Genomic DNA, 44,417 nt, shown 5'->3' with positions numbered 1-44,417 from the left:
GCGGAACGAACGGCCACCGGGGCGATCGCATCGCTGCGCAGCCGGCTGCCCGCGCTGGCCGGGGCCGCCGCCGCCCACTCCCCGGACACCGAACTCCCCCCGTCCCAGGCCCGCGCCCGCCGCGTACTCCCCCTCTCCGCCGTCGTCCTGTTCGGGCACCCACATCCGGGCGAGCTGCGGCAGGACGCGCGGTCCCGCGAACCACCGGAGATCGTCGGGGTGGCAGACCAGCACCGGCGTACGCGTCGTCGGACGCAGCACCCCCGCCTCCGAGACCCGCCGCCCCACCAGCGAATTCACCAGCGTGGACTTGCCGGCCCCGGTCGATCCGCCGATCACCGCGAGCAGGGGGGCCTGCGGGGAGCGCAAGCGGGGAATCACATAGTCATCGAGCTGGGCGAGCAGCTCGGCCCGGTTGCGCCGGGCCCGGGCAGCCCCCCGAAGTGGCAGTGGAAAGCGTGCGGCGTCGACGCGGTCGCGCAGAACGGACAGTGCGTCAAGCAGCCGGGGTCGTACGTCCAAGGTCGCCACATGTGCAGAATGCCCAATTTCGTTGCGCTTTTGAAGCGTATAACCCCTCGTGTGCGCCGCAAGAATGCGTACAGAACGGGATGAGTGGCGCATGAGACGCTCGCGACGAGCGAGGCGGAGGCATAACGAGTGCACAACACCCGACGCGCGGGACGTCAAAAGCGGTGCAGGATTCGTACCTGCCTGCGATTATCGGGACCGCTTCACGGAACCTCCACAACGTGCCACGGAGGTGAAGCAACCGGGACGAGGCACCCGGACCTCTATCCTTGACCGCGGTCCGTGATCCACGTCCACGCCCGGCCCCCGTAGCTCAGTGGATAGAGCAGGTGCCTTCTAAGCACTTGGCCGCAGGTTCGAGTCCTGCCGGGGGCGCCGACGGAGACCCTCCCTTGGGGAGGGTCTTTTTGCTGGTCAGGGGCTGTTTGGTGGTCGCGGCGAGCCGTCGGACGCCGGAGGCGGAGGAGCTGGATCCGTCCGGCTGGAACCGGTCCGGGGCGGGTTTCGGCGGCTGTTCTTCCCGAAGACTTCCCGAAGTTTTGGCGTGCCCGGTGCTACGAGGCGCCGACCCTCCGGGGGGCGAGGCGGCCCTTCGCGCCACGAGACCTTGGAGGGGGAGCACCCCTCGGCTGCGCCCCTTGCCTCCTCGCTCACTCGACATACGGGCATAGGCATAGGGCCCGACCGAAGCCGGGCCCTACCGTATGCGCCTTGTCACCGTCGCGATCAGCGGGCGCGGCCCGGCGCCCTGGAAAGCGGCGGAGAGAGGAACTCTTCTACGATGGCGGACTGACCGTCCTCACCGACACCCGCGGCCGCCCCGCTCTGCCGCGTCCCGCCGTCATCTGGACAGACGTGCCCGGACGGGCCACCCGCCCCCGGTTGGGTGGCTCCTGGGTCAACGAAGACGAGATCCGAAAGGCGCACGACAGCGTCAACTACCTGCTGGAACAGCTGCCGCCCGAAGCCACCGTCGGCGTCGTCACTCCCTTCGCGCCGCAAGCCGAAGCGCTGCGGAGGCGGTTGCGACCGTACGACGAGGAGCGTCTGCGCATCGGAACGGTACACACCTTCCAGGGCGGCGAACGCGATGTCATGGTGTTCCCCCTCGTCGCAGGGGACGGCATGCACCCCGGTGCCGTCGAATGGGTCGGCGGACAGCTGAACCTTTGGAACGTCGCCGTCACCCGCGCGCGAAGTCACCTCATCGTGGTGGGCGACAAGGAGCGCTGGCGGAAGCGGGGAGGCGTGGCCGCCGCGCTGCTGGAGAGTGCGGAGCGCGACGGCGTGCCCTCGCGTGACAGCAGCGAAGCCGTGCTACTCAAACGCCTGTACCAGGTCCTCTCCCGCGAGGCGGGAGCCACTGTCACGCTGGGCGAGACCGTTCACGGGCATCCGGCGGACGCTCTGGTGGCAGGCGTCGGCGACACCGCCCTTAGAGCTGTACTGCTCGACAGAGGAGTCGAAGAGGGCACCGACGCGGCACGCCACATCCGGCTTATGCTGCACCGGCGGAACCTGCTGGGAGTGGGGACGGCGAAGTCGAAGCCGCTCGATGGCCGGCCTGGAGGCTGTGCGAGACAGACGAGCGGCGGGGGTGAGCCAGGCCCCGCGCCCTGATCCGGCGGGGCCTTTCACTCTCCGTACGCCTGCCTCCAGCGCGTCCGGTGCCGAGGGTCCCCCTGTCCGCCCCCCGCCAAGCAAAGCCTCGGGTACAGCGCGAGCTACTTCAGCGGTAAATCCACCCGCCGTGCCACTACCGTGCCAGACAGAGCGGTAAACGACGGTCAACAGAGGCCAGAAGGTTCGCCAGGAACCGCACCCGCAATGCGGCGTCTTCGCGGGTCAGGACGACACTAGGAGCCCGAAAGCCCCCTGATTCCCAAGCTCAGAGCGCGGGTTCGATTCCCGTCACCCGCTCCATAGTTGAGGCCCAGGTACCTGGGCCTTGTTTGTTGTCTGGACCAGTTCAGGCGTCCGGCACCAGATGGCTCATCGGAAGGCTTCTGGCGGGCCTTGCGCCATTTCCGCCCGAAGGAGGACCGCCGGAACGGCTTGCCCTCCTCCCCCACGAACAGCAGCCCATCCGGGCCTTGCTCCGCGTACCAGTCGAGATGGCGCCGGAGGCCGGTCCGGAGGAAGCCTAAACGTGCCAACTGCCCTCTGGACAGCTCGGGCTGAGGAGGGAAAAGGCTCAGTGCACACTGTTGTGACTCGCCGCATTCGTAGTTGCATCGCCCGCGCCACCACGTAGGAGCGGGTGTCCTGATCGGTGCCGGGGTTGCGTGTCCCGTGCCCCAGACACATATGACGCGATATGACGGGTATCCAGCCCGGTGGGCGGGAGTGTGGCTCCTCGACGCCCGTGACCGGCATTCGCCGCAGGCTCGCCCTTCCTCCGTTTCCACCAGTGCAGCTCAACTACTATTGATCACGTGGAAATGCTGCACCTGCGCTACTTCGTCGCGGTCGCCGAAGAGCTGAACTTCACGGCCGCTGCCCGGCGGCTGCACATGGCGACGTCGCCGCTGAGCCAGCGGATCAAAGATCTGGAGCGCGAACTCGAACAGCGGCTGTTCGATCGCGACACGCACCGTGTGGCACTCACCCCGGCAGGAAATGCCCTCCTTCCGATCGCGCGGGACATCCTCGAAACGGCCAACTCCATCCCCTGGCGCCTGCGCGAGGCCACCGGGCCCAAACGGAGCACCGCCCTGTTCGGCATCCCTGCGGGGCTGCACCCGGCGCTGCGGCTACGGGTCGGCGTGCTGACCGACCGTGTGCGGGAGCAGTGCGAGCTGCAACGCTGGCCCGGCAGCACCCCGGCCCTGGTCAACGGTGTCCGGGAGGGCAGAATCGCGCTCGCGCTGGCCAGGTCGCCGTTCAGCGACCCCGCCATGGAGCAGTTGCTCGTGATGTCGGAGCGCATGGGAGCGGCGGTGCCGACGGACCGGTTCGCCGGACGGGACAGTGTCGCGCTTGCCGAACTCGCGGATCTCGCCTATGCCCCGTTGCCCAAGGAAGTCCGGGTCCCCTATTTCGACGTACTTGACCAGGAACTGGCCGAGCGCGGAATCCGGAATCGGCTGAATCTGACCGACACCGGTTTCGGGGGAGTGACGGAGGTTATTTCATCCGGATTGGCATTCAGTATTTCCCTCCTCGATCCGGACAGCCCGATACACGGCTACCAGCTGGAGAACATAACCGTCCTGCCCTTCTCGGACTTTGAACCGCACCTGGACACGGTTCTGGTCTGGCGCCGCGACCGCGCCGACGGCGGCGATCTGGAGGATCTCATGCGCGCGGCCCGCGAGGTCTTCGCCGACCCGGACCACCGCTGAAGAAATCAAAAAAATCCTCTGCGAAATCGAGAAAAACGGTGTGACCGCTGCGGTCACACCGTTTTTCTCATTTCGATAATTCCATGATCCGCGTCTCGCCATTAGCGTTCCGTGTCAGCAGCAAACGACACATGGAGCGAGAGGAAGAGACAATGACGGAAACCTTTGCCCACGGCCCGCTCGACGGGATACGCGTGATCGACCTGTCGACGGTGGTGATGGGCCCGTACGCGGCCCAGATCCTCGGGGACCTCGGCGCCGACGTCATCAAGATCGAGTCCCCCTCCGACACCGTACGGATGGGCGAGTACCGCGTCACGCCGGGCATGACCCCGCTGAACCTCAACGTCAACCGCAACAAGCGCAGCGTCGCCCTCAACCTGAAGGATCCCGCCGAGCACGAGCAGGCGCTGCGGTTGATCGACACGGCGGACGTACTGATCACCAACATGCGGCCGGGCGCCCTTCAGCGGCTGAGCATGACGTACACGGACGTCGCGGCCCGCAACCCGGGTCTGGTCTACGCGCACGCCCAGGGCTTCCGCAGCGACTCCGACCGGGCCGGCAACGCCGCCTACGACGAGACCGTGCAGGCCGCCTCCGGGCTGGTCGACATCGCCCACCGGGCGCTGGGCACGCCGGTCTTCCTGCCGACGATCATCGCGGACAAGGTCTCCGCGCTGGCGATCGTCTACAGCGTGCTCGCCGCGCTGGTGCACCGTGGCCGTACCGGCCAGGGCCAGCACATCGAGATCCCGATGACTGACACCCTGCTCGCCTTCAACCTGGTCGAGCACCTGGCCGGGCACGGGTTCGTGCCCGCGGGAGGGCCCACGGGCTTCGCACTGTCGATGTCCAAGGGGCACAAAGCCCGGCGGACCAAGGACGGCGTCGCCTGTGTCATCCCCTACACCGAGCAGAACTACCGCGACCTCTTCGCCGCCGCCGGTCGCCCCGATCTCGCCACGGATCCCCGGTTCACCGGTCAGCCCCCCGGCACGGGCGACGTCGAGGTTCTGGCCGAGTTGGTCGACGAGTGCACGCCGGCGCTGACCACGGCCGAGTGGAGCGACGTGTGCGCCAAGTACAGCATCCCGATGGCGCCCGTACTCGAACTGGACCTCGCCCACGAGGACCCCTATGTCCGTGAGGGTCACCTGCTCGAAACCATCGTCCATCCGTCCGAAGGACCGATCCGCTCGATCGGGATCCCGATGCGGTTCTCCGCGACGCCCGGGTCGATCCGCCGCCTCGCCCCCCTGCCGGGGCAGGACACCGCCGAGGTCCTCGCCGAACTGGCCGACCGCTGAACCTCATCCCTTCCTCCCACCGAGAAAGACAAGTCATGGGCACCATCGACGTACAAACCCAACGGCTGGGCGCGACCCTGCTGATCACCATCAACCGTCCGCAGGCACGCAACGCCGTGAACGCCTCGGTCGCCGCACATCTGGCATCCGCTCTCGACGAGTTGGAGGCCGATCCCGAACTGCGCGTTGGCGTCCTGACCGGCGCCGGGGGCACCTTCAGCGCCGGGATGGACCTCAAGGCGTCCCTGGGCGGCGAGTCCTCCGACATCCCGGGCCGGGGCTTCGGCGGAGTGGCCGAGGCGGAGCGGTCGAAGCCGCTGATCGCCGCTGTCGAGGGCTGGGCCCTGGGCGGTGGCCTCGAACTGGCCCTGGCCTGTGACCTGATCGTCGCCGCCGAGGACGCCCACCTCGGCCTGCCGGAGGTCAAGCGGGGTCTGATCGCCGGCGGAGGCGGAGTGATCCGACTGCCCAAGCGCATCCCCTACCACCTGGCGATGGAACTCCTGCTCACCGGAGAGCCGCTCAGCGCCCCGCGGGCCGCCGAGCTGGGTCTGGTCAACCGGGTCGCCCCCGCCGGTGGGACCGTGACCGCCGCCCTCCAACTCGCCGAGCAGCTCGCGGCCAACGCGCCACTCGCACTGGCTGCGGTGCGGACGGTCACCCGTGCGGCCGACGGCGCCCCGGAGGCCGACGCCTTCGCCGCCCAGCGCTCCGTGTTGGAGCGGCTGCTGTCGTCGGCCGACGTCCGCGAGGGCATGACCGCCTTCGCCGAGCGCCGGGCCCCGCGCTGGACGGGAAAGTGACATGCGCATCGAAGACGTCCGACGGCACCTGACCACTCCGCTGACCGGCCCGGCGTACCCGCCCGTGGTCCCGCGGTTCACCGACCGCGAGTACCTCAACATCGTCTACCGCACCGATCCGGACGCGCTGCGCGCCGTCGTCCCCGAGCCCCTGCGCGTGGCGGAACCGTTGGTCCGCTTCGAGGTCATGCGCATGGGCGACGTCACCGGATTCGGCCCCTACACCGAGGCCGGCCAGGCGATCGAGGTGAGCTTCGAGGGCGAGCGGGGTGAGTACCTGCACGCGATGTACCTCGACAACTTCCCGGCGACCGCTTCGGGGCGGGAGCTCAGCGCCTACCCGAAGGTCACCGGCGCGCCGAGCCTGTACGTCGACAGCGGCACCCTGGTCGGCGCCCTGGACCACGGCTCGCTGCGCGTCGCCACCGCGACCATGGGCTACAAGCACCACGAGCTCGACGAGGAGGCGGCCCGGGCCCAGATCACCGTGCCGACCTTCATGCTCAAGTCCGACCCGGACTACCGCGGCGAGCCGCGCGTCCAGGAGCTGGTACGCACGGAGATCACCGATATCAGGGTCAAGTGGGCCTATACCGGTCCGGCCCGGCTCCAGCTCTTCGCGCACGCGCTCGCCCCGCTGGCGGACCTGCCCGTTCTGGAGGTCGTCTCCGCCAGCCACATCCTCACCGACCTGACCCTCGCCCCGGTCGAGCCGGTCTTCGACTACCTCTCCTCGATGAGCTGAAGAAGGACGTGCCATGACACACACCTTCCGCACCGCGGCCGTGATCGGCGCGGGCACCATCGGACTGTCCTGGACGGCGCTGTTCGCCGCACACGGCCTGACCGTTAGGGTCAGTGACCCCCGGCCCGACCTGGCGGACGCGGTCGACGAGGCACTCACCGCCTTTGGCCCGCACCTGGCCGCTCAGGGCCTGGACGTCGACGGCCTCGCCGACCGGGTGCACATCACGGCCGATGTCACCGAAGCCGTCCGGGAAGCGGACGTCGTTCAGGAGAGCGGTCCCGAACGCGTCGAGTTCAAGCGGCAGTTGTTCGCCCAACTGGTCCGCGAGGCCCCCCGGCACGCGCTGCTGCTGAGTTCCTCGTCGATGATCCCGGCGACCGCCTTCACCGCGGACCTCGACGACACCGGCCGCGTCCTGATCGGCCACCCGTTCAACCCTCCCCACCTCATGCCGCTCGTCGAGGTCGTGCCCGGCGCACACACGACCGAGGAAGCGGTCCAGGCAGCCCTCGACTTCTACACCTTCGTCGGCCGCACCCCGGTCGTCGAGCGCAGGGAGATCCCCGGCTTCGTCGGCAACCGGCTGCAGAACGCCCTCAGCCGCGAGGCCATGCACCTCGTCCAGCAGGGCGTGGTGACGCCCGAGGACCTCGACACGGTGGTGACCCACTCACTCGGCATCCGATGGGCGACGACCGGGCCGTTCCTCAGCTCGCACCTGGGCGGCGGCCCCGGCGGCTACCGGCACCTCATGGAACACATCGGCTCCGCCCTGGGGGACATGCAACTCGGAGAACCCTCGCAGCACCCCGACGACCTGGAGCGGGTCATCCAGACCGTGGAGAAGGCATACGCCTCCACCCCGTACGCCGATCTCGCCGAAGCCCGCGATCGCGGCCAGCTCGCGGTCATGACCGCTCTGGAAAACACCCGCCCCCAAAAGGGGAACTGAGGTGACCACCCCCCTCGCGCCCCCGAACGCACACCGAACCCGTCACGAGGAATCCAAGATCATGACCACAGCAGCCCCCGACACCACGCCCGCGAAGCTCATCGAGCAGGCCGGGGCGCTGCGGGAGACGATCCGCGAGCAGGCCGACGAGGCCGAGGCGCTCGGCCACTACACCCCCGCAGTGCACGAGGCGTTCCGGCAGGCGGGCTTCTATGACCTGCTCACCCCGCGGACCTATGGGGGACTGGAGGTCGACCTGCGCACCTTCGCCAAGGTGATGATCGAGGTCGCATGTGCGGACCCGGGGACCGCGTGGTGCCTGTGCCTGGGGCAGGGCCATGCACTGAGCACGGCCACGCACTGGCCGCAGCGGGCCCAGGACGAGGTGTTCGCCAACGACGCGGGCTACTTCCGCGCCTCGCACAGCTTCAATCCGTCAGGCACCGCCAAGAGGGTCGACGGCGGCTGGCTGGTCAACGCCACCTCGCCCTACCAGTCCGGCGTGCCGTACGCCACCCATGCCACGGTCTCCGTGGAGGTCGTCGACGACACCACTGGCGCCCCCGACGCGACGACCACGGACCGGCGCGTACTCCAGGTCCTCATCCCTCGTGATCAGTTCACGGTTCTGGACAACTGGGGCGGCGACAAGGTTCTGGGCATGCGCGCCAGCGGCTCCAATACCATCGTGGTCGACAACCAGGTGGTTCCGGAGGACTACGCCGTCGACATGGCACTCGGCCCGGTCTCCGGGGCGGCCGCACCGGGTCTGCGGATACACGGAAACCCGATCTACTCGGGCGCGGCGTCGCTCTCGTTCTTCCTGCTGGAGCTGGTGGTCACCGTCGTCGGTGCCGCGCGAGGCGCGCTGGACGAGTACGAGCACCTCACCCTGACCAAGTCCGCGATGCCGCCCGCCGGGACAGGGCCGCGGTTCAAGTACCCCACCTTCCAGCAGGACTTCGGGATCGCCCAGATGAAGGCCGACGGTGCCGAGGCGATCGTTCTGCACGTCGCCGACACCATCACCCGGTGGAGCCACGACGCGGTCTCCGGCATCCGGGAATTCACCCCCCAGATGGACAACAGGCTGGTCGGCATGCTGCTCGAAGCCGGTGAGCTGGCCGGCGACGCCGTCGACATCCTCTTCCGCTCGGCCGGCACGTCCGCGGCCCTCCGCGGCCAGCGCATGCAGCGCTACCTGCGCGACGTGTTGATGTACCGCACCCACCGGGCCACCCAGTACAACGCGTCGGCCCGGCGGCACGGGGCGATCGAGTTCGGCGAACTGCCCAACCTCTAGGCCCTGCCCCCATCGACCGGCAAACGGCGACGACCCGCCCCGTCCCCCTCCCCCGACCGGACCGGCGGATGCCCAGGCCACTCGGAACCGGCCCGTCGACCACCGTGCCCACCATCCACATGAAACCCGTATCCGAGCAGGAAAGAGGGGTGCCGCCCACATGACCGCGGCCCTGACGAAAGAGCTCGATTCCCGACAGCTGCGGCAGGCGTTCAGCTGTTTCCCCACCGGAGTGACCGCCCTGTGCGGCCTGGTGGACGGTGAGCCGACCGGCATGGCGGTCAGCTCCTTCACCTCCGTCTCCCTCACCCCACCCCTGGTATCGGTATGCATCCAGGACACCTCGACGACATGGTCGAAGCTGCGTGACCGCCGTCTGGGGCTGAGCGTCCTGGCGGAGGACCAGGACACGGCATGCCGCCGGCTGTCCAGCAAGGACGGAGACCGGTTCGGCGACCTGCAGTGGCAGGCCACCGACGAAGGCAGGCTGATCATCGACGGAGCAGTGGCCTGGTTCGACTGCTCCCTCTTCACGGAAATACCCGCCGGCGACCACACGATCGCCGTCCTGCAGATCCACGACCTGTGGACCTCCCCCAACACCGCGCCGCTCGTGTTCCACGGCAGCCGGTTCCGCCGCCTGGCACCCACCGACCAGGTGCAATAGCCGCAATGGGCGCCTCGTCCACCGTTCCGCGACGGGCGAGGCGCCCATTGCAGCCGTCGTGTCACCAACGTCAACCATCCGGCGACCTCACCCTCGACGACCTGCACCGCTTCTTCGACGCCGTTATCTGCGCCACCGGCACAGACCACGACCGTCACCTCGACTTCCCCAGCCGCGAGACCCCGACCACTCGCCGGCCATCGAGGTGCTCGCCAGCCCCGAGGACGTTGACTTTCGGGTCGTCCTCGCCGATGCCCTCGGCTGGGCCGGCCTGCGCTCGTACGGCGCCCCACAGGTCCCTGACCACGGCGTAATCTTGGCTATGACAAGCAGCTGCCGCACCGATGATGGGCGACGAGGGTCGTATCCCCCTCCGTGGCCTGCACTGGACGCGTTGGGTCTATGCCTTCCCACAGTCCCTCGTCGGCCTTGGGATCCATCCCCAGCCTGCGTCTCGATGGCTCTGCTCGGGATGGTGGTTGCACGCATCCGGAAGGTGAGCCACCCCGCGTGGAGAGATCAGGATCCTGTCCGGAGGCACAATGGGCTGTCGCCCAGCCTGAACGGAGGCAGTTGCAGCATCGGCCCGTGGGACCGATCCGTCTGGTGGGCAGTCACAGCCTTCCCCGATGAACAGATCACAGCGGTCACATCTCTTGGCAGCCATGCCGGTCATGGTGGCAGCTGCCTCTGAGAAGTCCGACAGCCAGGCTCGCCTGCGCAAGGGTTCGCGCGGCAGACGGCCGCCTGGCTTCGACGAGGAGCGGTTCAGGAAGCGCGACACCGTTGAGCGGTCATCAACAGACTGAAGCAGTCCCGGGCCGTGGCAACTCGCCATGACAAGCGCGGCTATGTCCACCTCGGCACCGCCACCGCGGCAGCCCTCGTGATCCGGCTTCCGGCATGGCCGCTCGGGCGGGCTTAGGCGATGTGGTGCTCCAGGCGTCGGCGCTCGAGGAAGTACGCAAGTGCGTTGAAGGCCAGCATGGTGGTGGCGAGGGCCGGCTGGATGGGCGGAACCCAGTCGCCGTCGACGAGGGCGGTGCCGGGGTAGAGGATCGCCGACAGCTGGGTGATCCAGTACAGCGACTCGGCCACAACGATCACCTGGACCAGGGAGCGCGTCCAGGCGCCCCGGTGCACCCACAGCAGGTACAGGCCGATCAGGCCGAGGGCGGCGCCCATGCTCATGGTCTGGGCGTTGTGGAACTTGGCGTGCGGTGGCCAGTTGGGGTTGTAGATGTGGGTCGTGTTCCAGTCCGCGATGTAGGCACCGGTCAGGGTGACCAGTGAGGTGAGGGTCAGCAGGGCCTTTCCATCGGTGATCTTGGGCATGGGTGTCTCCTCGAGGTGAGTGGTGTGTGAGCGGGTGTGGTGGCGGGCCCCGGAACGGGTCAGGCGGCGATCCGATCGCGGAACTTCTCGGCCTGCCGGCGGGCCTGCTGGTGTGCGTCGGTCAGGGACGCCTCGTGGAGCGGGATCAGGTGAGTCAGTGCCGGGACGACGGGTGCCATGGTCAACTCGGGTGTGAGCGAAGTGACGTCGAGGCCGAGCATGTCGTGCAGGATCGTCTCCAGCGCGGGCACGACGAAGTCCTTGCCGTGGTTGGGAGTGCCGAGGCCGTAACCGCCGCCGCGTGCCGAGATCACCAGGGCCGGACGGCCGGACGCCGCGGGACCGTCGGGGAGGCCGAAGGTGCGGTCCTTGACGATGACCTGGTCAAGCCATGCCTTGAACGTCGAAGGCATCGTGAGGTTGTACATCGGCACGGTGAACAGGTAGGCGCTCGCGCCGAGGAACTCCTCGATGAGTTCGTCCTGGACGGCAGCGGCCGCGGCTTGTTCGGGAGTGCGCCGGGCGGGGTCGGTGCCCCAGGCCGCTATGCCCGCCGCGTCCAGGTGGGGTACGGGCGTGGCGGCCAAGTCCCGGTGGACGACCGGCGCGTCCCAGGTGTTTCGGAAGGAGCGGGCAACCTGGGACGAGACCGAATCGGCGCCGAGCGAGGAGGAGTCGATGTGGAGCAGGTAGGACATGGAGGAGCCCTTGCTGGTCGGTGTGGAGAGCGGGAAATGGGCAGGGCGGAGCCGCAGGCTGGGCTAGTGCGGTGTGGGGGTGGTGAGGTGACGGCGTTGATGCCGTGCGGGGAGCCTGGCGGCTGCTTCGACGCAGCCCTCGGCAGGGGTACGTCGGCCGTGCCGGTCACCTGCGCCGATGTCCCGGCGCGGGGTGGGGAGAGCAGTCAGGCCGCGGCGGGCCCGGCGGTCGGTGCGTGACCGGTGACGTACCGGTAGGAAGCGACGATGACCTTCTTGGCCACCTCCACCTCGGCCTCGTCGCGCGGGGCGTAGAACATGACGACATTGGCGCCACGGTGGTAGAGCGGGTGCTTCTCGCCCCAGCCGGAGGCCAGGAACGCGGCGTGGTCGGCGGGGTCCAGGGCCAGGTGCAGGCTGCCGTCGGCGTGCAGATGCACGAACTCCGCGTCACCGCGCGGCAGGAACAGTCGGGCGCCGCCGGCCGGGGCGACATCGTTGAGGAAGACCGCCCACGTGCTGGGGACGGAGATCTCGCTGCGGCCCGAGACGGTGCCGGGAAGTGCGGTGGCCATCCACCGTCGCAGTGCCTCCTTGATCTGCGGCGGGCTGGGCTGGGTGAGCTGCAGGTGCGGGACCTCGGGACCGGTCTCGGGCCGGTCGCCCGCACGCTCGGGCAGCGCGGGGAACGTCATGGTGGTGCCTCTTTCGGTAGTGCGGACGGCCCGTCGGTACGACGGACAGTCGGCTGATCGACGAGCGGTCCGGCTCACTGCCGGCCCGCTCGCTAACACCACCCAACCTAGTGTCCTCCAGATAGTGGTTTCCCACAGGAAAGTACCGCGGCGAAAGTGCCCACCCAGCGCCTGCGCCAGCTGGAACAGGACGGCATGATCACCCGCCGCCGGAGGCGTAGAAGACCGACAGGCCGCGGGCGTCGCCGGGCGTGAGGGGTACCACGTCCTTGACGGCGACGGGATGGCCGACGGCATGTCCGACCGCGGCTTGCAGGTCGGCCACAGTGGAGGGTCCTTGGGCGCCGGCCGCCAGCAGCACCGTGCTGCGGCCGTGGGCGACCAGGGCGGCGGGTACCTGGTCGTGGGTGACGGCGTGACGGGCGGCGTCGGGGCCGGAGTAGCGGTGGTAGGTGTAGGTGGTAGGTGTAGGCGTCGGGTGCCCTGTCGTTGAGGGCGAGTTCGACGCGCGAGGCCGTCCGGTCCGAGGCGGCTATGCCCAGGGGCTGGTGGTGCGCGACGGGTGCGTGGAAGGCCGCCGGGTAGACGGCGACGAACACCGTCCCGATCGCCAGGGCGGTGACCACCGGGACGAACAGGCCTTGCGGATCCCGGTGGCGGCGGCGAGCACGGGGGCCGGGATGCCGTGTTCGGTGTCCACGAGCGCATGACGGCCACGTCGTCCGGGGGCCGGGCTCGACCTGTTGGATTCGTCAGACGGCCTGCCGTGTGAACGCTCGTGCGGAGCGGGCGCCTTCGGTCGACGACCGCATACGGCGACGCAGGGCCGCAGACGGTACGCAGTCCGCCGGGGGGGCGCCGGCTGCAGCACACGTCTGGGCGGCCGTTGCGCTCCCGGTGCGCTGGTGCCGGGCGACGGACCAGGGGCGGGAGGCAACGACCGCGGGGCACCTGCACGTTGCCCCGGGCGCCGGGCGGCGCCCCTGCTCGGTCGGCACCTCGTGGAGCGGACCGGTTCAGGTGGCGAAGTCGGTCCGGTGGTCCTCGGCCCATGCCGTGAAGGTGCGTGCCGGGTGCCCGGTGACGTTCTGCACCGTCGCGGTGATCTCGGGTTCGGAACCGACCATCGCGGCGAAGGACTCCAGCACGCCCCGTGCCACCTGCTGCGGCATGTGCGCCGCGAGGGCGGCCTCCGCCTCCTCCGCGGGCATTTCGACGTAGCGGAGGTTCCGGCCGAGCACCCGCCCGAGGGTCGCGACCTGTCCCGCGGTCGTCGTCGCCTCGGGTCCGGTTAGCCGGTGGACGGCACCGTGGTGACCGGTGTCGGTCAAGGCCCGTTCGGCCACCGCGGCGATGTCGTCCTCGTGGATCGGCGCGGATGCCGCTTCCGCGAAGGGGCCGCGCACGATGTCGCCCACGCGGATCTGCGGGGCCCACTGCAGGGCGTTGGCGGAGAAGACGGTGGGGCGCAGGAAGGTCCATTCCAGACCGCTGGCACGGACCAGTTGCTCGGCCGCCGCGTGCCCTGCGTGGATCGGGTTGGTCTCGTCGGCGCCTTCCTCGATGATGCCCGAGGAGAGCAGGACGACGTGCCCTACGCCGGCGGTCCTGGCTCGGTCGAGGACGGCGGCGATGCCGTCGCCGGTGGCCTGCACGTGGAGGAAGAGCTTTGATGCCCCCTCGAACAGCCCGTCCGACGCGAGCGGCATCACCTCCACTCCTGAGGGGAGCGCGGCACGCTCCGGAGCACGGCTCACCGCTCGTACCGGTTGCCCGGCGGCGACGAGGCGCCCGACCAGAGCGCGGCCGATGTTCCCGGTGGCACCAGTGATGACGATCATGAGGTTCTCCTTGTCTTCCGGCTGTCCGGCCGTTCCGTCCGCGGGCTGATCGCCCGGGGGAGGCCGGGCACACGGATAGGCGGGTGGTCAGTTGCTGTTCTCCGGCACACCGGAGCCCGGCGCCGGACGCGAGAGCAGGACCGCGCCCCCGATGAGGGCCAGAGCGACGATCTCGATGACCGCCTGCACCGGCAGACCGGCGACGTACATGGCCGGCTTGTCGAACTGTGGGTCGAAGTAGGCGGCACCCGGGTAGAAGATGGCCACCGCCTGGCTGACCCAGTACAGGCCGGCGAGGACGACCGCGGCGCGCAGGTTGGAACCGGCATCGCCCCGGCGGCGCCAGACGAAGTACAGGGTGGCCAGGGCGAGGAACGTGCCCATGGCCATCGTCTGGCCGTTGTGGAACTTGGCGTGCGGGGGCCAGAGCGGATTGAGTACGTGTGTGTCGTTCCAGTCGGCGACATAGGGCGAAACGCCGGTGAAAACGGCGACCAGCGAGAGCATCGCCTTGCCGACCACCGTTCGCGAAGGGGCGGCGGACCGGGCGGGCGCACCGCCGGAAGCAGGCGTGGAAGAGAGGGAGTTACGCATCGGAAGCGGCCTTTCGTCTCGTTCGGGACGGCCCGGGCACGGCCGGCCCGGGAAGCTCAGAAGAGCTGGGGGGAGGCCCGACCGGCTCGGGAAGAGGTCGGGAGCGGGGCAGAGGACGGTGCGGTGTCAGGCCGCGGCGGCGTCGGGCATCGGCGCCGCGCCCGTCGCATAGGTGTAGGAGGCGGCGATGACCTGCTTGGCGACGTCAAGTTCGGTCCGGTCGCGCGGCGCGTAGAGCATCACGACGTTGAAGCCGTGGTCGTGGAGCGGGTGCTTCTCGCCCCAGCCGGAGTCCAGGAAGGCGGCATGATCGGCCGGGTCCAGCGCCAGATGGAGACTGCCGTCAGCGTGCACATGCGCGAAGCCGGGGGCGGACACCTTGCTGCCGCCCCAGTCGGTGCCGGGCAGTGCGGCGTCCATCCACCGCAGCAGCCCCTCCCGGACCTCGGCGGGGCCGGTCTGGCTCAACTGCAGGTGCGGGACTTCGGGGCCTGTCCGGGGCCGCTCGCCTTCACGGGGCGGGAGTGCCGGGAACGTCATGGTGGTGCCTCCTTCGGCGTCATGGGACTGCCCGCCTCCGCAGGGGGGCGCGCCCCCGTGCGGCCGCCGCGGAACCGGGGTCGCTGTTCGCACCACCAGGCTAGTTTCCTCGGTATAGTGGTTTCTGGTGGGAAAGTGCCCTGGTAGCGATCGTGAGCCAGGAGGGATGAGGAGGAGTCATGACCGATGCGGTGGAGCAGGCGTGCCCGATCAACCCGGTGATCGACCTGGTGTTCAGCCGCTGGACCACACCGATCCTGTGGGTCCTCGAACACCACGGCCGGCTGCGCTTCAACGAGCTGCAGCGGCACCTGCCGACCATCACCCCCAAAGTACTCACCCAGCGACTGCGCCAGCTCGAACGCGACGGCCTGGTCGTCCGCACGTACCACGCCGAGATCCCCCCGCGGGTCGAGTACGAGATCAGCGACCTGGGCCGCACCCTGACGCCGCTCTTCAGCGCCATCACGGACTGGTCCGCCGCCCACCTCCCCGCCGTCTCCGCCGCCCGGCACGCCTACGACGCCGCACGCGAGGAAGAGGAGACCTGGGCCCAAGGCTGAGCGGACAATCGATGCAACGGACGTCCCGGGATCTTCAGCGAGAGACCTGGCCCCTACTGGCTCCGACGGATCCCATCCGCCCGGCTCACACCCGACCGGAGATGCGGCGCTGGACCAGAAGCCTCGTTGATGACTTGCTGCCGCAATCGACCGGCAGGAGAAGCTCCCTGCCAGCACGACGAACCGCCCCTAAGTCGCCGCAGCAAGCCATGAGTGACTACTCCCCGGCCGTCGTGCCCCATCCGTGCCCTCCAGGGCGGTAAACCACGGTCAACACAGGCTCGCCCGCGCACCCACACACAGAGCATCAGGCTCGCGTTTTACCTGTTCAGACTGCATATCGGCCTCTCGGGCGCCGTTGATTCCCAAGCTCAGAGCGCGGGTTCGATTCCCGTCACCCGCTCCATAGTTGAGGCTTGCCCAGGTCGGCGACCTGGGCCTTGTTTGCTGGTGGTCGGCGGTGAGCCACGAGGGGTCGCCGTTCGGCCGGCTGCGGTGGATGTTCGGCCCGAGCAGGAGGTTGTTGGCGCGTCGCTGTCCGCACAGCTAGACGGCCAGTGCCTCACGCATCACCAGCACGGCTGCTCCGCGCATGTTGATGATTGAGATGCCCCCGCGCCGGGCGCGAACGCCGACACGACGACTGGGCAAGGTGCGGAGATCTCCTCAGAGGTGGGCCGGTAACCCGTCACCCTCCTTGTGGGCAACTGCCCCTTGTCCAGCCTCCTTACCGGCGGTGCCGTTCAAGCGCCGCAGGGACTGCCGGGCGCTGACGCGGGCGAGGGTGAGGGCAGCAGTCGCGGCCAACACGACGAGGACGGCACCCGAGAGCAGGAAGGCCACCTCCACCCCGGCGAGTGTGATGGCGGTCGACGCCACGAAGGGCGAGACCGCCAAGGCTCCGGCGATCCCGGCCTCCCACAGACCCAGCGCCTTCGCGAGATGGCGTTCCGGAATGCGCTGCTGCACCAGTGCGATCAACGGGATGTCCGTGAGCGCCGAAGCCAGCCCGGTGGCGATCAGCAGAAAGGCTGCCACAGCACCGGAGTTGACCGTTCCCAGCGGAGCACGGAAGATCCCGAGCAGGGCCCAGGCCAGCACCGCGGCCAGGGCCGGCCGGCGGATGCGCAGACCGGCGATCAGCAGCGCCCCGACCACCTCGGCAACCCCGGAGGTGCCCAGCAGCAGGCCGTACTGGCTACCCTTCCCGACGACAGCGACCAGGCCGACCGTCAAGAACCCGCTGGTGAGCGCGAGCGCGAGCACAAACGTCACGATGACCACCAGCACGTCGGGGGCGGCCCGCACGGCCCTGAGCCCGGCCGCGAGATCGGACCACAGCCCCACTCGGCCGCCTGTAGACGCAGGGCGTGCTACGCGGATGGCGGCCACAGCGCCAGCCGAGACCACGAACGTCAGCCCATTGATCACCAGCGCCAACTGCAGCGAGCCATAGGTGAGAAGCGGCGCGAGCATCAGCGGACCGACGAAGAAGGTGGCTCTGAACGCCACCTGCAGAAGCCCGTTGGCCTGCTGCAGCCGGCCAGCCGGCACGATCTGCGGGACGATGGCGTTGCGGGCCGGTGCGAACGGGGCTCCGATCAACGCCAGCAACGCGGTTCCCGCCACCAGGAGAGGCAGATCCAGCAGGCCGAGGGACATCAGCGCCAGGGCCGCCGCCAGCACGGCGACCCGGGCCAGATCGGTGGCGACCATCAGCTTCCGACGGTCGTAGCGATCGGCGTACGAGGCGCCGACGAACGTCGCCACGAACGCGGGCGCGAACGCGGACACGCTGACCAGAGCCACAGCGGCCGGATCCTTCGTCAGTGACCACGCCAGCCACGCGGTCGCGGCGGTGTACAGGCCGTCGCCGAAGCGCGAGACGCCCTGGCCGACGAAGAGAAGCAGGAAGTTGCGGTCCCTCAGCAGTGACATGCCGCCACTGTCGGTTCTCCTGAGCGAGTGATCCACTTATTCGGCAGACAGCTAATCAGTTGCCCGTCGGTCGCCGTGGTCATGGTCGTCGCTGTGCAGGAAGCTCTCCAAGCTGGGGCCGAGTCCCGCCACCCGTCCGGACACGAGCCGGTACAGGACGTAATAGCCTTCGCGGCGGCGCTCCAGCAGTCCGGCATCCGCCATCACCCGCAGGTGCTTGGACAGCGCGGCCTCACTGACACCGACGAGCGGCGCTAGCTCCTGCGTGCTGCGCGGACGTTCGGCGATCAGCCGCAGGGCGCGCAGCCGGGTGTCGTCGGCGAGGGCCCGGAGAATGCCGACGAGCTGGACGGGCGGAATCCTCGGACGGGCTTCCTGGACGATCGAGGAGACCGGGAAGACGAGTCCGAGGGGCCATGGGCCGTCGCAGTTGACCCGTACGTGCGGCCACACATAAGCGCTGGGCGCGAGCACGAGCCTGTCGTCCGGTCCGATAACGACGTCATGATCATGAGGTCTCTCCAGCCAGAATTTCTCGGTTCGCGGATCACTGCGTACCTCTGGCCACAGACCACGGAGCATCCCGTACAGGCCACGCTCGGCGATCCGCTGCCCCGCCTCACTGACACCGGCGGCCAACTCGGGTTCAAGCCGTGCCCATTCGTCCTCGAACGCCTCCCGCCAGTAGGACTCCAGCATGGTCAGGAACCGCTCCAACAACGCCCGAGGGTCATCCAGCAGCATCGCGGCCATCGCATCGTCGCTTTCCTCCACGGCTCGCTCGCGCAGTTGGCGGCGCACCTCCGGCCGGTCCAGAACGTGCGGATCCCTGCCCTCGCCGCTGCCCGGCCACGGGGTGAGCAACGGAACGGTGAACTCCAGACGGACCAGATCCGGATCCGCTGTGCGCAGGGCGGCCAGCTCACCCTCGAAGTCCGGCAGCCCGCCTGTCGGCCGGGGAAAGAGGAACTCGGGAAAGTACGAACGCACCGCGAAGGCGAACGCCTCGATCTCCCGCTTGAGCCCCGGTGAGAGCCTGCGCATCGCGCGCACCCACCCGTGCTGGACAGGATGGTGCTTGGGCTCGACCAGCACATGAAGACTCAGCACGGCTTCCATCGCCGGCGAGTAGGCGAACCCCACCCGCTCCGCACCGCTGGCCGGAATCCGGAACACGATCGTCATGACTCGTCATCCTCGCCGCACAGCACCCCGGCGGGGCCGCGCCCCGCGGACGGCGATCGGTGAACCTTCCCCGTCACTGGCAGCACCTTGATCGCCATCTTTCCCCCTCAGTTGCCCTGGCTCCGGCCGATCACCGCCCCAACCGCATAGTGCCCAACAGCCACCAGCTAAGCCACCGATCGGTCAAAACATGCCAGGTCGGCGCGAATCGTGCCCCACGAGCAGGCAAGCCAGCGACGCGTCGTCCCGAAATTCCCTGACGTTTTGGCCATCGGCCTGTCCTCGTAGGCATTCATGCAGGTCAAAGGCACCCCATCCCCTATCCACCAGGTGCCTTCTAAGCACTTGGCCGCAGGTTCGAGTCCTGCCGGGAGCACTCCGCAAGACCCTCCCTTGGGGAGGGTCTTTTTGCTGGCCAGAGGCCCTTTAATGGCCTTGGCGTACGTGTTGCGGAGTGGTCCGGGGCAGCCCGTTTTGTCCGGCTGGAACCGGGCCGGGGCGGGGTCCGGCGGCTGTTCTCCCCGAAACGTCCCGAGGTTTTGGTGTGTCCGCTGGCCCGGTGCGCCCCGACTCACCGGGCAAACGGGGCAGGGCTTCGTACCCTGAGACAACCGGATGAGTAGCACGCGTCGGCTGCGCACTCTCCTCGTCACGAGGCATAGCGGTAGGGCCCGGCCGAAGCCGGGCTCTACCGCAGATGCGCTGTCGCCGCCGCGACCGGCGTCCAGGAGGCGTCCGAGGGGTCGGGTGACTTCTGAGTGTCCTGACCGTTCCGGCAGCTGCGTGTTTCCCAACTAGGCGGCCGCGCCCGGCTCTTCGGGTTCTCGTTGAGGTCCTTCCGCGTTAGCTGGGTGTTAGCGGAGCGGCAGCCTTGCGCTAGTGGACCCGAGCAGAGTGGTGACGTACCGAGGAGACAACGACACCGACTGTTCCGGGGGGGAATTCGACATGAGCTCCAGCACCACTGGCCGCACCGTTCGTCGCCGCACCCTGCGCCTTGCCGCCGCGGCCCTGACCGCGGCCGCCGGCCTTACCCTGACTGCCTGCTCCGGCTCGGACGCCGCCGGCACGAAGGCCGCGGGCCACACGAACATGGGCACGGTCGCCGCCGAGTCCAGCGGCGCGGGCTCCTCCGCCGGAGCGCAGGGCTCCGTTGCCCAGGCGGACTCCGCCGCGATGGTCGACGCCAAGGCGGGCGCCGCGGGCAAGCAGTCGGGCAGCACGCACGCCGCGACGGTCAAGACGGCATCCCCGGTCCGCACCCAGATCCTGGCGGACGGCAGCAAGGCCGAGATCTACGAGCTCGGTGCCCAGCACTACCGCGCCAAGATCGTCAGCCGCGGTTCGGTCCTGGCCACGATGGAGACGAAGGGGCACGACGCCGGGCTCGACGCCAACGACATGTTCGTCGTGCTCACGCTGGACGGCCAGGTCCATTCCTGGATGGGCGGCGGGCACCAGGGACCGGGCACCTTCAAGCTCGCGGGCGGCTGGACGGCCAAGGTCACGAAGGTCGGTGAGCTGCGGTACCGCGCGCAGATCCTCGGCAACGGGGGCGCGGTGTACGGCACGCTGGAGACGAACCAGCAGGACGCCGGGCTCGACGCCAACGGCGTGTCCATCGTGCTCAGCGCCGGCGGTGTGATCAGCGCCCACCTGTAAATGCCTGCCCGGTTGCGCGATGGAGCCGGGAGCCACCTCCGGCGGGGCGGCTCCCGGCTCCACCCGTGCGGGAACGCTGATCACCAGCTGCCCGGCGGTGTGTCGCGCACAGGTCGCGCTCGCCCTGGTTGCGGCCGGCACCCGGCGATGGTGCGCTACGTCCGGCAGCCGTTGACCGTCGCCGCGAGGCCGTCCAGCGCGTCTTTGATGTCGTTGGAGTTGGCGGTGGAGCCGTTCTCGATGAAGGAGAAGACCTTTACGCGGCCGTCCCGGGCCTTGGTGACGCCGCTGAGGGCGATCGCGCCGGTCAGCGTGCCGGTCTTGGCCTTGACCTTGCCGATGGCGCATTCGGAAGCGGGGGTATCGAAGCGGCCCCACTCGGGGCCGAGGGTGCTGCCTGCCTCACCGGCGATCGGGAGGCCCTTCTCGATGGCACCGAGGGTCCGCTTGTTGCGGGGATCGGTGGCGAGGTCGAGGAGGCGCGCGACCGTGGCTGCCGGTATGCGGTCGGCGCGGGAGAGGCCGCTGCCGTCGTAGAGCTCGACGTTGTCCAGCGGGACGCCGTAGTGGTGGCTGAGCACGTCCCGCACGACAGCAGTGCCGTCCGTGAAGGTGGGGGCCTTGCCCGCGCCGAGGGCGGTCATGCGCAGAAGTGTTTCGGCGATGTTGTTGTCGCTGGTCTTGAGCATCTTCTTGACGGTCTCGGACAGCTTCGGCGAGGAGTGCTTCGCCACCGGCACGTCATGACGGGTGGCCTGGCCGCGCGCCACGTCGCCGGTGACCGCGACCCCCTGGGCGGCGAGTTGCCTCGCGAAGACCTCTCCGGCATCGAGGGACGTGTCGGTCCCCGTGTGTCCGTCGACCACGAGAGCGCGGACGGGAGCGACGGAGTCCGTGTAGTAGTCCTCCTTCCAGCCGGTGGCAAGGGTGGGCGGAGGAAAGAGGCTGTCGTCGACCTTGACCTTGACGGAGGTGACGCCCGCGTTCTTCAGGCCCGCGACGGCGGTCTTCGCCAGGGCGGCGAGGTCGTCGCTGGTCAGGACGCGGTCGCCGCCGCCGACGAGGGTGAGGGTGCCGTCGCCGTACACGACCCTTGTGGTGAAGCGGTGGTCGGGGCCGAGAACGGTCAGGGCGGCGGTGGCGGTGGCGAGCTTGGCGTTGGAGGCCGGCATCAATGCGGTGGTCGCGTCATGGCCCCACACGACCTTGTCGGACTTGGCGTCGAGCACCACGCCGCCGACGGTGCTGCCGAGGCTCTTGTTGAGGATGCCGGTGTCGAGCCGGTGCGCGAGCTTGCGCTCGGCGGCGTCGAGCCCTTGTCGCTTCTGGGGCCGGGCCACCGGGCTCACGCCGGCCTTGTCGGCGGCGAAGGCGGACGGACCGGTGAGGAGCGCACCGGCGACCGGGGTGACCGCGGCGATGACCAGCGCACGCCGTGCGGCGACGGCAGGAGCCTTGGGCTTGCGGTGACGGCCGGATACCGGGGTGCGGGGTTTCTCTGACACGAGGAAGACTCCATTCCTCAGCGGGATGCGCCGACCTCAGCTCGGCTCACCCGGAGAAGCTACGCCGCGCTGTCTGTCAAATCCCTTAGAAAAACGGAATATAGAGGCTCTCGCCGATTTTGGTGCGGGCAATGCATAACTTTTGCGGTGGTTTCGGTCGGGCAGGGAGGCGTCGAGGCGCCGCCGACCGGCCCTCGGCAAGCCGCCGGGCAGGGCGGGAGTTGTCGGCTCTGCCCGGCGGGGGTCAGCCGGTGGGACGGGTCAGGGCTTCGGTCAGCTGGTCGCAGAGCCAGTCCAGTTGGGTGGGTTCCATGACCAGTGGTGGGGCGAGGCGGATGGTGGAGCCGTGGGTGTCCTTGGCGAGTATGCGGCGGTCCAGGAGGCGCAGGCAGGCCTGGCGGCCGGTCATCAGGGCGGGATCGAGGTCGATGCCGGCCCACAGGCCGCGGGACCTGACGGCGACGGCGCCGTGGCCGACCAGCTCGTCGAGCCGGCCGCGCAGCCGTTCGCCCAGTTCGGCCGCGCGTGCCTGGTACTCGCCGGTGCGCAGCAGCTCGACCACGGCATGGCCGACGGCGGCGGCCAGGGGGTTGCCGCCGAAGGTGGAGCCGTGGCTGCCGGGGCGGATGACGTCGAGGACGTCGTGGCGGGAGACCACGGCGGAGACGGGCACGATGCCGCCGCCGAGGGCCTTGCCGAGGACGTAGATGTCGGGGGTGACGTCCTCGGCCTCGCAGGCGAAGGTGGTGCCCGTGCGGCCGAGTCCGGACTGGATCTCGTCCGCGATGAACAGCACGTTCTCGCGGGTGCAGACGTCCCGCACGGCTTGGAGGTAGCCCGGCGGGGGAAGGAGTACGCCGGCTTCGCCCTGGATGGGTTCGAGGAGCACGGCCACGGTGTTCTCGTCGACCGCGGCTTCCAGAGCCGCGCTGTCGCCGTAGGGGACGGTGCGGAAGCCGGGGGTGAAGGGGCCGAAGCCCTCGCGCGCGACCGGGTCGGTGGAGAAGCTGACGATCGTGGTGGTGCGTCCGTGGAAGTTGCCGTCGGCGACGATGACGGTGGCGCGGTCCGGAGCGACGCCCTTGCGCTCATAGCCCCATTTGCGGGCGACCTTGAGCGCGGTCTCGACGGCCTCGGCACCGGTGTTCATCGGCAGTACGAGGTCCATGCCGGCGAGTTCGGCGAGGTCTCGGCAGAAGGGGCCGAGGCGGTCGTTGTGGAACGCCCGGCTGGTGAGGGTGAGGCGGGCCAGCTGCTCCTGGGCCGCGGCGGTCAGCCGGGGGTGGCCGTGGCCGAAGTTGAGGGCCGAGTACCCGGCCAGGCAGTCGAGGTAGCGGTGGCCGTCGACATCGGTGACCCAGGCGCCCTGGCCGGAGGCCAGCACCACGGGCAGCGGCTCGTAGTTGTGGGCGATGGCCGTCTCGGCCAGGGACAGGTGGAGCTGGGTCGCCGCGCTGGGGTGGGGCCTGCCGTGCGTGTCGGTGGTGGTCATGGTGCGGTCCTTGGGGAGCGAAGGGCGCGGGGCGCCGGAGGTCAGGTGTGCAGTTCCGCGGCGGCGAGGTAGCCGGCGAGCATGGCGTGGGCGACGTCCCGGATGCGCTCGTCCGGCGGCAGGAACGTGGGCGCGTGCAGCTGCTCGGTGCCGCCGTCGGTGCCCACGAAGAGCATCAGCGACGGCAGCCGGGCGCAGAAGAAGGAGAAGTCGTCCGAGCCGGCGGACCGCAGGTCGTCACCGACGCGCAGGCCGAGCGGGCCGAGCAGCGGTCGCGTGGCGGCCGTCAGCGCCGAGTCGTTGTCGAGCACGGGCTCTCCGCGGGTGATGTCCACCTGCGCGGTGCAGCCATGGGCCCGTGCCACCAGTCCGGCGACCTCGGCCAGCCGGGCGTGCAGGGACTCGCGCTCGCCGCTGCCCAGCGCGCGCAGGGTGCCGCGGGCCTCGGCGGTGCCGGGGATGACGTTGGCCGCGGTGCCGGCGGCGAGGGTGCTGACGCTGAGGACGACGGGCGACATCGGGTCCGTATCGCGGCTGACCAGGCTCTGCAGGGCGACGACGATATGGGCCAGGGTGACGACGGGGTCGCGGGTGAGGTGCGGGTAGGCGGCGTGGCCGCCGCGGCCGTGCACCGTGACCGTGAACTCGTCGGCGGAAGCGTTGACGCCGCCGGGGGTGCAGGCGACGGTGCCGGGCGGCAGCAGGGGCTGCACATGCGCCCCGATCACCGCCGCGCACTGCTCCCGGCCGAGGATGCCGTCCTCGACGACGTCCTGGGCGCCGGAGGGGTAGGTCTCCTCTCTGGGCTGCAGGACGGCCAGCAGGGGGGCCGGGCCGCCCTTCCGGCCGATGGCCCGGGCCAGGGCGGTGAGCGCGGCCAGGTGCACATCATGGCCGCAGGCGTGCATGAGGCCGGGGTGTTCGGACGCCCATGCCGCGCCGGTCTTCTCCTGCACGGCGAGGGCGTCGAGTTCGGCGCGGACGGCGACGGCGGGGCCCGCTCCGCCGATCCGGACGACGGCGCCGGTGTCGGCGACCTTGGTGGTGGAGCCGGCGGGCAGCGCGGCGAGCACGAGGTCGCGGGTGGCGGCCTCGGCGCCGGAGAGGCAGGGGCGGGCGTGGATGCGGTGGCGCAGTGCCGTGGCGGCCGGGAGCTCCGCGTCGAGCGCGGCGGCCAGGGCGGACAGGTGGGGGCCGGTCATGCCGGGTCCTCCAGCCGGTAGACGCGGCGGGCGTTGTCGTGGCCGATCATGCGCACCACCTTGAGCGCTTCATCGAGGTCCCATTCGCCGCTGTCGGTCCATGCGCCGAGGGTCCGGGCCATGCCGCGGCGCCACAACAGGGCGCCGAGATGGTGCAGTTCCGGCGGGCCCCAGGCGTCGGAGGAGAAGAGGATCTTGGCGAAGGGGGCGAGTTCCAGGGATTCGGCGATGACGGTGTCGGAGCGCATGCCGGTGTAGTTGATGCCGAGGCCGACATCGAAGTAGACGTGCGGGAACACCTGGGCGAGGTAGCCCGCGTTGCGCTGGAAGGGGTAGCAGTGCAACAGCAGCAGGTCGGTGCCGTACGGTTCCACGTTCTTGAGGAAGCGGGTGAGCAACAGCGGGTCGCAGCGGTGGAGTTCGACGTCCGGGTCGCCGTAGCCGGCGTGCAGCTGGATCGGCAGACCGCGGTCGACACCGCACCACAGGGCGAAGCGCAGCAGCACCGGGTGGCTGACGCGGACGGTGCCGGTGGCCGCGCACTCGGCGAGCCAGGCGCCTGCCGCGGCGCTCACCTCGTGGTCGTCGGGGCGGCCGGGGTCGAAGTCGAAGCCGTGGCGGTAGGCGACGATGCTCTTGAGGCCGACCGCGGTGGCCGAGCGGGCGGCCAGGGTTTCCCGGAACCGGTCGGGGAGTTCGGCGGCGGTGACTCCGGTGCGCGCCACGTCCTCCAGCACGGTCTCCAGGCGCACCACCTCGTCGACGGGGCGCCCGGAGGCGGCCGCCATGCCCTGGGGGTCGAGGATGTCCTCCCCCTTGTAGCCGGTCTCCAGGAGATAGTGGCCGACGCCGGAGGCGTCGAGCAGTCTGCGGTTGACCTCGTCGGTGCCGAGTTCGGTGCGCCGGGCGACGTACGTCTCGGGGTCGGCGTGCGGTGCGAGACCCAGGACCGGGGCGCACCAGCGGCGGACGGCGAAGCCGATCTGCGAGTCGAACTGGGTCATCCACGGCGGGATCGGGCGGTCGGACTCGGTGAGCATCTGCTCCAGGGCGGAGCGGTCGGCGTCGTGGCGGAGGGCGCCGTGGACGTGGTGGTCCACCAGGGGGAGCCGGTCGATCTCCGCGAGGAGTCGTTCAGTGGACATGGCGTACCTTTCGCAGGCGTGCGGCGTCGTCCAGGCCGTCGAGCTGGGCGAGTTCGGACCGCTTGACGGAGAGCTGGGTGGCCAGCAGCTGGGGGGCGAACCAGGAGCGGACGACGTCGTCCTTCTCCAGGGCCTCCAGGGCCTCGTCGAGCGTGGTGGGCAGGGGCGGCGCCAGTGCGAGCACCGACTGGTCGGTGTCCTCGGGCCACACGGTGGGCTCGTCGTAGTCCCCGGTCAGGCCGGCCAGGCCGGCGCGGATCAGGACGCCCAGGGCGAGCCAGGGGTTGGCCGTGGCGTCGGCGGCGCGGTATTCGAGGTTGAACTGGGCGGCGGTGCCGGAGCCGCCGAGCTCGGTGGTGGGGCAGATGCGCAGCAGCGCCTCGCGGTTGCGCTCGGCCAGGAACGCCCCGCCGACGCTCCACCGGTTCGGGGCCAGGCGCAGGAAGGACACCGGGCTCGGTGCGGTCAGGGCGGTGAGGGCCGGGGCATGGGCCAGGACGCCGGCGCTGAAGCGGGCGCCGAGGGCGGAGAGCCGGCCGGGGCGCTGCGGGTCGTAGAGCGCGGGGCGGCCGTCGGCGTCGCGCAGACTCAGGTGGAGGTGGACGCCGTTGCCCACTCCGTCGGTGTCCAGGAGAGGGGCGAAGGTGACGGGCAGGCCACGGCGGCGGGCCAGGTCGCGGACGAGTTCCTTGAGGAGGACGGCCCGGTCGGCCGCGACCGCGGCGGGGGCGGGGCGCAGGGTGACCTCGAACTGACCGTCGCCGTATTCGGGGATCCAGGTCTCCGGTTCGAGGCCGGCGTGTTCCAGCAGACGCACCAGGTCGGTGCCGAACGGTTCGGCGTCCCGGAAGCGCCGCAGGGAGAACGGAGCGCTCTCGGGGAGGTCGCCGAGCACGAATTCGTGCTCGAAGGCGGCGACGGCCTCCAGCCCGGTCCGTTCGCGCAGCTCGGAGAGGGCGTCGCGCAGGAACGTGCGGGGGCAGCAGGCCCAGGGGCGGCCGTCCGGCAGTCTCTGGTCGGCGAGGTAGAGCAGCATCCCCGGAGCGGTGCCGTCGGCCGGGATGCCGACGGCGGTGCCGGCGTCGGGGAGCAGCCGCAGGTCGCCGCGGGACCCGAAGACGTTGTCGGGAGCGATCGGCCCGAACGAGGAGATCGCGAGGTTCGCGGGCACCCAGCCGGTGCCGCTGCGCAGGACCGCGTCGTGTTCGGACGGCGGCACGGCCCGCCCCCGTACCTGGCCGGCCAGGTCGCAGGTGGCGACGAAGACGGTCGCGTAGTCGTCGGTGCGGGGAGTCATGGGGTCACCTTCATGGTGTCGGCGGCGGGCGGTTCGGGGCTCTGCTCCTGGCGGTCGCCCTGTCCCCCGTTCAGTTCACCGGTGAGGCGGGCGCCGATGCGCTTGGCGAGGGAGGGCGCGAGGAGGACGACGGCGAGGCCGGTCGCGCACCAGGCGGCGGCTATCCAGGGGAAGTAGGTGTAGGGCGCGCTCTGGCCGGTGGACTGTTCGTAGAGGACGAAGCAGAGGTAGCCCAGACCGGCGAGCGGGACGACGAGTTCGTGGCGGGGGATGTGGCCGCGGCGGGAGAGGGTGAAGACGATCACGCCGACCCCAGCCACGGCGTAGACCACCAGGACGCACAGCACGCCGATGGTCGCGTACCAGTAGTAGGTGTCGAAGGCGGTGGTGCCCAGTCCGTACATGACGGCCGCGAGCGCGGCGGCCACGGCGCCGCACAGCCACAGGGCCCTGGTGGGGGACCCGGTGGCCGGATCGGTGCGGGCGAGCGCGGCCGGTCCGAAGCCGTCGCGGGCCAGGGCGGAGATCATGCGGGCAGCGGCGGCGGACGAGGAGAGCGCGGCGGCGAAGGCGGAGGCGACCGCGGTGAAGGCGACGACGAGCGAGAACCAGGTGCCGAGGTAGCTGCCGGAGAGCGTCACCAGCGCCGATTCCGCCCCGGCGAACTGCCGCACGCCCGCGTCGTCGGTGCCGAACCCGATGGTCTGGACGAACATCATCAGGACGTACAGCACACCGGTGAGCAGCACGCTGCCCGCCAGGGCGCGCGGGATGTTGCGCCGGGGGTCGTCGGTCTCCTCGCCCAGTGAGGCGCACGCCTCGAATCCGGCCCAGGACAGGAAGGCGAAGACGGTCGCGGTCATGATCGCGCCGTAGGAGGCCGTGCCGGGCGCGAAGACCGACAGGTCGAAGGCCTGGTGGCGGGGCGCCGATCCGGTGCCGGTGCGCCCGATGACGACGAGGGCGAGGACCAGCATGGCCGCGATGCCGATGCCTTCGGCGATCAGCAGGGTGCGGGCGGTGAGCCGGGTGTCACGCGAGTTGAGCAGGGTGACGCCCACGGCGGCGACGACCGCGACGGCCACCCAGGGGCCGGTGGACCGCACGCCCAGCGCGTGCAGAAACGCATGGGCGAAGACCCCCGTCGCGGCCAGGGTGCACACGAGGAAGGCGAGGTAGGTGCCGAGCAGCGCGAAGCCGCCGAAGAAGCCGGCGCGGGGGCCGATGGTGGCGCCGGCCAGGGCGTAGACGGAGCCGGCGTGGTGGAAGTGCTGGGTCAGCCGCCAGAAGCCGTAGCCCACGAGGCCGACGCCGAGCAGGCCGAGCAGGAAGACCAGCGGAACGGCCTTGCCCACGGTGGCCGCGACGCCGGCGCCGTTGAGCCCCATGGCCAGGGTCGGGCCCATGAGACCGACGGAGAGGGCCAGCGCTTCCCACAGCCGTAGTTTGCGTGAGGTTCGAGGATGATCGGGCACAACGCACTCCCGAGCAGAAGAGGGCCGCACGGTTGTGGCCCGGGACACCCTTCATGAAATATTCGTTGCAAGTGGCGCGTCAAGAGCCACGTTGAAATGAATTTTTCAGGCGGTGCCGGCCTCCCCGCGCCACGACTCCTCCGCGGCCCGCAGCCGCTCCTCGGCCGTCGGGCCCAGTCGGGCATGCACGGCCGCGACCAGGGTCTCCACCAGCGCCGTCGGCGCGACGATGCTGTCGAACGGACTGGGTGCCTCCACCCGCGCGGGGAGCACCACGTCGGCGAACTCGGCCACGGGCGAGAGCCACGGGTCGGTGAACAGCACGACCTTGGCGCCGCGCTCGTGCGCGTACCGGGCGAGCTGCACGGTGTCGTCCTGGTAGCGGCGGAAGTCGAAGACCACACACACGTCGCGCCGGCTCAGGTCGACACGGAATCCCGCATCGCGCCCCGGAGTCGCGGCGTGCACGAAGGTCCCCGGACGCAGCAGCCGCAGGTGCAGGTCGAGGTACTCGGCCAGCAGCTGGGAGAACCGGCCGCCGAAGCAGGCGATCCGCTTGGCCGGGTCGCAGATCAGGCCGACCGCCCGGTCGAATTCCTGCTCCGGGAGCGCGCCGAACGTCTGGTCCAGCGTCGCGCCGCTCACCTGCTGCGCCGCCTCGACCAGTTCGGAGGTGGGCGAGTGCCTGCCGATCACCGGTGCCAGGGTCAGCGGCGAGGCGTGCCGCGCCTGGACCTCCTCCCGCAGCGACTGCTGGAAGTGCCGGTAACCGTCGAACCCGAGCCGGGCCACGAACCGCACCACGGTGGGCGCGCTGACCCCGGCCTGGGAGGCGAGCCCCGAAGCGGACTCCAGCCCGGCCGCCGGGTAATTGGCCGTCAGCGCCCGTGCGATCCGCCGCTCGGCGGGAGACAGGCCCCCCTCGGCGCGCCGCACCCGCTCGGCCACGGTGGCCCCCAACCCGGGCTCCCGGCCTGCCTGCTCCGGGTCCGTGTCCGCCTTCGCTCGGTCGCTGTGCTCTCCGGCCCGGCCAGCCATTCGCGTCCCTTCTCCGCACTGCGTGACGCAACGATCGTTACACACGGCAACGAATCCGTCGTCACGGGAGAGGCAGGCAGGCACCGCACATATCCGGGCGGCGGTGAACCGTCGCCCGGATACATGAGCGGGCATGCGCTCCGACGCCCGCATGAGGTGTTCGGACCCAGAGCTCGGCCACAGCGCAGGGTCAGGCGGCGACGGGCGCGGCGATGCGGTCGTGGTAGGCGCGCAGGGTGCGTGCGCTGTTCCAGCCGAGCGCGCCCACGACACGGTCGCCCGCGTAGTAGAGCGCGACGAACCTGCCTGCCTTCGGGTCGCCGTCGACGTAGGCGACGCGCGCGTCCCCGGGGCACCAGCCGTGGAACTGGATCTTCGCGTGGAACTGGTCGGTCCACCCGAACGGGACCGGCGCGTAAGGGGTGGCTCCGGCGGGTCCGGCAAGGAGGTTCCCGGCGGCGGCGAGGGCCTGCCGGGTGGCGTTGGTGCGCTGTTCCAGACGGGTCCGTTCGCCGGTGAGGGGGTGTGGCCAGTTGGCGACGTCGCCTGCCGCGTAGATCCCGGGCGCGACCCGGCAGGTGCTGTCGCAGAGCACCCCGTCGCCCAGGGGGAGCCCGGAGTCGGCCAGCCAGTCGACGGCCGGCTCCGAGCCGATGGCGACCACGACCACCTCCGCGGGGAGCTCGGTGCCGTCGTCGAGGAGCACCCCGGTGACCCGGCCCCCCGCACCGAGCAGGTCGGTGACACCGCGGCCCATACACAGACGGACCCCGTTCTCCTCGTGCAGCTCGGCCACCAACCCGCCCACCTGGGTGCCGAGTTGCCTCGCCAGCGGGGTGGACTCGACGTCGACGAGGGTGACGTCCAGGCCGAGGCCGCGCGTGGTGGCGGCGATCTCGCTGCCGAGGAACCCGGCGCCGATCACCACGACGCGCGGCCCGGCCAGCAGCTGTACGCGAAGCGTCAGCGCCTCATCGAGGGTGCGCAGCACGTGCACCCCGGCCAGGTCGCGGCCGAAGGGCAGGTGACGGGGGCGCAGCCCGGTGGCGATGATCAGGCCGTCGTAGTCCAGCCGGTCCCCGTCGTCCAGCGTGACGATGCGCGCCACCGGGTCCACGTGGGTTGCGCGGCAGCCCAGTTTCAGGTCCATCCGGAGCCGTTGGAGGTCGACGTCCTGCCGCAGGGTGGTCCTGTGCGGTTCCAGATCGCCGGTCAGGACCCGCTTGGACAGCGGCGGGCGGTCGTACGGCGGCCGCAGTTCGTCGCCGACCATGGTCAGGGTGCCGGTGAAGCCTTCGAGCCGCAGGGCGTCGGCCGCGGTGAGGCCCGCGGCCGACGCGCCCACCAGGACGATGTGGTCCATGGCAGGCACTACTTCACCACCTCGATGGCCAGTGCGGGGCAGAGCGCGGCGGCGTTCTCGACCTGGGAGCGCAGGGCGTCCGGCGGGAGGGCGTCGAGCAGGACGACGATGCCGTCCTCGTCGCGCTGGTCGAAGACGTCGGGGGCGGCAAGCACACACTGGCCTGCGCCGACGCACTTGTCCTCGTCGATGATGACCTTCATGGGATGCTCCGTGTTCCGTGGGGGTGCGGGGTGCTGGTGGCGGTGGTTCGCGCCGGTCGACTACCAGGCCACGGACAGCTCGTGGACGCCGTAGATGACCATGTCGTGGCGCATCGGCACGTCCTCGGCCGGAACCGCCAGCCGCAGGGTGGGGAACCGGTCGAACAGGGCACGCAGGGCCGCCCTCATCTCCACCCGGGCCAACTGCTGCCCGATGCACTGGTGGATGCCGTGGCCGAAGGCGAGGTGCGGGCCGCGCGCCCGGGCCACGTCCAACTGGTCGGGGTGGTCCGAGAACTTCTCCGTGTCCCGGTTCCCCGAGGACAAGGCGGTCACCACCAGGGAGCCGGCCTTGATCCGGTGGCCGTGCAGTTCCACGTCCTCCAGCGCCACGCGGCGCAGCCCGTACTGGATGATGGTGAGGTAGCGCAGCAGCTCCTCGATCGCGTCGTCCCACAGGGCGGGGTCGGCACGGAGCGCCGCCAACTGGTCGGGGTTCTCCAGCAGGCACATGGTGCCCAGCGCGATCATGTTCGCGGTCGTCTCGTGCCCGGCGAACAGCAACAGCGATCCCACGCCGGCCAGTTCCTCATCGGTGAGCTCGCCCGCTTGCACCAGCTTGCCGAGGATGTCGTCGGTGGGTTCGGCGCGCTTGGCACGAACCAGCCGGTGCATGTGCTGCCGCAGCGCCTCCCAGGCCCCCTGAACCACCTCGGCGTCCGCAGTGAGGCTGAGCATGTTGGCCGAGTTCCGCTGGAACTCCTCGCGGTCGGCGTACGGGACCCCGAGCAGCTCACAGATCACCAGCGAGGGAATCGGCAGCGCGAAGGCCTGGACGAGGTCGACCGGCGACCCGGCGCCGGCCATCGCGTCCAGCCGCTCGGCGACGATCTGCTCCACCGCGGGGACCAGCTGCCGCATCCGGCGCACGGTGAACTCGCCGGTGAGCAGCCGCCGGAACCGGGTGTGCTCCGGCGCGTCCATGAAGATGAACCACCCCGGGCGCACCGGCGGCGCGCCGTCGGCCGCGCCGCCGCCGGTCAGTGTGGGGCGGTTGGCGCTGAACCGCTGGTCGGCGAGCACCGTCTTGACGTCCTCGTACCGGCTGATCAGCCAGCCCTCCGCGCCGTCGGGGAAGGTCACCTGGGCGACCGGAGCCTGCGCGCGCAGCGCCCGGTACTCCTCCGGAGCGTCGAGCGGGCAGGTCCGCACCGTGGGCTGCGTCCCGGTGAGCGGCTGGGATGTGGTCATGCAGCAGTCCTTTCCAAGGGGTGGGGCGTCTCGGCGCTCGGGCGGCTGCCGGCGCAGCGGTGCGTGCCGACGACGCGTCGGTAGACGCGCCAGCCCAGCAGCGTGCCGAGCGCGAGAACGATCGGGTTGAGGAGTTCGGCCGTGCCGAGGGCGACGGCCTGGCCGGACAGGAACAGCGGGAGCTGCACGGCCAGCGTCAGGTAATTCCCGGCGAGGATGGCCACGTTGCCCGTGACGAAGGCCCGCCGGCGGACCGGACAGCGGCGCCAGCTGGTTCCCTCACCGGTGATCAGGCCCGCTGCCAGGCCCATCGGCGGCCATCCGAGGAGCAGCAGTACCGGAGTCGCCACGGCCAGCACGCCGTGCATCACCAGGCTCGGGAGGAAGAAGGAGGTGGCCTGCCCGGTGAGCGCGGCCAGCGCACCTCCGACGCAGACGATGCCGAGGACGGCGAGCGTGCGCCGCACAGGCTCTCCGCGCATCAGCCGCACGAGGCAGACCCCGGCCCCGAGCGTCAGGGCGATCGCCAGCGCCACGGCGACCTCGTGGAGGAGAGCGAAGCCCAGGGTGAAGCCGAAGACCGGTGCCACGTCGAGCATCCCGCTGCGCAGCCGGCTGCGGAAGGCGGCCCGGGCCACGTCCGCACTGTCGGCCCCGGACGCCTCGCTGTCGGCTTCGGCGTGTGCTGCCTGCTCCACGTCTGCTCCCGGCGTCTCGGCGAACGGTGGTCGTTGCGGTACCTGGCTCAAGAAAACCCAGCCCTGCTGACCCGCCCCGGTCAGCGACCTGACCATTGCCTGACAGTCGGCGACCTCGTCCTCCGGCACGGATTACGGTGTCGTGGACGCCGGGCCCCGGGGCGGCGACGAGTTCGCGGCGCCGGGGAACTCGGCGGGCGTGACGGGGCGTTGCCGTCACGGACGCGGCTCGATCCGATGGGTACCTGTCATGCACTCCGCCTCACCGAACGACGGCCTGACCTTGCCCCGAGGAAGCGGTCAGCGGCTGCTCGTCGTGGACGACGACCCGAGAACGGCCGAGCTGCTGGAGACGACCCTGAGCCTGGCGGGGTACGAAGTGACGACCGCGGACCGCGGCGTCGCGGCCCTGCGCGCCTGCGCGGCGGTCTCTCCGGACCTGCTGGTCCTGGACGTGATGCTGCCCGACATGGACGGGTTCGCGGTGTGCCGGAGGCTGACGGAGAACGGGGCGCGGCTGCCGGTGCTGTTCCTGACCGCGCGGGACGCGGTGGAGGACCGGGTGACCGGCTTCGCCATGGGCGCCGACGACTACCTCACCAAGCCGTTCAGCGTCCCCGAACTGCTGGCCAGGGTGCACGCCTTGCTGCGCAGAGCCGCCACGAGCGCGGAGCCCGGCCCGGTGCTCGGCTTCGCGGACCTGACCGTGGACGAGCGCAGCAGGCGGGTCCGCCGCGCGGACCGCGTGATCGCCTTGTCGCCGACCGAGTACAAGCTCCTGCGGTACTTACTGGTCAACGCCGAGTACGTGGTCTCCAAGGAGCAGATCGTGGAGCACGTATGGCAGCACCACTTCAGCAACGGTGTCGTCGAGAAGCTGGTGTCCCGGCTCCGGGCGAAGGTGGACGCACAGGCGCCGCCGTTGATCCAGACGGTGCGCGGATTCGGCTACAGTCTGCGCCTCCCCGGAGACGGGTGACATGGCCGGCGCATGGCGCGACTCCCTGCGGGCCCGCCTCATGGTGGGGGTCGTCCTGCTGGCGGCCCTGGGCATGGTGGTGGTCAACGTGGCCTCACTGGTGGGCCTGCGCACCTACCTCGTCGATGTCGCCGACGCCAACCTCGCCAAGGCCCGCAACACCGTCCAGCACCGCGCCATGGGCCGGCGGTTGCATGTCAGCGGGGCCATGCTGCATTCCCTGGTTCCCGGAGGCACCTACGTCGCGCTGCTCGACGAGCACGGCCGCGTGGTCGCACAGACACCGGAGAAGGGCCTCAACGGGCGGCCCGCGCCCCGTCCCGACCTGCCGGCACCCGTCCCGCACGGATTCGCCGAGCACCCCGTCACCCTGAAGACCACCGGCACGCCCCTGCCGCGATACCGCACCCTGGCCTTCCCCGTCGGCCCGCACGCCACGGTCCAGCCGCGGCCCGGCGTCCCCCCGGAGCCGTTCGGCACCGTGGTGATCGCCGAAAGCCTCGCCCCCACGGATGACGTCGTGTACTGGCTGATCGGCGCCGACGCGACGGCCACCCTGGCCGTGCTCGGGGGCATCGTCCTCCTCAGCCGCGGTGTGCTGCGCGTGGGACTGCGGCCGTTGCGCGAGATGGCCGCGACCGCGACCGCGATCGCCGGCGGCAACGTGGACCAGCGCATCGAGACCGCCGGCCGCCCCTCCGAGGTCGGCGAGGTCGCCACCGCCCTCAACCGCGCCTTCGACGAGCGGCAGCGCTCCGAGGAGCGGCTGCGCCAGTTCGTGGCCGACGCCTCACACGAACTGCGCACTCCCCTGACCACGATCCGCGGCTGGGCCCAACTGCACCTGCACGGCCTGGCCCGGGACCCCGAACTCGTCGAGCGGGCGATGCTGCGCATCGAGGACGAGGCGGCCCGCATGCACTCCATGGTCGAGGAGTTGCTGCTGCTCGCCCGGCTCGACCAGGGCCGCCCGCTCGCCACCGCTCCGGTCGACCTCGGCAGGCTCGTCCGGGACGCCGTCGCCGACGCCCGGGCCCTCGAACCCGGCCGGCCGATCACCGTCGAGGAACAGGGCGAGGCGTTCGCGCACGGCGACGAGGACCGGCTGCTCCAGGTGCTGCGCAACCTGCTGGACAACGCACTGCGCTACACCCCGCCCGGCACGCCGACATCCGTCACGGTGCGTGCGCCGGACGGCGCCCACGTCGAACTGAACGTCACCGACCAGGGGCCCGGCATGGACCCCGACACCGCCGGCCGGATCTTCGAGCGCTTCTACCGCGGCGACGCCTCCCGCACCCCCGGCAGCGGCGGCACGGGCCTCGGCCTGAGCATCGTCAAGTCGATCGCCGAAGCACACGGCGGCACGGTGACCGTACACACCACACCGGGCGAGGGCAGCACCTTCACGGTCACGCTGCCCGCCGGCGCAGCACACTGAGCGGCGCGCCGCCACCACACGTGAGAGGGGCTCGTCGAGGCGTGGGGCGGGCCGCTCCGGCACACCTCGGCCTTCCTGCCGGCTTCCGGCAACTTCCGCTGACAGCGGGGTGCTGCCGGGAGCGTGGAGACCGGTAGTCGCGTGCAGTCACTACACGCCGACCCGTGCCATGAGCCTCACTACCAAAGCTGCATCGATGCTCCCTTCTTGGCGTTCACGGGTGACGCCTGGCCGGTGAGCACTACCCTGATCCGCAGGCCACGTATGGGGGAAGAAGGGCAGCGGTGTCACTGTGCGCGTGCGGTGAGGAACTCGCCGATCACTTCGCCTTCTGCCCGAGCTGCGGCATCGACCTGCGGTCGTCGGCCGAAGTGCGCGGCACGCAGCCTTCGTCGTCGGCCCGTTCCCTGTGCCGGACCCTTCGTGCCTGCGCCACGCGGACGTTCGAGCGTCTGGGTGATGACCACTTCGCAGGCTCGGTACCGGGCGAGGAAACATACACACAGCTCAATCTTCAGGACATCCGCCGACTGCACAGTGATCGCGTCAAGGTCCGCGAGTTCCAGCGGTACGAAGAGGCCCGCAACGGGGCCGACTGGGAGTGGTGGTTCTACTCAGGAGCCGTGGGCTTCGGGATGCGGGTGCAGGCCAAGCGCGCGAAGCGCGGCGGCGGATATGACCTTGAGCACGTGGTGCGGAGCACCGGCGCCCGCCAGAGCCAGCTTCTCGTCCAGGACGCGCTGACCGCTGAGTGCCTGCCCGCCTATGTCCTGTACAACCACCGGAACTGGGTCCCGACCTCTGAGTCCGGGCGAGCTGTCGACTGCCGTCACGGGCGGGGCGAGCAGACCCAGCTGGGTTGCACGATTGTCTCAGCCTTGACCGTGCACGCCGTACTGCGCACCCGCCCGGTGAAGGCAGCGTACGTCCGGGATCAGAGCGTGCCGTGGCACCGCCTCTTGTGCGACGCACCGCGCCGTGGGCGGCCGGGCCTGGAGGCAGCGCACGCCAAGGTGACGGGCCTTCACCACCGGGGGGTTCACGACCTGCGGGCCGCTGTCCGGGCCGAAATCCGCTGGGTGGACCAGGACAGGGACCGCTACGACGCCACTCCCGGTTACGGGCCATGGACCGCCGCAGAAGAACCCGATCCGGAGCGGGAGGACCAGGCTCCCTGGTCCGACGAGACCGAGTTCGACCGCAGAGAGCAGGAGGTGCTGGGTATGCCCGTCTACCGAGGTCTGAACGAGGTCGCCGGTCGGCAGCTGTCCCCACTGCCTGACCGGGTGATGGCCATGATCCATGGGGAGGCCGCGCAGCCACCTGACGCACGCGTGGCCGGGGCCATGGTGGTGGATCTCTCGGACTGAGGCGCGGCAGTCGACCGTGTGGGTTCGCGCGACACGGGGGTTCCTGTCGCCGGCCTGAGAGGCGGGGGCCGGCCGGCTACCCGACACCAAGGGCCGGCCCGGCCCTCCGCAGCACGCCGGCCACCTCTCGGAGCGACCTCAGCCGGGTGCGTCCTGCTCTTCTAGCGGTCACCCGGGGCAGGCGGAATGGCACCGAGGAGGTTCGGGATGCCGCAGGCCGTGGCAAGGAGGTCCGCATAGGCGCTGAGCACCTGTCGGGTGCCGTTCAGAGCGCTACGGAGCTGGTCCGCCTCGGGCCAGGCCCGTTCGTGGTCGCGTCGGGAGCAGTCGGCTGGCCGGCGGCTCTCCCAGTCCTCCAGCGCGGGGTGCCAGCTGGCCAGCAACGGCCGTAGTCCGTAGTTGAGCATCGCGACCGCCAGGTAGCCGAAGTTGTACTGGCCGTCCCGCTTGGGCTCCGCAATCTGCGGGCCGTGCCTGCGCAGGATTTCCCGGGTACTGCCGAACAGCGAGTACAGGCTCGTCAGTGCCTCCCGTAGGAGGCCTTCGTCCGCCCGCATCGGCACCACGGAGACACGGGTGACAAGTTCTACGTACAGCTCCCAGGCCGCACGCCGTTCCGCATCGTTCGGCTCCCAACTACCGGCGATTTCCAGCATCGGCAGCTTCAGCCGTACGTCCACGGTCTTCGGAGCCCGCCCCATCCCAATTCCCCTCTCCAGAGCCAACGGCGACCTGCACATTTTCCTGCGTCGCCCACGCTATACGCGGGATGATTGCCGCAACACGGCACGACAGGCACATGGTGACTCGGGGGGCCGCAATGACCGACGCCACGCAGCAGTTCTTCATCAGCTACGCGGGTCCGGACCGCCCATGGGCCGAATGGGTGGGGTGGTATCTCGAAGAGGCGGGTCACCAGGTGATCCTCGACGTGTGGGACTGGCGCGCCGGGGACAACCTCGTGCACCACATGGACCACGCCCTCGAAACGGTCGACGCCGTCGTGGCCCTTTTCTCCAAGTCCTATTTCGACCCCGAGCGATGGACCCAGGAGGAGTGGACCGCGGCGGTGGCCCGACGGGACCGCGTCATCCCGCTCGCGCTCGAACCCATCACCACGGTTGAGGTGCACCCTCTCCTTGCCGCGAAGCTTCGCAGGGACCTTCACGGCCTGGACGAGACCACGGCCCTTGCCACCCTGCGTGAGGCGGTCAATGGCGGAACCCGCCCCACCAGCCCACCTCCCTTTCCCGGCACCACTCCCACCAACGGCTCGGCCGCCGTCTCGAACGGCACGAAGCCTCGGCTGCCCAGTACCACCGGTCAGCCCGCTGTCTGGAACGTGCGCCGCCGCAACCCCGACTTCTCCGGTCGTGAGGCCGAGATCGCGCAGCTCCGCGACGGACTGCTCAGCGGACAGCAGGCCGTGGTGCGCGCGCTGCACGGGATGGGCGGCGTCGGCAAGACCCAGATCGCTCTGGAGTACGCGCACCGGTTCGCCGGACAGTACGACGTGGTGTGGTGGATCGACGCCGAACAGGACGACCAACTACCCGTCCATTACACCGAGCTGGCCGACCGACTCGGCATCGCCAAGCCCGAGGCCGGCTCCGAGCACAACGCCCGTGCCCTGCTGCAACACCTGCGCACGGCGCAACGCTGGCTCATCATCCTGGACAACGCCGAGAACCGTGAGCAGATCGACCCCTGGCTCCCCGAGGGCTCCGGCCATGTCGTGATCACCTCACGCAACCCGGACTGGAGGGGTATCGCCCACCAGACCGGCCTGGACGTCTTCAGCCGCCCGGACTCCGTCTCCTACCTCAGAACCCAGATTCCCAGCATCACCTCCGAAGAGGCGGACCTCCTCGCCAGGGATGTCGGCGACCTTCCCTTGGCCCTCGCCCAAGCCGTGGGCGTCATCGGCAGCGGCATGACCATCGGCCGCTACCTCGAACTCCTCGCCACAAACACGGCACGGATTCTGGAAGAGGGCGACGCGCCCGGCTACCCGGCGCCGCTGGCCGCCGCGGTGGGCATCGCCACCACGGGCCTGGAGAGCGACCACCCCGAGGCCGCGGCTCTGCTCCGTCTCGGTGCCTTCTTCGGACCGGACCCCATTCCCACCAGGTGGCTGGAGAGCGCCCGTTCACGGCTCTCCACCATCCCCGGTGACCCGGGCGACCTCATGTGGCCACACGCCGCCCTGCAGCCTCTCAGCCGTTACGGACTGGCCCGCCTCGACCACGAGACCTTCCAGATCCACCGCCTCACCCAGGCAGTGCTCCGCGACCACACCGGTCCCGACGAGGCGGGAAAGGTCCGGGGCGATGTCGCCGCCGTCCTCAGCAGCGTCGACCCGGGCAACCCGGAAGTCCCGGATACCTGGCCCGCCTGGGCCGCTCTGGCCTCTCACCTCATCGCCCATCACGCAGACCTCAGTCATCGGCCCGAGCTACGACCCCTTCTGCTCAAGACGGCCTTCTTCCTCATCCGGAGCGGGCAGCCACGCGGCGCATTGAGCCTCACTACGCCCCTACGCAAGGTGTGGGCAGGCGAATTGGGGGAGGACCACCCCGACACTCTCAGCTGCACGCAGTACCTGGGTCACGCAACGGCCGATGGGGGAGATGTCGTGGGCGCTCTGCCGTTCGTCGAGGACACCCTCACGCGTCGACGACGCGTTCTCGGTGACGACCATCCCGACACCCTGCAATCCGCGAACGACCTGGCAGCCACTACATCGGGGGTGGGGAAGTACGCAGAGGCCCGCACGATGTACGAGGACACCCTCCGACGACGACGGCACGTCCTCGGCGACAACCACCCCGACACCCTGCAATCCGCCCACAACCTCGCCATCGCACTGAACCAGGCCGGGGACCATGCCGAGGCCCGCCGCATGCACGAGGACACCCTCCGACGACGACAGCACACCCTCGGCGGCAACCACCCCCACACCCTGCAATCCGCCCACAACCTCGCCATCGCACTGCACGACCTTGGCGAAATCATGGAGGCTCACCGCATGCACACGGGCACCCTCCAACGACGACGGCACTCCCTCGGCGACGACCACCCCAGCACCCTGCAATCCGCCCACAACCTCGCCGTCACCCTGCACAACCTCGGCAAAACCGAGGAGGCCCACCGCATGCACGAGGACACCCTCCGACGACGACGGCACATCCTCGGCGACGACCACCCCAGCACCCTTCAGTCCGCCCACAGCCTCGCCGTCACCCTGCACAACCTCGGCGAACTGGACGAGGCTCGCCGCATGGACGAGGACACCCTCCGACGACGACGGCACATCTTCGGGGACGACCATCCCAACACCCTCGAATCCGCCCACAGCCTCGCCGTCACCCTGCACGACCTCGGCAGAACCGAGGAGGCCCACCGCATGCACGAGGACGCCCTCCGACGACGACGGCACTCCCTCGGCGACGACCACCCCAGCACCCTGCAATCCGCCCACGACCTCGCCATCACCCTGCAAAAGCTCCGCCGATATCCGGAGGCGGCTCAGCTACTTGAAGAGACGCGCGACCGCCTACGCCTCACGTTGGGCGACCACCACACACGCACTGTGGCGGCCACCGAGAGTCTGGCCCACACATGGACCGCCATGGGAAAGCGATTTGCCGCCCAGCGCCTCCTGGCGGGACAACGAAAGCAGGCCAAGCGCCGACTTGATCGAAAGAAGAAGCGCCGGTAGCCCACGGTGAAAACGACGTCTAAGACGGTGCCCCGTGTGGTGAGTTGAAGGTGTCGCTTGTCACGGCACGAAGCCGGCCAGCCCGAGATCCCCAGGTAGTTGCCCGCCGGATCAGCACCCCTCCGGGCCCGTTTCCCTCATCGGTGTGGTTTCGCCCCGGTCGCGGTGCGGCCGCCGGTGTGTGTCGCGTTCACTCTCTGCAGGTCGCGCATTGTGCGGGCCGGCCGGCCTACGCCGAGACATGCGGAGGTGCACCATGACAGGCGGAACAGTTCTGTTCGCGGTACCGGAGCTCCCGGAGAGCGGAGGTACCGGAGCCGAGCAACTGCGCAGAATCGGCAAGGAGTTGGAGAACTGCGGTTTCGAAGTGCGCTGGGCGTCCACGGCCGAGGACGCCCAGGCGGTGCTGCGGACCGAGGCGGGCCTCGCCGCCGCCGTGGTGGACTGGGGTCTTCCGGAGGGCGGCAAGGCCACCGGCGAGCCGGGCGGTGCCGGCGTGCTGCGACAGGTCGGTCAGCGCTTCCAGAATCTGCCGGTCTTCCTGGTCACGGCCGGCGAGGACCTGGAACACCTCCCGCTGTGGGTGGCGGAGACGGTGATCGGCTACATCTGGCCGCTGGAGGACACCGCACGCTTCATCGCCGGACGGGTCGCCGGCGCCGCCCGCGGCTACCAGGAAGAGCTGCTGCCGCCGTTCTTCAAAGCCCTGCGCCGCTTCGACCACGCGCACGAGTATTCCTGGCACACCCCCGCCCACTCCGGTGGTGTCGCCTTCCTCAAGTCCCCGGTCGGCCGGGCTTTCCACGACTACTTCGGAGAGCGGCTGCTGCGCAGCGACCTGTCGATCTCGGTCGGGGAGCTGGGCTCGCTGTTCGAGCACACCGGTCCGGTCGGCGCGGCGGAGCGCAACGCCGCCCGTGTCTTCGGAGCCGACCGCACCTACTTCGTCCTCCACGGTGACTCGACCTGCGACCGGATGGTCGGTCACTTCAGCGTCACCCGCGACGAGATCGCGCTGGTGGACCGCAACTGCCACAAGTCGGTCCTGCACGGCCTGGTCCTCTCCGGAGCCCGGCCGGTCTATCTGGTCCCCACCCGCAACGGCTACGGGCTGGCGGGCCCGCTGCCGCCCGCCGAGATCCAGGAGCGGTCGATCGCGTCCCGGATCGCCCGCAACCCGCTCGCCCAGGGCGCGGCTTCCGCACAGGCCCCGTACGCCGTACTGACCAACTCCACCTACGACGGCCTGTGTTACGACGCCCTCCAGGTCGCCCGGGCCCTCGCACCCAGCACCCCGCGGCTCCACTTCGACGAAGCCTGGTTCGCGTACGCCCGCTTCCACCCCCTCTACGCCGGGCGCTACGGCATGGCGGTGGGCCCCGACACCTTCCCCGGCCCCGACCGTCCGACCGTGTTCTCCACCCAGTCGACCCACAAGCTGCTGGCCGCGCTGTCGCAGAGCGCCATGGTGCACGTCAAGCCCGCGCCCCGGGCGCCGGTGGAGCACGACCGGTTCAACGAGGCGTTCATGATGCACGGCACCACCTCGCCGCTGTATCCGATGATCGCCTCCCTGGACGTGGCCACCGCGATGATGGACGGGCCCCAGGGCCGCTGGCTGCTCGACGAGGCGGTGACCGAGGCCATCCGCTTCCGCCAGAGCGTGGTCCGCACCGGCCGGCGCATCGCGGCCGCCGGTGACCGGCCGGACTGGTTCTTCGGCGTCTGGCAGCCCGAGTCCGTGGTCGACCCCGCCTCCGGGGAGCGGCTGCCCTTCGCCGACGCCCCGGCGGAGCTGCTGCGCACCGAACCGTCCTGCTGGCAGCTGGAGCCCGGTGCCGAGTGGCACGGCTTCGCCGGCCTGACCGAGGGCTACTGCCTGCTCGACCCCGTCAAGGTCACCCTCACCTGCCCCGGCATCGACGCCGGCGGGCGGATGGCCGACCGGGGCATCCCCGCGCGCGTCCTGACCGCCTATCTGGCCACCAGGAACATCGTGGTGGAGAAGACCGACAGCTACACCACGCTCATTCTGTTCTCCATGGGGATCACCAAGGGCAAGTGGGGAACCCTGATGGACGCCCTGATGGACTTCAAGACGCTCTACGACCAGGACACGCCGCTGGAGCGCCTGCTGCCCGAGCTGGTCGCCGCCCACCCCCGGCGCTACACCGGCCAGACCCTGCGGGCACTTTGCCAGGAGATGCACGACCACCTGCGCGAGGCCCGTCTGGTCGAGCTGCTCGACACCGCGTTCCAGGAACTGCCCGTGCCTGTCACCCCGCCCCAGCACTGCTACCAGCAGCTCATCCGCGGCGGCACCGAACGGGTACGGCTGGCCGACGCGGCCGACCGGACCGCCGCCGCCATGGTCACCGTCACCCCACCCGGCATCCCCGTCCTGATGCCCGGCGAGAGCACCGGCGCCCCGGACGGTCCGCTGCTGCGCTACCTGACCGCTCTGGAATCCTTCGACCGGCGCTTCCCCGGCTTCCACAGCGAGACCCACGGCGTCACCCTCGACCCGGACACCGGCGACTACCTCATCGAATGCGTACGCCGGATCCCGGCGCAGCAGGCCGGACCGGCCGCGGAGCCCCAGGCCGAGCCGGCGCCGGCCCCGGCCGGCTCCCACCTGTCCGCGGACTGATACCGGGGAGCACGCCCGGACCTGTGCCACGCCGGGACCTGTGACGCCGCCCGGGCGATACGCCCACGGTCCTGGTCGGCGGCCCCGTCGTACGACCACAGGGTGAACCGAGGATCCGCCGGCCGGGCGACGTCCGGCCGGCGGATCCGTACGTACCGTCGTGGGGATCGACCGGAGGCCCAGGCTGAGGCGGACCGGACAGCGCAGGCAGAGCACGGAGAGCCGAGGCTCATGGCATCCCAGAACCGATCATCCCGTTCCTCCCGGGGCACCGTCCTTCTCATCACACTCGGCTTCCTCGTGGCGGCCCTGGTGGTCGGCGGAGTGCTGTGGGCGAAGAACAACATCACGTGGATCAAGGAGCAGGAGGGCGGGGGCGCCTGGTCCCTCACCTACGAGGCCAGGTCGGTGCGCGGCGAGGAGCGGGCCACCGCCGTGCGCTACCGGCACAGCCCCGGTCGGTACGACGCGAAGCAGCGCGACGAACGGCTCGGCTCCACCACGCTTCCGTGGAACACCGAGGTCGTCGTCAAAACCGGCGCCAAGGCCCGCGTCGAGGTGACGCCCGCCGGGAACGGGATCGCGTCCTGCCGCATCCTGCTCGACGGCGTGCGGGTGGTCGCCCAGGGGACGTCTCCGGGCCCCGGAAAGCCCGCGGTCTGCGATGTGATCACCAGCAGTACGCCCGAGAAGTGGCCACGCTGAGGCCGCCGCGCCGACTGGCTCGACGCCCCGAAACGGACGCTCCCCTCCCCCGGCCGGCGCGGACGGCGGGGGTGGCGGGGCGCTCGTACGTCCGCGAGGGTGTCCTCGGCCTGTCGGACAGCGGGTGGCCGAAATCTGCACGCGTGGCGGGGAGTGCGGGGGTGGCGCTCGGG

Annotated in this window: 37 protein-coding genes, 1 tRNA gene and 2 pseudogenes; 17 read left to right on the top strand and 23 right to left on the bottom strand. The window is 70.3% G+C overall.

Translation table 11 applies throughout. The annotated features are described in order from the left end of the window. Window positions 1–531, bottom strand: a pseudogene (locus tag EST54_RS34290) (GTPase domain-containing protein); the annotation flags it as partial. Window positions 532–833: 302 nt separating this feature from the next. On the opposite strand from EST54_RS34290, the gene EST54_RS19635 reads away from it, so the two are divergent. Next, window positions 834–906: transfer RNA gene (locus EST54_RS19635), tRNA-Arg, on the top strand. Window positions 907–1,242: 336 nt separating this feature from the next. Then, the gene (locus EST54_RS19630) at window positions 1,243–2,151 is read left to right on the top strand and encodes a DEAD/DEAH box helicase (RefSeq protein WP_239012364.1); all 909 of its coding nucleotides are present in this window, start codon (window positions 1,243–1,245) and stop codon (window positions 2,149–2,151) included. Window positions 2,152–2,534: 383 nt separating this feature from the next. Here EST54_RS19630 and EST54_RS35540 read toward each other — a convergent pair. After that, a pseudogene (locus tag EST54_RS35540) lies at window positions 2,535–2,672 on the bottom strand (tyrosine-type recombinase/integrase); the annotation flags it as partial. 300 nt (window positions 2,673–2,972) lie between these two features. On the opposite strand from EST54_RS35540, the gene EST54_RS19620 reads away from it, so the two are divergent. From EST54_RS19620 to EST54_RS19590, 7 genes are all read left to right on the top strand, one after another. Continuing rightward, complete coding sequence (locus EST54_RS19620; protein WP_239012419.1) at window positions 2,973–3,875, top strand: LysR family transcriptional regulator; 903 nt, start codon at window positions 2,973–2,975, stop codon at window positions 3,873–3,875. A 152-nt stretch (window positions 3,876–4,027) separates the two neighbouring features. After that, entirely contained in the window at window positions 4,028–5,185 is a 1,158-nt protein-coding gene (locus EST54_RS19615; RefSeq protein ID WP_129248945.1) for a CaiB/BaiF CoA transferase family protein, read from the top strand. 35 nt (window positions 5,186–5,220) lie between these two features. Then, window positions 5,221–5,988, top strand: a complete 768-nt coding sequence (locus EST54_RS19610) for a crotonase/enoyl-CoA hydratase family protein (RefSeq protein ID WP_129248944.1) — start codon at window positions 5,221–5,223, stop codon at window positions 5,986–5,988. 1 nt (window position 5,989) lies between these two features. Further along, entirely contained in the window at window positions 5,990–6,733 is a 744-nt protein-coding gene (locus EST54_RS19605) for an acetoacetate decarboxylase (RefSeq protein ID WP_129248943.1), read from the top strand. 13 nt (window positions 6,734–6,746) lie between these two features. Further along, window positions 6,747–7,688 (top strand): 3-hydroxyacyl-CoA dehydrogenase NAD-binding domain-containing protein, encoded by a 942-nt coding sequence (locus tag EST54_RS19600; RefSeq protein WP_129248942.1) that lies wholly within the window; start codon window positions 6,747–6,749, stop codon window positions 7,686–7,688. 61 nt (window positions 7,689–7,749) lie between these two features. Next, the gene (locus EST54_RS19595) at window positions 7,750–8,991 is read left to right on the top strand and encodes an acyl-CoA dehydrogenase family protein (RefSeq protein WP_129248941.1); all 1,242 of its coding nucleotides are present in this window, start codon (window positions 7,750–7,752) and stop codon (window positions 8,989–8,991) included. 160 nt (window positions 8,992–9,151) lie between these two features. Next, entirely contained in the window at window positions 9,152–9,658 is a 507-nt protein-coding gene (locus EST54_RS19590; RefSeq protein WP_129248940.1) for a flavin reductase family protein, read from the top strand. 921 nt (window positions 9,659–10,579) lie between these two features. Here EST54_RS19590 and EST54_RS19580 read toward each other — a convergent pair. The 7 genes from EST54_RS19580 to EST54_RS19555 all read right to left on the bottom strand — a co-directional run bounded on the left by EST54_RS19580 (window position 10,580) and on the right by EST54_RS19555 (window position 15,361). After that, entirely contained in the window at window positions 10,580–10,993 is a 414-nt protein-coding gene (locus tag EST54_RS19580) for a DUF6640 family protein (RefSeq protein WP_129248938.1), read from the bottom strand. 59 nt (window positions 10,994–11,052) lie between these two features. Further along, a complete protein-coding gene (locus tag EST54_RS19575; protein WP_129248937.1) occupies window positions 11,053–11,691 on the bottom strand; it encodes an FMN-dependent NADH-azoreductase in 639 nt (212 codons plus the stop codon). A gap of 206 nt (window positions 11,692–11,897) precedes the next feature. Then, window positions 11,898–12,386 carry a luciferase domain-containing protein gene (locus EST54_RS19570; protein ID WP_129248936.1) on the bottom strand — a complete coding sequence of 163 codons (489 nt, stop codon included), beginning with the start codon at window positions 12,384–12,386 and terminating at the stop codon, window positions 11,898–11,900. A 199-nt stretch (window positions 12,387–12,585) separates the two neighbouring features. Continuing rightward, window positions 12,586–12,711, bottom strand: coding sequence for a hypothetical protein (locus EST54_RS35920; protein WP_275415974.1), 126 nt, complete (start codon window positions 12,709–12,711; stop codon window positions 12,586–12,588). Window positions 12,712–13,402: 691 nt separating this feature from the next. Continuing rightward, window positions 13,403–14,227 carry an NAD(P)H-binding protein gene (locus tag EST54_RS19565; RefSeq protein WP_129248935.1) on the bottom strand — a complete coding sequence of 275 codons (825 nt, stop codon included), beginning with the start codon at window positions 14,225–14,227 and terminating at the stop codon, window positions 13,403–13,405. A gap of 87 nt (window positions 14,228–14,314) precedes the next feature. Further along, window positions 14,315–14,821, bottom strand: coding sequence for a DUF6640 family protein (locus EST54_RS19560; protein WP_129248934.1), 507 nt, complete (start codon window positions 14,819–14,821; stop codon window positions 14,315–14,317). A 126-nt stretch (window positions 14,822–14,947) separates the two neighbouring features. After that, window positions 14,948–15,361 (bottom strand): luciferase domain-containing protein, encoded by a 414-nt coding sequence (locus tag EST54_RS19555; protein ID WP_129248933.1) that lies wholly within the window; start codon window positions 15,359–15,361, stop codon window positions 14,948–14,950. A 179-nt stretch (window positions 15,362–15,540) separates the two neighbouring features. On the opposite strand from EST54_RS19555, the gene EST54_RS19550 reads away from it, so the two are divergent. Further along, window positions 15,541–15,924, top strand: a complete 384-nt coding sequence (locus EST54_RS19550; protein WP_129248932.1) for a winged helix-turn-helix transcriptional regulator — start codon at window positions 15,541–15,543, stop codon at window positions 15,922–15,924. A 666-nt stretch (window positions 15,925–16,590) separates the two neighbouring features. On the opposite strand, the gene EST54_RS19545 is transcribed toward EST54_RS19550, so the two are convergent. After that, the gene (locus tag EST54_RS19545; protein WP_129248931.1) at window positions 16,591–17,862 is read right to left on the bottom strand and encodes an MFS transporter; all 1,272 of its coding nucleotides are present in this window, start codon (window positions 17,860–17,862) and stop codon (window positions 16,591–16,593) included. 51 nt (window positions 17,863–17,913) lie between these two features. Then, window positions 17,914–19,047, bottom strand: a complete 1,134-nt coding sequence (locus EST54_RS19540; protein ID WP_129248930.1) for an ArsR/SmtB family transcription factor — start codon at window positions 19,045–19,047, stop codon at window positions 17,914–17,916. Between the two features lie 948 nt (window positions 19,048–19,995). Here EST54_RS19540 and EST54_RS19535 point away from each other — a divergent pair. Beyond that, on the top strand, window positions 19,996–20,709 hold the full coding sequence (locus EST54_RS19535; RefSeq protein ID WP_129248929.1) for a hypothetical protein: 714 nt from the start codon (window positions 19,996–19,998) through the stop codon (window positions 20,707–20,709). A gap of 155 nt (window positions 20,710–20,864) precedes the next feature. Here the strand turns inward: EST54_RS19535 and dacB are convergent, their stop codons facing one another. From dacB to EST54_RS19480, 11 genes are all read right to left on the bottom strand, one after another. Continuing rightward, the gene (gene dacB / locus EST54_RS19530; protein WP_129248928.1) at window positions 20,865–22,214 is read right to left on the bottom strand and encodes a D-alanyl-D-alanine carboxypeptidase/D-alanyl-D-alanine endopeptidase; all 1,350 of its coding nucleotides are present in this window, start codon (window positions 22,212–22,214) and stop codon (window positions 20,865–20,867) included. A gap of 244 nt (window positions 22,215–22,458) precedes the next feature. Next, complete coding sequence (gene rocD, locus EST54_RS19525; RefSeq protein ID WP_129248927.1) at window positions 22,459–23,706, bottom strand: ornithine--oxo-acid transaminase; 1,248 nt, start codon at window positions 23,704–23,706, stop codon at window positions 22,459–22,461. Window positions 23,707–23,747: 41 nt separating this feature from the next. Continuing rightward, window positions 23,748–24,908 (bottom strand): M20 metallopeptidase family protein, encoded by a 1,161-nt coding sequence (locus EST54_RS19520; RefSeq protein ID WP_129248926.1) that lies wholly within the window; start codon window positions 24,906–24,908, stop codon window positions 23,748–23,750. Then, window positions 24,905–26,053: an amidohydrolase family protein gene (locus tag EST54_RS19515; protein WP_129248925.1), complete on the bottom strand. Its 1,149-nt coding sequence runs from the start codon at window positions 26,051–26,053 to the stop codon at window positions 24,905–24,907. Before EST54_RS19515 ends, EST54_RS19520 begins: the two co-directional genes overlap by 4 nt. After that, the gene (locus EST54_RS19510; RefSeq protein WP_129248924.1) at window positions 26,043–27,350 is read right to left on the bottom strand and encodes a type I glutamate--ammonia ligase; all 1,308 of its coding nucleotides are present in this window, start codon (window positions 27,348–27,350) and stop codon (window positions 26,043–26,045) included. Before EST54_RS19510 ends, EST54_RS19515 begins: the two co-directional genes overlap by 11 nt. Further along, window positions 27,347–28,825, bottom strand: a complete 1,479-nt coding sequence (locus EST54_RS19505; RefSeq protein WP_244942563.1) for an APC family permease — start codon at window positions 28,823–28,825, stop codon at window positions 27,347–27,349. Before EST54_RS19505 ends, EST54_RS19510 begins: the two co-directional genes overlap by 4 nt. A gap of 105 nt (window positions 28,826–28,930) precedes the next feature. Then, window positions 28,931–29,863, bottom strand: a complete 933-nt coding sequence (locus tag EST54_RS19500) for a MurR/RpiR family transcriptional regulator (RefSeq protein WP_239012365.1) — start codon at window positions 29,861–29,863, stop codon at window positions 28,931–28,933. A 190-nt stretch (window positions 29,864–30,053) separates the two neighbouring features. Beyond that, complete coding sequence (locus tag EST54_RS19495) at window positions 30,054–31,226, bottom strand: NAD(P)/FAD-dependent oxidoreductase (RefSeq protein WP_129248922.1); 1,173 nt, start codon at window positions 31,224–31,226, stop codon at window positions 30,054–30,056. A gap of 8 nt (window positions 31,227–31,234) precedes the next feature. Further along, window positions 31,235–31,429, bottom strand: coding sequence for a ferredoxin (locus tag EST54_RS19490; protein WP_129248921.1), 195 nt, complete (start codon window positions 31,427–31,429; stop codon window positions 31,235–31,237). A 60-nt stretch (window positions 31,430–31,489) separates the two neighbouring features. Further along, window positions 31,490–32,680 carry a cytochrome P450 gene (locus EST54_RS19485; protein WP_129248920.1) on the bottom strand — a complete coding sequence of 397 codons (1,191 nt, stop codon included), beginning with the start codon at window positions 32,678–32,680 and terminating at the stop codon, window positions 31,490–31,492. Then, window positions 32,677–33,378: a DUF3159 domain-containing protein gene (locus tag EST54_RS19480; RefSeq protein ID WP_244942562.1), complete on the bottom strand. Its 702-nt coding sequence runs from the start codon at window positions 33,376–33,378 to the stop codon at window positions 32,677–32,679. Before EST54_RS19480 ends, EST54_RS19485 begins: the two co-directional genes overlap by 4 nt. A gap of 250 nt (window positions 33,379–33,628) precedes the next feature. On the opposite strand from EST54_RS19480, the gene EST54_RS19475 reads away from it, so the two are divergent. The 3 genes from EST54_RS19475 to EST54_RS19465 all read left to right on the top strand — a co-directional run bounded on the left by EST54_RS19475 (window position 33,629) and on the right by EST54_RS19465 (window position 37,168). After that, a complete protein-coding gene (locus EST54_RS19475) occupies window positions 33,629–34,357 on the top strand; it encodes a response regulator transcription factor (protein WP_167511573.1) in 729 nt (242 codons plus the stop codon). A 1-nt stretch (window position 34,358) separates the two neighbouring features. Next, window positions 34,359–35,798, top strand: coding sequence for a sensor histidine kinase (locus EST54_RS19470; RefSeq protein WP_129248918.1), 1,440 nt, complete (start codon window positions 34,359–34,361; stop codon window positions 35,796–35,798). A 284-nt stretch (window positions 35,799–36,082) separates the two neighbouring features. After that, on the top strand, window positions 36,083–37,168 hold the full coding sequence (locus tag EST54_RS19465; RefSeq protein ID WP_129248917.1) for a DUF6615 family protein: 1,086 nt from the start codon (window positions 36,083–36,085) through the stop codon (window positions 37,166–37,168). Window positions 37,169–37,329: 161 nt separating this feature from the next. Here the strand turns inward: EST54_RS19465 and EST54_RS19460 are convergent, their stop codons facing one another. Then, window positions 37,330–37,869 (bottom strand): hypothetical protein, encoded by a 540-nt coding sequence (locus EST54_RS19460; RefSeq protein WP_129248916.1) that lies wholly within the window; start codon window positions 37,867–37,869, stop codon window positions 37,330–37,332. Window positions 37,870–37,988: 119 nt separating this feature from the next. On the opposite strand from EST54_RS19460, the gene fxsT reads away from it, so the two are divergent. The 3 genes from fxsT to EST54_RS19445 all read left to right on the top strand — a co-directional run bounded on the left by fxsT (window position 37,989) and on the right by EST54_RS19445 (window position 44,244). Then, window positions 37,989–40,889 (top strand): FxSxx-COOH system tetratricopeptide repeat protein, encoded by a 2,901-nt coding sequence (fxsT, locus tag EST54_RS19455; protein ID WP_129248915.1) that lies wholly within the window; start codon window positions 37,989–37,991, stop codon window positions 40,887–40,889. A 256-nt stretch (window positions 40,890–41,145) separates the two neighbouring features. After that, entirely contained in the window at window positions 41,146–43,539 is a 2,394-nt protein-coding gene (locus tag EST54_RS19450; protein WP_129248914.1) for an Orn/Lys/Arg family decarboxylase, read from the top strand. A 231-nt stretch (window positions 43,540–43,770) separates the two neighbouring features. Beyond that, the gene (locus tag EST54_RS19445) at window positions 43,771–44,244 is read left to right on the top strand and encodes a hypothetical protein (protein ID WP_129248913.1); all 474 of its coding nucleotides are present in this window, start codon (window positions 43,771–43,773) and stop codon (window positions 44,242–44,244) included. The last annotated feature ends 173 nt before the right edge of the window (window positions 44,245–44,417 follow it).

Origin of the sequence: Streptomyces sioyaensis, assembly GCF_004122735.1 — a bacterium.
In the GTDB taxonomy this organism is placed as follows: domain Bacteria; phylum Actinomycetota; class Actinomycetes; order Streptomycetales; family Streptomycetaceae; genus Streptomyces; species Streptomyces sioyaensis.
The sequence above is the reverse complement of the archived record's forward strand: the minus strand, read 5'-3'. Positions and strand labels throughout refer to the sequence as shown.

Coding starts and splice junctions, on each gene's coding strand:
- EST54_RS19545 (WP_129248931.1), bottom strand. CDS start 17,862: ATGTCACTGCTGAGGGACCGCAACTTCCTGCTTCTCTTCGTCGGCCAG.
- EST54_RS19610 (WP_129248944.1), top strand. CDS start 5,221: ATGGGCACCATCGACGTACAAACCCAACGGCTGGGCGCGACCCTGCTG.
- EST54_RS19550 (WP_129248932.1), top strand. CDS start 15,541: ATGACCGATGCGGTGGAGCAGGCGTGCCCGATCAACCCGGTGATCGAC.
- EST54_RS19570 (WP_129248936.1), bottom strand. CDS start 12,386: ATGACGTTCCCCGCGCTGCCCGAGCGTGCGGGCGACCGGCCCGAGACC.
- EST54_RS19515 (WP_129248925.1), bottom strand. CDS start 26,053: ATGTCCACTGAACGACTCCTCGCGGAGATCGACCGGCTCCCCCTGGTG.
- EST54_RS19565 (WP_129248935.1), bottom strand. CDS start 14,227: ATGATCGTCATCACTGGTGCCACCGGGAACATCGGCCGCGCTCTGGTC.
- EST54_RS19450 (WP_129248914.1), top strand. CDS start 41,146: ATGACAGGCGGAACAGTTCTGTTCGCGGTACCGGAGCTCCCGGAGAGC.
- EST54_RS19595 (WP_129248941.1), top strand. CDS start 7,750: ATGACCACAGCAGCCCCCGACACCACGCCCGCGAAGCTCATCGAGCAG.
- rocD (WP_129248927.1), bottom strand. CDS start 23,706: ATGACCACCACCGACACGCACGGCAGGCCCCACCCCAGCGCGGCGACC.
- EST54_RS19540 (WP_129248930.1), bottom strand. CDS start 19,047: ATGACGATCGTGTTCCGGATTCCGGCCAGCGGTGCGGAGCGGGTGGGG.
- EST54_RS19475 (WP_167511573.1), top strand. CDS start 33,629: ATGCACTCCGCCTCACCGAACGACGGCCTGACCTTGCCCCGAGGAAGC.
- EST54_RS19470 (WP_129248918.1), top strand. CDS start 34,359: ATGGCCGGCGCATGGCGCGACTCCCTGCGGGCCCGCCTCATGGTGGGG.
- EST54_RS19520 (WP_129248926.1), bottom strand. CDS start 24,908: ATGACCGGCCCCCACCTGTCCGCCCTGGCCGCCGCGCTCGACGCGGAG.
- EST54_RS19615 (WP_129248945.1), top strand. CDS start 4,028: ATGACGGAAACCTTTGCCCACGGCCCGCTCGACGGGATACGCGTGATC.
- EST54_RS19605 (WP_129248943.1), top strand. CDS start 5,990: ATGCGCATCGAAGACGTCCGACGGCACCTGACCACTCCGCTGACCGGC.
- EST54_RS19510 (WP_129248924.1), bottom strand. CDS start 27,350: ATGACTCCCCGCACCGACGACTACGCGACCGTCTTCGTCGCCACCTGC.
- fxsT (WP_129248915.1), top strand. CDS start 37,989: ATGACCGACGCCACGCAGCAGTTCTTCATCAGCTACGCGGGTCCGGAC.
- EST54_RS19500 (WP_239012365.1), bottom strand. CDS start 29,863: ATGGCTGGCCGGGCCGGAGAGCACAGCGACCGAGCGAAGGCGGACACG.
- EST54_RS19535 (WP_129248929.1), top strand. CDS start 19,996: ATGAGCTCCAGCACCACTGGCCGCACCGTTCGTCGCCGCACCCTGCGC.
- EST54_RS19555 (WP_129248933.1), bottom strand. CDS start 15,361: ATGACGTTCCCGGCACTCCCGCCCCGTGAAGGCGAGCGGCCCCGGACA.
- EST54_RS19485 (WP_129248920.1), bottom strand. CDS start 32,680: ATGACCACATCCCAGCCGCTCACCGGGACGCAGCCCACGGTGCGGACC.
- EST54_RS19495 (WP_129248922.1), bottom strand. CDS start 31,226: ATGGACCACATCGTCCTGGTGGGCGCGTCGGCCGCGGGCCTCACCGCG.
- EST54_RS19590 (WP_129248940.1), top strand. CDS start 9,152: ATGACCGCGGCCCTGACGAAAGAGCTCGATTCCCGACAGCTGCGGCAG.
- EST54_RS19460 (WP_129248916.1), bottom strand. CDS start 37,869: ATGGGGCGGGCTCCGAAGACCGTGGACGTACGGCTGAAGCTGCCGATG.
- EST54_RS19490 (WP_129248921.1), bottom strand. CDS start 31,429: ATGAAGGTCATCATCGACGAGGACAAGTGCGTCGGCGCAGGCCAGTGT.
- EST54_RS19580 (WP_129248938.1), bottom strand. CDS start 10,993: ATGCCCAAGATCACCGATGGAAAGGCCCTGCTGACCCTCACCTCACTG.
- EST54_RS19600 (WP_129248942.1), top strand. CDS start 6,747: ATGACACACACCTTCCGCACCGCGGCCGTGATCGGCGCGGGCACCATC.
- EST54_RS19620 (WP_239012419.1), top strand. CDS start 2,973: ATGCTGCACCTGCGCTACTTCGTCGCGGTCGCCGAAGAGCTGAACTTC.
- EST54_RS19575 (WP_129248937.1), bottom strand. CDS start 11,691: ATGTCCTACCTGCTCCACATCGACTCCTCCTCGCTCGGCGCCGATTCG.
- EST54_RS19445 (WP_129248913.1), top strand. CDS start 43,771: ATGGCATCCCAGAACCGATCATCCCGTTCCTCCCGGGGCACCGTCCTT.
- EST54_RS19560 (WP_129248934.1), bottom strand. CDS start 14,821: ATGCGTAACTCCCTCTCTTCCACGCCTGCTTCCGGCGGTGCGCCCGCC.